Here is a 55,098-nt window from a genome sequence, read left to right as displayed (position 1 = left end):
TCCACGTGCTGCTCGCCGAGAGCGACCCCGAGGTGCCAGGCCCGGTCGCCGTGACCGATGCCGTGTCGGTGTGCGACCACTTCGTCGGGACGTACTTCGCCACGAGGCACCAGTACTCGGTCGACGGCGTCGTGCTCGCGGTGTATGCGCTCGACCACGGTGTCGAGGAGGACGCCGCGGTGCTCGTCGTGCTCGTCGTGCAGGCGGCCGCGCTGGTGACCTTGTAGAGCGTCACCGTCGACGACCCGAAGACGCCGCCGGAGATCGAGGGCGCCACCGTGTAGGCCAGGCCGCGGTGGCCCTGCTGCAGCGACGTGACCTGCATCGGGATGGCGACCGAACCGCCGGCCGAGCTGTTGGAGTTGTACAACGCCGTGGCCTGCGCGGGGCCGAACGAGTACGTCACCGATCCGCGGTTGCGGTTCGCGTCCAGCACCGCGTTCGTCGTCGCGTAGGTCGGCGAGCCCACGGTGCCGGCACCGAAGATCGTGACGCCCACGGGCATGCGTACCGTGCCGGTGACCGCGTCCCGCCACAGCGCGAACGTCCCGCCTGCGCCGACACCGAGGACGACGGCGACGGCGAGCACCGCAGCCACGAGCACGTGCGGGCCGCGGACGCGTCGCGCACGGCCCGGCGCCGGCTCGTCGTCGGCCGCAACCGCTTCGGCGCGCGGCGCCGTCACCGCGCCTGCGCGCGCGCGCCGTCCCACGGCGGCGGCGATCACACCGACGGCGAGGACGGCGACGAGAGCGCGCAGGAGACGGGGCAGGATCACGGCGTGAACCCCGTCCCGTCACGGACCTGGTCCAGCGAGATGCGCACGGTGCCGAGCGACGTGATCGGCGCGGACGAGATCGTCGTCGGCGTGACCATGACGTCGGCGCCGGAGTAGGTGAGCGTGACGGTCAGCGTCCAGGGCGTGCTCCCCCACGACGCCACCTGGGCGGTCGTGAGGTTCGCCGAGCCGCCGGGCAGCGTGATCGCGGTGCCGACCGCGGTCGCGGCCGAGGCGACGCCGTCCGGACGGGTCACGATGTAGGTCGCGGCGACCTGGCCCGTGGGCAGCAACGCGGGCGCGCTGTCCCAGCCGACCGTCAGCCGCGCGGCGAGGTTGTCGCCGTCGAGCGTCGTGCGGAACTGCTGCGCCACGGTGAAGCGGTCACCGGACGTCGCGAGGTGGTTCGCGGTGATCCCGTCCGTCTGCATCCCGAACACGTGCGCCGGGCTCACGTCCGGGCTCGTCTCGGTCCACGTCGGGGTACCGACGAGCTCGAGGTCGAGATCACCCGTGCGCACGACACCCGCGACCGCTGTCGCGCCGTCACCCCAGAACGCGTACGTCAGCCCCGCGGCAGCGCCCGCGAGCACGGTCGCGGCGGCGCCGATCACCAGGACCTTGCGCCACCTCATCCGGTGACCCCGTCCGTCGGGGCGCCCGCGGGCACCGGTGTCTCCGAGGCCGGCTGCGCCGGGTCATCGGCCTTGTCGCGACCACGACGCTCGGGCCGCAGGATCATCACGGCGGCGTAGACCAGCAGAGCGCCGGCGACCAGCGCGACCGCGAGACCCTTGCGCTCGCCCAGCCACAGCTGGACATGGCCCACCCACGGCACGGAGTACACGACCTTCGCCTTGACCTGTCCGGCGACGATCGGCTCGTCGGCGGCGCCGTTGGCGTCGCCCTGCGTGACGAACTGCACGCCCTCGGACGTGTACGTCTTGGCGATCACCCGGTGCGTGACGAGGGTCGGGTCGTCACTGACGGGCTGGAACGTGATGACGTCACCGAGCTGCACCTGCTGGTCGGGGTCGGTCACCATCTTCACGGCGACCACGTCGCCGGGCGAGATCGTCGGCTCCATGGACCCCGTCAGGACCGTGAGCGTGGTGCCGCCCATCGCCTTCGGGACGACGACGAGCACCGCGACCGCGGCGACCACAACCAGGAGCAGCACCCAGGTGAGCACCGAGACGACGCCCGAGAGTGCGGAATCGCGCTTGGCCATGGCCGTCTACCTCCGTGAAGGGAATCGAGGCGCACGTATCGCGCCCGGTCGTCGGGTGGGAGCCCACGCTCCCACCCGACGTAGGGATCAGAACCCGTTGCCGCTGCTCGCGGTCCGGTCCTGGGTCAGCGTGACCGCGACGTTGCTCAGCACGGTCGTGGCCTGGGCGTCGACGCGGTTCGTGGTGGTCGAATCGAACGTCGCCGTGATGACGACCGTGAAGTTCGCGACGGGGGTCGCCGCGATGCTCGTCTCGTTGACGACCGTCGCGCCAGTCACCGACGGGTTGCCGTTGTCCTGGTTCGTGCGCCCCGCCATCAGGCGGAGCGACGTGGGCGTGCCGACCGCGACCGGACCGGATGTGACCTCGTCGGTGCCGTAGAACACCTGGTACGTGAGGCTCATCGAGCTGGGAATCGGCGACGCGGCAGGCACCGTGACGGCCAGGTTGGCGACGAGGTTGTCACCTTCCAGCGCGACGGCGAGTCCCTGGTTGCCCTGGATCACGTCGCCCGGCACCATCCGCCACGTCGCGATGCTCGCGATCGTGTGCGCCGAGGTACCAGTGACCGGGTTGGTGGTGTTCCTGTCGGTCCGGTCGGCCGAGACGTCGTACCAGCTCACCGTGCCGGCCGCGGCGACGTCGAGGTTGCCGTTCGTGATCGTGCCACCCGTCAGGGTCGCCGAGTCGGTCCAGAGGGCGAAGGTCGCCCCGCCGGACAGGAGCGCGAGGCCGGCGAGGCCGGCGATGACGCCCTTCGTCCTGTTCTTCATGTTGGTGCCTCTCAGTGTTTCTTGCGGTGGTTGCCCGGACGGGCTGCAGCACGTCCGGGCTGGGCGTCCTGCTGACTTCGGGTTCGGCTCAGGGGCTGCCGATGGTCCCGGTGGCTGTGCACACCCGGTTCGCACCGGCTGCGATCGTGGGGATGGTGACGGTGGTCCCGGGCGTCACCGCGGGGGCGCCCGAGCACGTGATGGTCGGCTTGCCGGTCGTGACGGTCGTCCCGCTGGCCGAGGTCTTGGTGTCGGTCGCGTCGTCGGTGAGCACGACGTTCGTGAGCGGGCCCGAGCCCGTGTTCGTGATCGTGTAGTTCCACGTCACCTGCGTGCCCGGCGGGAGCGCGGTGCCGGTGGGGATCAAGGTGCCCGCCTGGCTCCCGCTCGCGTAGTAGGCCTGCTTGGTGAGCGTCAGCCCGGCGCGGTACAACGCGTGCACCGCACAGGCCTGTGCGAGCTCGTCGGCACTGCCGACGGTGCACGTGCCCGCCGCGGTCAGGTCGGTGTAGGCCGACGACGAGACGCGCACGACGTTGGTCATCACGGGCAGCGCCGGCAGCGACGCGTTGACCGTCATGGTCACGGTGATCGTGACCGTGCTGCCCGCTGTCAGCGCCCCGGTCCAGCGCCGCATGCCCGTCTGCGGGGCGGTGGCGGTCCAGGATCCAGGCGTCGTCGACGTCGTGTACGCGGCCACCGCGGTGGCGCCCGCGTAGTTGTCGTACACGTAGGCGGGGTAGGTCGTCGTGAAGTCACCGTTTCCCGCGTTCTTCACCGTCAGCGTGTAGACGACGGTCGAACCGGATGCGGGGATCTGCGTCGACGGCGTCGTCTTCGTCACCGTCAGGCGCGGCACCCGCAGCGTGACCGGCCAGTCCTCGACCTCACCGGCCGCGACGACCTTCGTCGGGCCGAGCTGGGCGGAGGTGATCGCGGCCTGCAACCGCAGGAACGTCGTGTCGCCGCCGCTCGCGACGCCGTCGGGGACGTCGCCCGGGATGGTGAACACGAGCGTGGCGGCGCTCGCCGCACACGTGACCGTGCCCGAGGCCTCGTCGGAGTCGAACATGCCGTTGCGGTCCCAGTCGATCCACCCGCGCACGAAGGTCCCCGTGACACAGGCGACCGCCGTGTGGGAGTAGCTCGTGAAGGCGCCACGCTGAACGGTGATCGTCGGCGACGTCGTCGCATCCTCGTCCGCGGTCAGGGCGGTCGCAGGTGGAACCGCCCACCCCGTGTCGCCCGCGGCGTTCGCGGAGGACGGCGGGGTCGCGTTCGGGAAGGCGTTGGCGCCGAGCCGGACCTTGTCGGGTGCCGTCATGGTGCCGATCCGGGCGCTCACCACGGCGCCGCCCGTCACGATGGACTGGTTGGTCGTGCTGAGCGTGCCGCCGTTCCAGGTGGGCTGCACGACACCACCGGCGACGCCGTAGCTCGCCGGTGCGTCGCCGTAGTCCACACCGAGCACGTACCCGACCGACACCGCCGCGAGGCCCGAGCCGTACACCGTGAAGTTCGCCCCCGTGCTGCCGTCGGCCACCAGCACCGCGGTCGCCGAGTAGCCGGGCGACGAGCACTCGCCGGACGAGGTGAGCTGGAGCTGGTTGCTCGCGGCCACGACCCGGCCCTGGTACGTCGAGCTGCACGTGCCCGCGTAGGCGTCGATCACCCGCCAGGTCGCGCCGGTCGTCGTGGGCGTCGCGTAGACGTACTCGCTCCCGTTGGTGGCCTCGGCGTCGGCGATGACGATGCCCGCGAGGCTGATCGCGTCGGTGCTCGCCGCCGTGGTGAACGTGGTGTCGGTATAGGTGACGAGGTTCGCCGTGCCGCACACGACCCGGAAGGAGACGACGTCGCCGTTGTCGGTGATCCCGATGCCCGACACGAGGTTGTTCGTCGCGTCGCTCGTTCGGTAGAGGCGGGTGAAGCCGTCAGGAGCCCAGGTCCCCGGCCGGTAGACGTTCAGTGTCCCGCCGGAGATGTTGCTCAGTGTGCAGGTGACCTCGACACGGGTCGTCGCACCGACCTGCTGCCACGTCGTCACCGACTTCCCGGTCAGGCTCGAGCCCGCGGTGCCCCAGTTCGTCCAGACGATCCGGTCCTTGTACCGGCCGTCGCCTGCGTTCGCCACGACCGCTGAACCGGAGCCCGTGCTGGTGCCGAAGTCACCGATCGCCGACTCGGCGGGCGCGGACGGCAGCGCGACGACACTGGCGGCAACGAGGCCGAACACCGCCATCGTCGTCCACAGCCATCGCATGCGCATGCGCCGACACTTCCCTCCGGGCGGTCATCGGGCGGACCGGGTCCTACAGGTCGGATCGGGTGAAGGACGCCGGGACTTGACCTCCGAACGGGTGAACTGGACGCGTGTCTGGGTGTTCCCACCCACACAGTGAATGCGCAGGTCAGCGCACAAAAAGGACGGTCCGGGCCAACCGGCCCGGACCGTCCTTCTGGAATCTCGCCCCTTGACGGGACGCGCGTTCTACGTCAGTCCTGCGTGACGCTGCCACCCGCGGCGACGATCTTCTCCTTCGCGGACGCGGAGTACGCGTCCACGTCGACGGAGACCTTGACCGTCAGCTCGCCGGTGCCGAGCACCTTGACGGGCTGGCCCTTGCGGACCGCGCCCTTGGCGACCAGGTCGGCGACCGTCACGTCGCCACCGTTCGGGTACAGCGCCGAGAGCTTGTCCAGGTTGACGACCTGGTACTCGACACGGAACGGGTTCTTGAAGCCACGGAGCTTGGGCAGACGCATGTGCAGCGGCATCTGACCACCCTCGAAACGCTGCGGCACCTGGTAGCGGGCCTTGGTGCCCTTGGTGCCACGGCCCGCGGTCTTGCCCTTGGACGCCTCACCGCGACCGACACGGGTCTTCGCGGTCTTGGCACCGGGGGCCGGACGCAGGTGGTGCACCTTGAGGGTGCCGCCGTTGCCAGGCTTCGCCGCCTCTTCAGCCGCCTTCTTGGCAGCCTCGGACTTCTCAGCCTTGGGCGCCGCAGCCTTCGGGGCAGCCTTGGCCGCCGCCTTGGCCGGAGCCTTCTTGGCGGCGGGCTTGGCAGCCTCGGTCGCCGACTCGGCAGCGTCCGCCTTCGCGGCAGCGGCCTTCGTCGACTTCGTGGTGGTCGCCTTCTCGGCCTTCTCCGCGGCGGGCGCGGCGGCCTTCTTGGCAGGAGCCTTCTTGGCCGCGGCCTTGGGGGCCTCGACCTTCTCGTCGGCCTTCTTGTCGTCGGCCATGGTCACTCGACCTCCTCGACCACGACGAGATGCTGCACGGTCTTCACCATGCCGCGGATCTCGGGGCGGTCCTCCTTGACGACGACGTCACCGATGCGCTTGAGACCAAGCGTGCGGAGCGTGTCGCGCTGGTTCTGCTTGCCACCGATGCCGGAACGCTTCTGCGTCACCTTGAGTCGGGCCATCACGCACCCACCTTCTCGGCGGCCTTCGCCCGACCCTCGGCCTGGGCGCGCAGCAGCGCGGCCGGGACGACGTGCTCGAGCGGCAGGCCACGGCGCGCGGCCACGGCCTCCGGCTGCTCGAGCCCGCGCAGGGCGGCGACCGTCGCGTGAACGATGTTGATCGCGTTCGACGAACCGAGCGACTTGCTCAGCACGTCGTGGATCCCCGCGCACTCGAGGACGGCGCGCACCGGACCACCGGCGATCACACCGGTACCCGGCGACGCGGGACGCAGGAAGACGACGCCGGCGGCAGCCTCACCCTGGATGGGGTGCGGGATGGTGCCCTGGATGCGGGGGACGCGGAAGAAGTTCTTCTTCGCCTCCTCGACACCCTTGGCGATCGCCGCGGGCACCTCCTTGGCCTTGCCGTAGCCGACGCCCACGGTGCCGTCACCGTCGCCCACCACGACGAGCGCGGTGAAGCTGAACCGGCGGCCGCCCTTGACGACCTTGGCGACGCGGTTGATGGTCACGACGCGCTCGACGAACGCGCTCTTCTCGGGGGCGTCGCCGCGGCGACCGCCACCACCGTCACGACGACCGCCGTCGCGGCGCTCGCCGCCGGTGCCCTGGGCACCGGTGTTGCTGCGTGCAGGAGCAGCCATCAGTGAGTCCTCTTCTTCCGGATCGTCGTGGTCACAGGGCCAGACCGCCCTCACGGGCGCCGTCGGCGACCGCGGCCACGCGGCCGTGGTACTTGTTGCCGCCACGGTCGAAGACGACCGCGTCGATGCCCTTGGCCTTGGCGCGCTCGGCGACGAGCTCGCCGACCTTCTTGGCCTTGGCCGTCTTGTCGCCGTCGCCCGAACGCAGGTCGACCTCGAGCGTCGAGGCCGAGACCACGGTCTGACCGATCGTGTCGTCCACGACCTGAGCGGTGATGTGCCGCGCGGAGCGGGTCACGACCAGGCGCGGACGAACCGCGGAGCCGACGACCTTCTTGCGCAGACGAAGGTGACGACGCTTGCGCGAGATCGCCTTGCCCTTGCCCTTGATGATGATCGCCATGGCTTACTTCCCAGCCTTTCCGACCTTGCGACGCACGTTCTCGCCCGCGTACCGCACGCCCTTGCCCTTGTACGGCTCAGGCTTGCGGATCTTGCGGATGTTCGCGGCGACCTCGCCGACCTGCTGCTTGTCGATGCCCTGCACCGAGAAGCGGGTCGGGGCCTCGACCACGAACGTGATGCCCTCGGGCGGCGTCACGAGGACCGGGTGGCTGAAGCCGAGGGCGAACTCGAGGTCCGTGCCCTTGGCCGTCACGCGGTAACCGGTGCCGACGATCTCGAGCTTCTTGATGTAGCCCTCCGTCACGCCTGTGACCAGGTTGGCCAGCAGCGTGCGGGTCAGGCCGTGCAGCGAACGCGAGACGCGCTCGTCGTTCGGACGGGTCACGACGAGCGTGCCGTCCTGCTGCGCGACCTCGATGGGAGAGGCGACCGTGTGCGTGAGGGTGCCCTTGGGGCCCTTCACGGTGACGACGGCGCCATCGATGTTGACGTCCACCCCGGCCGGGACCGGGACGGGAATCTTGCCGATACGAGACATGGCTTGAGCTCCTTTCCTGGTCTCAGATCACCAGACGTAGGCGAGGACTTCCCCACCCACGCCCTTCTTGGCCGCCTGCTTGTCGGTCAGCAGACCGGAGGACGTGGACAGGATCGCCACGCCGAGGCCGCCGAGGACCTTGGGCAGGTTGGTCGACTTCGCGTACACACGCAGGCCCGGCTTGGACACGCGCTTGATGCCGGCGAGCGCACGCTCACGGTTCGGGCCGTACTTCAGCTCGACGATGAGGTTCTTGCCGACGACGGCGTCCTCGACCTTCCAGCCGACGATGTAGCCCTCCGCCTGCAGGATCTCGGCGATGTGGGACTTGAGCTTCGAGAACGGGATCGACACCGTGTCGTGGTGCGCCGAGTTCGCGTTCCGCAGACGCGTCAGGAAGTCTGCGATCGGGTCAGTCATGGTCATGGGGGGCCTTGGCCCTTTCTCGTCGGGGTATCCCGGGCGGGTACGAGACCCGCCCGGGACCTACCGACGATCGGTTCCTACAGGGATTACCAGCTGCTCTTGGTGACGCCGGGGAGCTCGCCGCGGTGGGCCATCTCCCGGACGCAGATCCGGCACAGGCCGAACTTGCGGTACACCGAGTGCGGCCGGCCGCAGCGCTGGCAGCGCGTGTAGCCACGCACCGCGAACTTCGGCTTGGCGTTCGCCTTGTTGACGAGAGCGGTCTTGGCCATGTGTCAGTCCTCCTTGAACGGGAAGCCGAGGAGCTTGAGGAAGGCGCGACCCTCGTCGTCGGTGTCTGCCGTGGTGACGACCGTGATGTCCATACCGCGGACGCGGTCGATCTTGTCCTGGTCGATCTCGTGGAACACGGACTGCTCCACGAGGCCGAAGGTGTAGTTGCCGTGACCGTCGAACTGCTTGGGCGACAGCCCGCGGAAGTCGCGGATGCGGGGCAGCGCGGTCGACAGCAGCCGGTCCAGGAATTCCCACGCCCGGTCGCCGCGCAGCGTCACGTGGGCGCCGATCGGCATGCCCTCGCGCAGCTTGAACTGCGCGATGGACTTGCGGGCCTTGGTCACCTGGGGCTTCTGGCCGGTGATCTGGGTGAGGTCGCGGATCGCGCCCTCGATGAGCTTCGAGTCCTTGGCGGCCTCGCCCACACCCATGTTCACGACGACCTTCACCAGGCGCGCGACCTGGTTGATGTTCTCGTGCTCGAACTGCTTGAACAGCTCGGGCTTGATCTCGTCGTTGTACTTGGTCTTGAGGCGCGGCAGCGCCGGGGCCGCCACAGCCTCGACGTCAGTGTTCACGGTCATCAGACGTCCTTCCCGGAACGCTTGGCCACGCGGACGCGCACGTTACGCAGGCGGCCGTCACGCTCGACCTGCTCCGTGCGGTACCCGACGCGGGTGCCCTTCTTGGTCTCCGGGTCCACCAGCATGACGTTGCTGATGTGGATCGGCGCCTCGACGGTCTCGATGCCACCGGTACGGGTGCCGCGCGACGTCTGGCCGGCCTTGACGTGCTTCGTCACGCGCTGCACGCCCTCGACGACCACACGCTGCGACTCGGTGAGAACCTCGAGCACGCGGCCCTGGCGGCCCTTGTCACGACCCGAGATGACGACGACGAGGTCGCCCTTCTTGATCTTCGCCATGATCAGATCACCTCCGGAGCCAGCGAGATGATCTTCATGAACTTCTTGTCGCGCAGCTCGCGCCCCACGGGGCCGAAGATGCGCGTGCCACGGGGCTCGCCGTCGTTCTTGAGGATCACGGCCGCGTTCTCGTCGAACTTGATGTACGAGCCGTCGGGCCGGCGGCGCTCCTTGACGGTGCGCACGATGACGGCCTTGACGACGTCGCCCTTCTTGACGTTGCCACCGGGGATGGCGTCCTTGACGGTGGCGACGATGACGTCGCCGATCCCGGCGTAACGGCGACCGGAGCCACCGAGAACGCGGATGCAGAGAATCTCCTTGGCACCCGTGTTGTCGGCGACGCGGAGCCGCGTCTCCTGCTGGATCATCTACCTACTCCTGTCGTCTGGCGGGTTCTCGGTACTCGTCGATCTGCTCGTCGAGCCCGAGCCTGGCCGAACGGATAGTTGCCGTGATGCACACGTCGCGGTGGGGGCCTGTCCGGGGACCTGCCCCCACCGCCCGTGGGCAACTGGGGGTCCTGCTGCTTACTTGGCCTTCTCGAGGATCTCCACCAGACGCCAGCGCTTGGTCGCGCTGAGCGGGCGGGTCTCCATGATCAGAACCAGATCGCCGATACCGGCGGAGTTCTGCTCGTCGTGCGCCTTCACCTTGGAGGTGCGACGCATGACCTTGCCGTAGAGCGGGTGCTTGACCCGGTCCTCGACCTCGACCACGACGGTCTTGTCCATCTTGTCGCTCACGACGTAGCCCCGGCGCGTCTTGCGGTACGCGCGGTGCTCGGCCGTGGCGGTGGTGTGCTTCTCAGTCATGTCAGCCTCACTCGCTCGCGCTCGGAGCGGTCCGGATGCCGAGCTCACGCTCGCGCAGGATCGTGTAGATCCGGGCGATGTCGCGGCGAACGGCCTGCAGACGCCCGTGGCTCTCGAGCTGCCCCGTCGCCGACTGGAAGCGGAGGTTGAACAGCTCCTCCTTGGCCTTCTTCAGCTCGGCGACAAGCTTCTCGTCGTCGAAGGCGTCCAGCTCGGTGGGAGCCAGGTCCTTGGTTCCGATTGCCATCAGTTACCACCCTCGCGAACCACGAAACGGGTCTTCATCGGGAGCTTGTGCTGCGCGCGGCGCATGGCCTCACGCGCGAGCGGCTCCGGGACACCGGCGAGCTCGAACATCACTCGACCCGGCTTGACGTTGGCGATCCACCACTCCGGCGAACCCTTGCCGGAACCCATGCGGGTCTCGGCAGGCTTCTTCGTGAGCGGACGGTCCGGGTAGATGTTGATCCAGACCTTGCCGCCACGCTTGATGTGGCGGGTCATCGCGATACGAGCAGCCTCGATCTGACGGTTCGTGACGTAGGCGGGCTCGAGAGCCTGGATGCCGTACTCACCGAACGAGATCGTCGTGCCACCGGTCGCGGCGCCGGAGCGCCCCGGGTGGTGCTGCTTGCGGTGCTTGAGTCGGCGGGGGATCAGCACGGCTCAGGCCTCCGTTCCGGTCTCGGGGGTCGCCTCGGGGTTGACCTCGACCGCGTCGCTGCTGGGCGCCGCGTCGCGGTCCCGACGAGCGCCACCGGCGCGCGGGCCACGGTCGCCGCCGCGGTCGCCACGCTCGCTGCGCTCACCACGCGGGCCGCGCTGCGGGCGCGGGGCCTGCGTCGCCTGCTCGCGAGCGAACTCCTTCTCGGTCATGTCGCCCTTGTAGACCCACACCTTGACGCCGATGCGCCCGAAGGTGGTGCGAGCCTCGAAGAACCCGTAGTCGATGTTCGCGCGGAGCGTGTGCAGCGGCACCCGACCCTCGCGGTAGAACTCCGTGCGGCTCATCTCCGCGCCGCCGAGGCGACCGGAGACCTGCACACGGATGCCCTTGGCGCCGGCGCGCTGCGCGGACTGGATGCCCTTGCGCATCGCACGGCGGAACGAGACGCGGCTCGCGAGCTGCTCGGCGATGCCCTGGGCCACCAGCTGCGCCTCGATCTCGGCGTTCTTCACCTCGAGGATGTTCAGCTGGACCTGCTTGCCCGTGAGCTTCTCGAGCTCGCCGCGGATGCGGTCGGCCTCCGCGCCACGACGCCCGATGACGATGCCCGGGCGGGCGGTGTGGATGTCGACGCGAACGCGGTCACGCGTGCGCTCGATCTCGACCTTCGCGATACCCGCGCGCTCCAGACCCGTGCTCATGAGCTTGCGGATCTGCACGTCCTCACGGACGTAGTCGCGGTACCGCTGACCCGGCTTCGTCGAGTCCGCGAACCACCGCGAGCGGTGATCGGTAGTGATGCCCAGGCGGTACCCGAGCGGGTTGACCTTCTGACCCACGTCAGGACCGTCCCTTCGTCTCACGCTCGGCGACGACCACGGTGATGTGGCTCGTGCGCTTGAGGATCTGGCTAGCGCGACCCTGCGCCCGCGGCCGGAACCGCTTGAGCGTCGGGCCCTCGTCGACGAAGACCTCCGAGATGTAGAGGTTCGACTCGTCGAGACGCTGGCTGTTGCGCTTGGCGCCCTCGACCGCGTTCGCGATCGCCGACTGCACCGTCTTGAGGACGGGCTCCGCGGCCGCCTGCGGCGCGAACTTCAGCACCGCGACGGCCTCCCCGGCCTGCTTGCCACGGATGAGGTCGACGACGCGTCGGGCCTTCTGGGGCGTGACGCGGACGAACCGCGCCTTCGCCTTGGCTTCCATCGTGTCTGCTCCTGTCTCTGCCGTCAGGGCGTCACCAGCTGACCCGGGGGTCAGCGGCGACGGCCCTTCCGGTCGTCCTTCTCGTGGCCGCGGAACGTCCGCGTCGGGGCGAACTCGCCGAGCTTGTGCCCGACCATCGACTCCGTCACGAACACCGGGGTGTGCTTGCGGCCGTCGTGCACCGCGAAGGTGTGGCCGAGGAAGTCCGGCGTGATGACCGAACGACGCGACCACGTCTTGATGACGTTCTTCGTGCCGGCCTCGTTCTGGACGTCGACCTTCTTCTGCAGGTGGCCGTCGACGAACGGGCCCTTCTTGAGGCTGCGAGGCATTCTCTCGGGCTCCTATCAGCGCTTCTTGCCGGTGCGCCGACGGCGCACGATGAGCTTGTCGCTCGGCTTGTTCGGACGGCGGGTACGGCCCTCGGCCTGGCCCCACGGGCTGACGGGGTGACGTCCACCGGACGTCTTGCCCTCGCCACCACCGTGCGGGTGGTCGATCGGGTTCATGGCGACACCACGGACGGTCGGGCGCTTGCCCTTCCACCGCATGCGGCCGGCCTTGCCCCAGTTGATGTTCGACTGCTCGGCGTTGCCCACCTCGCCGACCGTCGCGCGGCAGCGCAGGTCGACGTTGCGGATCTCGCCGGACGGCATGCGCAGCTGCGCGTACGGCCCGTCCTTGGCGACGAGCTGCACGCTCGTCCCGGCCGAACGCGCGATCTTCGCACCGCCACCGGGCCGCAGCTCGATCGCGTGGATGACCGTACCGGTCGGGATGTTGCGCAGCGGCAGGTTGTTGCCGGGCTTGATGTCGGCGGCCGGACCGGCCTCGACGACGTCACCCTGCGACAGCTTGTTCGGCGCGATGATGTAGCGCTTCTCGCCGTCCGCGTAGTGCAGGAGCGCGATGCGCGCCGTGCGGTTGGGGTCGTACTCGATGTGCGCGACCTTGGCCGGCACGCCGTCCTTGTCGTGGCGACGGAAGTCGATCACGCGGTAGGCGCGCTTGTGCCCGCCACCGTGGTGACGCGTGGTGACGCGACCGGTGTTGTTGCGGCCACCCGACTTGGTCAGCGGGCGGACCAGCGACTTCTCCGGCGTGGAGCGCGTGATCTCGACGAAGTCCGCCACGCTCGAGCCACGGCGGCCCGGCGTCGTCGGCTTGTACTTACGGATACCCATGAGTCCTCAGTCCTTCTCAGCCGACCGGACCACCGAAGATGTCGATCGTTCCCTCGCGGAGGGTGACGATCGCACGCTTCGTGTCCTTACGACGGCCGACGCCGAACTTGGTCCGGCGCGCCTTGCCCTGACGGTTGGCGGTGTTGACCGACTCGACCTTCACGTCGAAAACCTGCTCGACGGCGATCTTGATCTCGGTCTTGTTGGCCCGCGGGTCGACGAGGAACGTGTACTTGCCCTCGTCGAGCAGGCTGTAGCTCTTCTCGGAGACGACCGGCGCGATCAGGATGTCGCGCGGGTCCTTGCCGATGTTGGTCACTTGGACTCCTCCTCGGCCTCGGTCGAGGTCGCCGTCGCCTTCGCGCCCTTGGCGGGGCCCGCGAGGAACGCGTCGAGCGCGCCCTGCGTGAAGACCACGTCGTCCGAGACGAGGACGTCGTAGGTGTTCAGCTGGTCCGAGACGAGCAGGTGGACCCGCTCGACGTTGCGCAGCGACTTCCACGTGATCTCGTCCTGCCGCTCCACGACCACGAGCACGTGGCGACGCACGGACAGGTTGTCGAGCACCGCGAGTGCGGCCTTCGTCGACGGAGCCTGACCCGGCGCGAAGCCCGAGACGACGTGGACGCGACCGGCGCGAGCGCGATCCGAGAGAGCACCGCGGAGCGCCGCGGCCTTCATCTTCTTGGGGGTGCGCTGGCTGTAGTCACGCGGCGTGGGGCCGTGGACGACGCCACCACCGGCGAACTGCGGCGCACGGGTCGAGCCCTGACGGGCGCGGCCGGTGCCCTTCTGCTTGTACGGCTTGCGGCCGCCACCCCGGACCTCACCACGGGACTTCGTGTCGTGGGTGCCCTGACGGGCCGCAGCGAGCTGCGCGACGACGACCTGGTGGATCAGGGGGATGTTCGTCTGCGCGTCGAAGACGTCACCGGGCAGGTCGGCGGAGCCGGCCTTGTTGCCCTGCGCGTCGAGGACGTCGACGGTCAGCGTGTCGCTCATCGAGGTCACGCACCCTTCACAGCGGATCGCACGACGACGACGCCGCCCTTGGGGCCGGGAACGGCACCCTTGACGAGGAGCAAGCCCCGCTCGGCGTCGACCGCGTGCACGGTCAGGTTCTGAGTGGTCTGGCGGTCGACACCCATGCGACCGGCCATGCGCACGCCCTTGAACACGCGCGACGGGGTCGATGCCCCACCGATCGAGCCGGGCTTGCGGTGGTTGCGGTGCGAACCGTGGGAGGCGCTGACGCCCTTGAAGCCGTGACGCTTCATGACACCTGCGGTGCCCTTGCCCTTGGTCGTACCGATGACGTCGACGAGGGCGCCTGCCTCGAAGACCGACGCGTCGATCTCCTGGCCGAGCGTGAACTCGGCGGCGTTCGTCGTGCGGATCTCGGCCACGTGCCGGCGGGGGGTGACCCCGGCCTTCTCGAAGTGGCCCTTCAGCGGCTTGGTGACCTTGCGCGGGTCCACCTGGCCGAAGGCCAGCTGGACGGCGGCGTAGCCGTCAGCCTCAGCGGAGCGGACCTGCGTCACGACGTTCGTACCGACCTCGACGACCGTGACGGGCACGAGGCGACCGGCCTCGTCCCACAGCTGGGTCATGCCGAGCTTGCGGCCGAGCAGCGCCGTGACGGGGCGCGCGTTCTGCTGGGTAACCATGAAGATCAGTTCCTTCCCAGCGATCAGAGCTTGATCTCGATGTTCACGTCCGCGGGCAGGTCGAGACGCATGAGCGAGTCGACGGCCTTCGGCGTGGGATCGATGATGTCGATGAGCCGCTTGTGCGTACGCATCTCGAAGTGCTCGCGGCTGTCCTTGTACTTGTGGGGCGACCGGATGACGCAGAAGACGTTCTTCTCCGTCGGCAGCGGCACCGGACCCACGACCGACGCACCAGCGCGAGTCACCGTGTCGACGATCTTGCGCGCCGAGCTGTCGATGACCTCGTGGTCGTAGGACTTGAGCCGGATGCGGATCTTCTGTCCCGCCATGGCGTCGTCTACTTCCTTCTCTTTCGAACCGGTCCGTCCGACCCCCGCGCTCGGGCGTGTCGCTTCTCGCGACACACCAGGGCGCTGCGTACCGTTCCCGGTACAGAGTCGGTGGTTGTCGTCGAGCCGCCACCACCGGGTTGACCCCGGGGCAAAGGCGACTCGCCACGTCTGTCGGCCCAGCCGCCTGGCGCGCACGAGGGCACACCCGCAGCGGGCAACCTGAACAGTGTGCCAGACCTGGCCGCCGAACTCCAACCCGCCCGACTGTGACGCGCACGTCACACGACCCTCGCAGCCCCGGCTCCTCGGCCGGCGACGCATCCAGCACCCCGATCGTGCGAAGAGATGGCCAGGAATCCTGGCCCATTCCTCGCACGATCGCGATGTGGGTGACGGGCGGGCGGACGCCGGGGCGGATGCCGCGGTGGGTGCCGGGGTGGGTGCCGGCGTGGGTGCCGGACGGGGTCGAAGCGAGGGGGGACGGCGAAGGGCCCGGGAGCCGAAGCTCCCGGGCCCTTCGCCGAGGACTGCTCCCCTTGCGGGGATCAGATCACTTGAGGATCTTGACGACCCGGCCCGAGCCGACGGTGCGGCCACCCTCGCGGATGGCGAAGCCGAGGCCCTCCTCCATCGCGATGGGCTGGATGAGCGTCACGTGGATCTCGGTGTTGTCACCGGGCATGACCATCTCGGTGCCCTCGGGGAGCTGGATGACGCCGGTGACGTCGGTCGTCCGGAAGTAGAACTGCGGACGGTAGTTCGTGTAGAAGGGGTTGTGACGACCGCCCTCGTCCTTGGCCAGGATGTAGACCTGGCCCTCGAACTCGGTGTGCGGCGTGATCGAACCCGGCTTCACGACGACCTGGCCGCGCTCCACCTCCTCGCGCTTCGTGCCACGCAGGAGCAGGCCGACGTTCTCGCCCGCCTCGGCGTAGTCGAGCAGCTTGCGGAACATCTCGACACCGGTGACGGTGGTCTTGATCGCCTTCTCCTTGATGCCGACGATCTCCACCTCCTCGTTCACCTTGAGCTGACCGCGCTCGACACGACCGGTGACGACGGTGCCACGACCGGTGATCGTGAACACGTCCTCGATCGGCATGAGGAACGGCTTGTCGATGTCGCGGACCGGGTCCGGGACGTTCTCGTCGACGGCGTCGAGGAGCGCCTCGACCGACTTGACCCACTCGGGGTCGCCCTCGAGCGCCTTGAGGCCCGAGACGCGAACCACCGGGACGTCGTCGCCGGCGAAGCCCTGCGCGGAGAGGAGCTCACGCACCTCCATCTCGACGAGGTCCAGGATCTCCTCGTCGTCGACCATGTCGGTCTTGTTCAGCGCGACGAGCAGGTAGGGCACGCCGACCTGACGGGCGAGCAGCACGTGCTCACGCGTCTGGGCCATCGGGCCGTCCGTGGCCGCGACCACGAGGATGGCGCCGTCCATCTGCGCCGCACCCGTGATCATGTTCTTGATGTAGTCGGCGTGACCAGGCGCGTCGACGTGCGCGTAGTGGCGCTTCTCGGTCTGGTACTCGACGTGCGCGATGTTGATCGTGATACCGCGCTGCTTCTCCTCCGGCGCCTTGTCGATCTCGTCGAACGGCGTGAAGGGGTTCAGGTCCGGGTACTTGTCGTGCAGCACCTTCGAGATCGCGGCAGTCAGCGTCGTCTTGCCGTGGTCGACGTGACCGATGGTCCCGATGTTGACGTGCGGCTTGGTCCGCTCGAACTTCGCCTTGCCCACTGGGTGTCCTCCTCAGGACTTGGTAGAGATTGCCCGTCTGCGACTACCCGGGAAGGGTAGACCGCTCGGCGTGCGTCCTACGGGTCGGATTGTGTGATGGAACTACAGGTATCGACCTGTGGGACTACTCGCCCCGGGTCTTCTTGATGATCTCCTCGGCAACGTTACGAGGAACCTCGGCGTAGCTGTCGAACTGCATCGAGTACACCGCACGACCCTGCGTCTTGGAACGCAGGTCGCCGACGTACCCGAACATCTCGGAGAGCGGCACCTGGGCGCGAATGACCTTCACGCCCGTCGCGTCCTCCATGGACTGGATCATGCCGCGACGCGAGTTCAGGTCGCCGATGACGTCGCCCATGTAGTCCTCGGGCGTACGCACCTCGACGGCCATGATCGGCTCGAGGAGGGCCGGGTCAGCCTTGCGGACCGCCTCCTTGAGGATCATCGAACCGGCGATCTTGAACGCCATCTCCGAGGAGTCGACGTCGTGCGACGCACCGTCGAGCAGGATCGCCTTGACGCCGACGAGCGGGAAGCCCGCTAGCACGCCGAGCTGCATCGCGCTCTGGATGCCGGCGTCCACGGACGGGATGTACTCGCGCGGGATCCGGCCACCGGTGACCTTGTTCTCGAACTCGTACAGCTCGCCCTCGGACGGGTCGAGGGGCTCGAAGGTCATCTGCACCTTCGCGTACTGACCCGAACCGCCGGTCTGCTTCTTGTGCGTGTAGTCGATCTTCTCGACGGAGCGACGGATCGTCTCGCGGTACGCGACCTGCGGCTTGCCGACGTTGGCCTCGACCTTGAACTCGCGACGCATGCGGTCGACGAGGATGTCGAGGTGGAGCTCGCCCATGCCGCCGATGACGGTCTGGCCGGTCTCCTCGTCGAGCTTGACGCGGAAGGTCGGGTCCTCCTCGGCGAGCTTCTGGATGGCCGTGGAGAGCTTCTCCTGGTCACCCTTCGTCTTGGGCTCGATCGCCACGTCGATGACGGGCTCCGGGAAGGTCATCGACTCCAGCACCACGGGCGCGCTCGGGTCCGTCAGGGTGTCACCGGTGGTGACGTCCTTGAGGCCGATGAACGCGTAGATGTGGCCGGCCGTGGCCTCCTCGACGGGGTTCTCCTTGTTGGAGTGCATCTGGAAGAGCTTCCCGATGCGCTCCTTCTTGCCCTTGGTCGAGTTGAGCACCTGGGCGCCCTGCGCGACGTGGCCCGAGTACACCCGGACGTACGTCAGCTTGCCGAAGAACGGGTGCGACGCGACCTTGAACGCGAGGGCCGAGAACGGCTCCGTCGCGTCCGGGTGACGCTCGATGACGATCTCCGGGTCCTTGGCGTCGTGGCCCTCGACCGCCGGGACGTCCAGCGGCGTCGGCAGGTAGTCGACGACGGCGTCGAGCATGGGCTGCACGCCCTTGTTCTTGAACGCCGAACCGCACAGGACCGGGTAGGCCTCCGAGGCGACCGTGAGCTTGCGGATGCCGGACTTGATCTCGGCGACCGTGAGCTCCTCGCCGCCGAGGAACTTCTCGAGCAGCTCGTCGTCGGTCTCGGCGACGGCCTCGAGCAGCTCGGCGCGGTACTGCGCCGCCTTCTCGACGAGGTCGGCCGGGATCTCCTCGATCTCGTACTTCTCGCCCATCGCGGTCTCACCGCGCCAGACCAGTGCACGCTGCTCGACGAGGTCCACCACGCCGATGAAGTCGCTCTCGGAGCCGATCGGCAGCTGGATCACCAGCGGACGCGCCTTGAGGCGGTCGACGATCGTCTTGACCGTGAAGTAGAAGTCCGCGCCGAGCTTGTCCATCTTGTTGACGAAGCAGATGCGCGGCACGTCGTACTTGTCGGCCTGACGCCACACGGTCTCGGACTGGGGCTCGACGCCCTCCTTGCCGTCGAACACCGCGACCGCACCGTCCAGGACGCGCAGCGAGCGCTCGACCTCGACCGTGAAGTCCACGTGACCGGGGGTGTCGATGATGTTGATCTGGTTGTTCTTCCAGTAGCAGGTCGTCGCGGCAGACGTGATCGTGATGCCGCGCTCCTGCTCCTGCTCCATCCAGTCCATCGTCGACGCACCGTCGTGCGTCTCACCGATCTTGTAGTTGACCCCGGTGTAGAACAGGATCCGCTCGGTGGTCGTCGTCTTGCCGGCATCGATGTGCGCCATGATGCCGATGTTGCGGACCTTCGTGAGGTCCGTCAGCACGTCCAGTGCCACGTGAGTTGCCCCTTGATCTGATGGAAGGCAGTTGGCTTGTGTGCCGGCGTCGGGCCCGGGTCTGCGACCGCGGGCCCGACGGGCCGGCGGCCGGGATTACCAGCGGTAGTGCGCGAAGGCCCGGTTCGACTCGGCCATCTTGTGCATGTCCTCGCGACGCTTCACGGCGGCACCCAGGCCGTTGGAGGCGTCGAGGATCTCGTTCATCAGGCGCTCGGTCATGGTCTTCTCACGACGAGCACGCGAGTAGTCGGTGAGCCAGCGCAGGGCCAGCGTCGTGGAACGCACGGGGCGCACCTCGACCGGGACCTGGTAGGTCGCGCCACCGACGCGACGCGAGCGGACCTCGAGCGACGGGCGGACGTTCTCCAGCGCGCGCTTGAGCACGACGACCGGGTCCGACTGCGTCTTCTCGCGGACGCCCTCGAGCGCGCCGTAGACGATCGACTCCGCGACGGACTTCTTGCCGTCGAGGAGGACCTTGTTGATGAGCTGGGTGACCACGGGCGACCCGTAGACCGGGTCGATGATCAGCGGCCGCTTCGGGGCGGGACCCTTACGAGGCATCGGTTCAGCCCTTCTTCGCGCCGTAGCGGCTGCGCGCCTGCTTGCGGTTCTTCACGCCCTGCGTGTCGAGCGCGCCACGGACGATCTTGTAGCGGACACCGGGAAGGTCCTTCACACGACCGCCACGCACGAGCACGATCGAGTGCTCCTGGAGGTTGTGGCCGACGCCCGGGATGTACGCCGTGACCTCGACACCCGACGACAGGCGCACACGGGCGACCTTGCGCAGGGCGGAGTTCGGCTTCTTGGGGGTGGTGGTGTACACGCGCGTGCACACACCACGGCGCTGCGGGCTGCCCTTGAGGGCAGGCGTCTTCGACTTGTTCGTCTTCGCCTGCCGGCCCTTGCGGACCAGCTGCTGGATCGTAGGCACTACGTCTCCGTCTGGTAGATGAGCTCTGGTCGACCGGACCCGTCACCCTGGACGGCCGGCATGTTGCGGGATCGCCGCCCGTCGCGCGGCTACCCCCAGGTTCCTTGAGTCCCACACCGACCCCCGCGCTCGGGCGTGTCGGACCGGTCTCCTCCGCGCGACGACCACCGCTGTTTCAGCGGATCCTGTTCGGCACGGTGGGTTCGATCCACCCGGCGCACCGTTCCGGTCCCCGCGAGCGAGGACTCGGCGCGAGTGCACGCGCAAGGGCCCGACGGCGCGGGCACGGTGTCCAACGTTACCCGCCGCCTCCCGCACGGTCAAAGCAGGAGCGTGGAGGGACGGTGAAGGGCTGGGACGGACCGAGGGGCCCACCGCGGTTGCGGCGGGCCCCTCGGCGTCGAGCAGGTCGTGCAGGTCGTGCAGGTCGATCAGCGGAAGTCGCCGAAGTCGATCTCCTCGAGCGGGATCGCGTCGCTCGAGCCGAGGCCCAGAGCGGGGAAGTCGATCTCGTCGTAGCCGAACGTCGGGTACAGCTCGGCCTTGGCCTCCTCCGTCGGCTCCACCGCGATGTCGCGGTAGCGGGGCAGGCCCGTGCCGGCGGGGATGAGCTTGCCGAGGATGACGTTCTCCTTGAGGCCCAGCAGCGGGTCGGACCGACCCGACATCGCGGCCTCGGTGAGCACGCGCGTGGTCTCCTGGAAGGAGGCCGCCGACAGCCACGAGTCCGTCGCGAGCGACGCCTTCGTGATGCCCATGAGCTCGGGACGACCCGAAGCCGGCTGCCCGCCCTCGGCCACCGCCTGGCGGTTGGCGTCCTCGAACCGGCCACGCTCGGCCAGCTCACCCGGGAGCAGGTCGGTCGTGCCGGAGTCGAGCACCGTCACGCGACGCAGCATCTGCCGCACGATGACCTCGATGTGCTTGTCGTGGATGTCCACGCCCTGCGAGCGGTAGACCTCCTGCACCTCGTCGACCAGGTGCTCCTGCGTCTTGCGCGGGCCCAGGATGCGCAGGACCTTCTTCGGGTCCACCGCACCCTGCACCAGCTGCGTGCCGACCGAGACGTGGCTGCCGTCGGAGATGAGCAGACGCGAGCGCTTGGTGATCGGGTAGGCGATCTCCTCCGAGCCGTCGTCCGGGGTCAGGACGATCCGGCGGGACCGGTCACCCTCCTCGATCGCGATGCGGCCGGAGAACTCCGCGATGGGCGCCTCACCCTTGGGGGTGCGGGCCTCGAAGAGCTCCTGGACACGCGGCAGACCCTGCGTGATGTCGTCGGCCGAGGCCACACCACCGGTGTGGAAGGTACGCATCGTGAGCTGCGTGCCAGGCTCACCGATCGACTGGGCCGCGATGATGCCGACGGCCTCGCCGATGTCGACGAGCTTGCCCGTCGCGAGCGACCGGCCGTAGCACTTGGCGCACGTCCCGACGCGCGACTCGCACGTGAGGACCGAACGGACCTTGAGCGAGTCGACACCCGCCTGGAGCAGCCGCTCCAGGAGCACGTCGCCGACGTCGTCACCGGCGTTGCCGATGACCTCGCCGTCGACCTCGACGTCCGTGGCCAGCGTGCGCGAGAACACGCTCGTCTCCACCTTGTCGTGCAGGCGCAGGCCGTCACCCGCCGCGATGCCGATGGGCAGCGTCAGGCCGCGCTCGGTGCCGCAGTCCTCCTCGCGGACGATGACGTCCTGCGAGACGTCCACCAGACGACGCGTCAGGTAACCCGAGTCGGCGGTCCGCAGAGCGGTGTCCGCCAGACCCTTGCGGGCGCCGTGCGTCGCGATGAAGTACTCGAGGACGGACAGGCCCTCGCGGTAGTTGGACTTGATCGGGCGCGGGATGATCTCGCCCTTCGGGTTGGCCACGAGGCCACGCATACCGGCGATCTGGCGGACCTGCATCCAGTTGCCTCGCGCGCCCGAGCCGACCATCCGGTAGACCGTGTTCCGCTTCGGGAAGTTGTCCTGCATGGCCTTGGCGACCTTGTCGGTGGCCTGGGTCCAGATCTCGATGAGCTCCTGACGACGCTCGTCGTCGGTGATGAGGCCCTTCTCGTACTGGCCCTGCACCTTCGCGGCCTTCCCCTCGTGCTCCTCGAGGATGCCCGCCTTCGCGGCCGGCGTGGCGACGTCGGAGATCGCGATGGTCACGCCCGAACGCGTCGCCCAGCGGAAGCCGGCCTCCTTGAGCGCGTCGAGGGACGCCGCGACGGCGACCTTCGGGTAGCGCTCGGCCAGCTCGTTGACGATGCCCGAGAGGCGCTTCTTGTCGACGAACTCGTTGACGTACGGGTAGTCGACCGGCAGCAGCTCGTTGAACAGCGCCCGACCCAGCGACGTCGGGAACGCCTGACCGGACTCCCAGCCCTCGGGCGTGCCCTCGCGCGGGACGACGAACTCGTCGTCCATGCGGATGTTGACCGGGGCGTTGAGGTCCAGCGCGCCGCGGTCGAACGCGAGGATCGCCTCGGCCACCGAGCTGAACGAGCGACCCGAGCCGAGGGCGTCCTCGACCGGGTCCGACGTCAGGTGGTACAGGCCGATGATCATGTCCTGCGAGGGCATGGTCACCGGACGGCCGTCCGACGGCTTGAGGATGTTGTTGCTCGAGAGCATGAGGATGCGGGCCTCGGCCTGCGCCTCGGCGCTCAGGGGCAGGTGGACGGCCATCTGGTCACCGTCGAAGTCCGCGTTGAACGCGGCGCACACGAGCGGGTGCAGGTGGATCGCCTTGCCCTCGACGAGCTGCGGCTCGAACGCCTGGATGCCCAGGCGGTGCAGCGTGGGTGCGCGGTTGAGCAGCACCGGGTGCTCGGTGATGACCTCCTCGAGCACGTCCCAGACCACGGGCCGCGCGCGCTCCACCATCCGCTTGGCGGACTTGATGTTCTGCGCGTGGTTGAGGTCCACGAGGCGCTTCATGACGAACGGCTTGAACAGCTCGAGCGCCATCTGCTTCGGCAGGCCGCACTGGTGCAGCTTGAGCTGCGGGCCGACGACGATGACCGAACGACCCGAGTAGTCGACGCGCTTGCCGAGCAGGTTCTGACGGAACCGGCCCTGCTTGCCCTTGAGCATGTCGGAGATCGACTTCAGCGGACGGTTGCCGGGGCCCGTCACCGGGCGGCCGCGGCGGCCGTTGTCGAACAACGAGTCCACGGCCTCCTGGAGCATCCGCTTCTCGTTGTTGACGATGATCTCCGGCGCGCCCAGGTCCAGGAGCCGCTTGAGGCGGTTGTTCCTGTTGATCACGCGGCGGTACAGGTCGTTGAGGTCCGAGGTGGCGAACCGGCCACCGTCGAGCTGGACCATGGGGCGCAGGTCCGGCGGGATGACCGGGACCGCGTCCAGGACCATGCCCGTCGGCGAGTTGCTCGTCGTGAGGAACGCGTTGACGACCTTGAGACGCTTGAGGGCACGCGTCTTGCGCTGGCCCTTGCCCGTCTTGATGATCTCGCGCAGGTTGTCGGACTCCGCCTCCAGGTCGAACGCCTCGAGGCGCTTCTGGATCGCCGCGGCGCCCATCGACCCCTCGAAGTAGTTGCCGTAGCGGTCCTGCAGCTGGCGGTAGAGCAGCTCGTCGCCCTCGAGGTCCGCGACCTTGAGGTTCTTGAACCGGTCCCACACCTGCTCGAGGCGCTCGATCTCGGCGTCCGCACGCTTGCGCAGCGACGCCATCTCGCGCTCGGCCGAGTCGCGGACCTTGCGGCGCGCGTCGGCCTTGGCGCCCTCGGCCTCGAGCTCGGCGAGGTCCTGCTCGAGCTTGAGGGCGCGGGTGTTGACGTCGTTGTCCCGGCGGTCGGAGATCTCCTTGCGCTCGAGGTCGATCTCGTTCTGCAGGTTCGGGAGGTCCTCGTGACGACCGTCCTCGTCCACCCACGTGATCATGTAGGCAGCGAAGTAGATGACCTTCTCGAGGTCCTTCGGCGCCAGGTCGAGCAGGTAGCCCAGGCGGCTCGGCACACCCTTGAAGAACCAGATGTGCGTGACGGGGGCGGCCAGCTCGATGTGACCCATGCGCTCACGGCGCACCTTGGAACGGGTCACCTCGACGCCGCAGCGCTCGCAGATGATGCCCTTGAAGCGCACGCGCTTGTACTTGCCGCAGTTGCACTCCCAGTCCCGGGTGGGACCGAAGATCTTCTCGCAGAACAGGCCATCCTTCTCCGGCTTCAGGGTCCGGTAGTTGATGGTCTCGGGCTTCTTGACCTCGCCGTGCGACCAGGCACGGATGTCGTCGGCCGTGGCCAGGCCGATACGCAGCTCGTCGAAGACGTTGACGTCGAGCAAGGGGTCCTACTTCCTTCGCATGCCGGGCCCGTGGTGGCGCCGGCGGACGGAATGGTGCAAGGGGGTGCGGGCGGTCCGGTGCGCCTCACGGAAGGCGCACCGGACGCTCGGCGTCAGATCTCTTCGATGCTGCTGGCGTTGGGGCGACGCGACAGGTCGATGCCGAGCTCCTCCGCTGCGCGGTAGACCTCGTCGTCGTTCTCCTTCATGTCGATCGAGACGCCGTCGGACGACAGCACCTCGACGTTCAGGCAGAGCGACTGCATCTCCTTGAGCAGAACCTTGAACGACTCGGGGATGCCCGAGTCCGGGATGTTCTCGCCCTTGACGATCGCCTCGTAGACCTTGACGCGCCCGGGCACGTCGTCGGACTTGATGGTGAGGAGCTCCTGGAGCGTGTAGGCAGCGCCGTACGCCTCGAGGGCCCACACCTCCATCTCGCCGAACCGCTGGCCACCGAACTGCGCCTTACCACCCAGCGGCTGCTGCGTGATCATCGAGTACGGGCCGGTCGAACGGGCGTGGATCTTGTCGTCGACGAGGTGGTGCAGCTTGAGGATGTACATGTAGCCGACCGACACGGGCTCCGGGAACGGCTCGCCGGAGCGGCCGTCGAACAGGAACGCCTTGCCGTCGCCACCGACCGTGCGCACGCCGTCGCGGTTCGGCAGCGTGCTGGAGAGCAGGCCCGAGAGCGCGTTCTCCTGCAGGCCGTCGAAGACGGGCGTGGCGACCGGGTTGCGCGGCTCGCTGCTCGCGGCCGCGGCGGGGACGTTGTCCTTCCAGGACAGCTCACCCTCCGTGGCCAACGAGATGTCCCAGCCCTGCGCGGCGATCCACCCGAGGTGGACCTCCAGCACCTGACCGACGTTCATGCGACCGGGCACACCCATCGGGTTGAGGATGATGTCGACCGGCGTGCCGTCCGCGAGGAACGGCATGTCCTCCTCGGGCAGGATCGTCGAGATGACGCCCTTGTTCCCGTGGCGGCCGGCCAGCTTGTCACCCGCGGTGATCTTGCGGCGCTGGGCGATGTAGACGCGCACGAGCTCGTTGACACCGGCGGGCAGCTCGTCGCCGTCCTCGCGGTTGAACGTGCGCACCTCGATGACCGTGCCCGACTCGCCGTGCGGCACCTTGAGCGACGTGTCGCGCACCTCGCGGGCCTTCTCGCCGAAGATCGCGCGCAGCAGGCGCTCCTCCGGGGTCAGCTCGGTCTCGCCCTTGGGCGTGACCTTCCCGACGAGGATGTCGCCGGCTGCGACCTCGGCACCGATGCGGATGATGCCGCGCTCGTCCAGGTCCGCCAGGACCTCCTCGGAGACGTTCGGGATGTCCCGCGTGATCTCCTCGGGGCCGAGCTTGGTGTCGCGCGCGTCGACCTCGTGCTCCTCGATGTGGATCGAGGACAGCACGTCGTCCTGCACGAGGCGCTGCGACAGGATGATCGCGTCCTCGTAGTTGTGGCCCTCCCACGACATGAACGCGACGAGCAGGTTGCGGCCGAGCGCGAGCTCGCCCTCGTCCGTCGCCGGGCCGTCGGCGAGCACCGAACCGACCTCGACCCGCTGGCCGGCGTCGACCAGCACGCGCTGGTTGTAGCTGGTGCCCTGGTTCGAACGGCGGAACTTCGCGACGCGGTAGGTGGCCGTGGTCGCGTCGTCGTTGGCGACGACGATCAGGTCGGCCGAGACCTCGGTGACGACACCGGGCTTGGTGGCCACGATGACGTCGCCGGCGTCGATCGCCGCGCGGCGCTCCATGCCGGTCCCGACGAACGGGGCCTCCGAGCGCACCAGCGGCACGGCCTGGCGCTGCATGTTGGCGCCCATGAGCGCGCGGTTGGCGTCGTCGTGCTCGAGGAACGGGATCAGCGCGGTCGCGACCGACACCATCTGGCGCGGGGAGACGTCCATGTAGTCGACGGCCTCGCCGGCGACGTAGTCGATCTCGCCGCCCTTGGTGCGCACGAGCACACGGTCCTCGGCGAACTTGCCGTTCGCCTCGAGCGGCGCGTTCGCCTGCGCGATGACGTGGCGGTCCTCGTCGTCGGCCGTGAGGTAGTGCACCTCGTCGGTGACCTTGCCCTTGACGACCTTGCGGTACGGCGTCTCGACGAAGCCGAACGGGTTGATCCGCCCGTAGGTCGCGAGCGAGCCGATCAGGCCGATGTTCGGACCCTCGGGCGTCTCGATCGGGCACATGCGGCCGTAGTGCGACGGGTGGACGTCACGGACCTCCATGCCGGCGCGGTCGCGGGACAGACCACCCGGGCCGAGGGCCGACAGACGCCGCTTGTGCGTCAGGCCCGCGAGCGGGTTGTTCTGGTCCATGAACTGCGAGAGCTGGCTCGTCCCGAAGAACTCCTTGATGGAGGCGACGACGGGGCGGATGTTGATCAGCGTCTGCGGCGTGATGGCCTCGACGTCCTGCGTCGTCATGCGCTCGCGCACGACGCGCTCCATCCGCGACAGGCCCGTGCGGACCTGGTTCTGGATGAGCTCGCCGACCGCGCGGATGCGACGGTTGCCGAAGTGGTCGATGTCGTCGGGCTCGACGCGGACCTCGACGGCCTCGCCGCCACGCACGCCCGCCATCGTCGTGCGGTCGATGTGCAGCGACGCGATGTAGCGGATCGTCGCGACGATGTCCGCGAGCGAGAGCACCGAGTCCGCGAGCGGCGCGTCGATGCCGAGCTTCTTGTTGACCTTGTAGCGGCCGACCTTCGCGAGGTCGTAGCGCTTCGGGTTCGTGTAGAAGTTCTCGATCAGCGCGCGGCCGGCCTCGACGGTCGGCGGCTCGCCCGGGCGGATCTTGCGGTACAGGTCGAGCAGCGCCTCGTCCTGCGTCTGGACGTGGTCCTTCTCGAGCGTGTCGATGACCGCCGGGAACTCGGCGAACTCCGCGCGGATCTCCGCCTCGGTCATGCCGAGCGCCTTGAGCAGGACGGTCGCGTTCTGCTTGCGCTTGCGGTCCACGCGCACGCCGACGTTGTCGCGCTTGTCGATCTCGAACTCGAGCCAGGCGCCACGGCTGGGGATGATCTTGGCCGTGAGGATGTCCTTGTCGGACGTCTTGTCCGCCACGCGCTCGAAGTACACGCCCGGCGAGCGGACGAGCTGCGAGACGACGACACGCTCGGTGCCGTTGATGATGAACGTGCCGCGCTCGGTCATGAGCGGGAAGTCACCCATGAAGACCGTCTGGCTCTTGATCTCACCGGTGGTGTAGTTGACGAACTCCGCCGTCACGAACAGCGGCGCGGCGAAGGTGAAGTCCTTCTCCTTGCACTCCTCGGCCGTGTACTTCGCCGGCTCGAAGCGGTGCTCGCGGAACGACAGCGACATGGTGCCGCCGAAGTCCTCGATCGGCGAGATCTCCTCGAAGATCTCCTCGAGGCCCGCGGTCTCGGGGACGTCGTTGCGCCCGGCCTCGAGGGCCGCCGCCACGCGGGCCTGCCAGCGCTCGTTGCCGAGCAGCCAGTCGAAGCTCTCGGTCTGAAGACCGAGCAGGTCCGGGACCTCGAGGGGCTCGTGGATCTTGGCGAAGGAGATGCGGCGGGATGCGGTGCGGTTCGCGATGGCGTCGCTGGTCGGAGCAGAAGGGGTGCGCGAGGCAGCCAAGAGGGGTCCTTCCCTGCGGTCGAAATCACCTGCGCAGCCCGGCGAGTCGCGACCCCCTGCCTCGAAGCCGTACTCTCGGCGCGCACGTAGCGCCAAGGTCGGCTCGGGTTATCTGAGGTTGCGGGCACAGGCCAGCGCAAAGCGACAGCATAGTCCGCCACCTGATGGAAGTCCAACCCGGCATCCGCGCCGCCCGAGGTGCCCGCGCACGACGAAGCCCGCCCCCCGAAGTGGGGAGCGGGCTTCGTGCGAAGCGCCCGTCCGGCCGTCAGGCCGGACGTGGGATCACTTGAGCGTGACGGTGGCGCCGGCGGCCTCGAGCTGAGCCTTGGCCTTCTCGGCGGTCTCCTTGTTCGCACCCTCGATGACGGCCTTGGGGGCCTCGTCGACGAGGTCCTTGGCCTCCTTGAGGCCGAGGCTCGTGAGCGCGCGGACCTCCTTGATGACCTGGATCTTCTTGTCACCGGCGGCCTCGAGGACGACGTCGAACGAGTCCTTCTCGTCCTCGACGACGGCCTCGGCGGCGCCGCCACCGGCGGCGGGGGCGGCGACCGCGACGGGCGCGGCGGCGGTGACCTCGAAGACCTCCTCGAAGGCCTTCACGAACTCGGACAGCTCGATGAGGGTCAGACCCTTGAACTGCTCGATGAGCTCCTCGGTGCTGAGCTTCGCCATGATGGCGTTCCTTTCTACGGTGCTCCGCGACGCGTGCTGCGCCGGAAGCGGGATGTGGGGGTGTGCGCGGTGCGCCGAACCTGACCGGGGCCAGGGTCAGGCAGCCGCACCTTCCGACTCCTGCTTCTGACGCAGGGCATCGATGACACGAGCGGCCTGGGCGGTGTTCGCGGTGAAGACGTACGCAGCCTGGTAGAGCTTGGCCTTCATCGCGCCGGCCGCCTTGGCCAGCAGGACCTCACGGGACTCGAGGTCCGCGAGCTTGTTGACATCCGCGGCGGTCAGGGCGCGTCCGTCGAGGACACCACCCTTGATGACCAGTGCGGGGTTCGCCTTGGCGAAGTCACGCAGACCCTTTGCGGCCTCGACCGGGTCGCCGGTGACGAAGGCGATCGCCGACGGGCCCGCAAGCTCGTCGTCGAGGCCCGTCAGGCCGGCTTCCTTGGCCGCGATCGCGGTCAGCGTGTTCTTCACCACGGCGTAGGTAGCGTTACCGCGCAGCGCCACGCGCAGCTTCTTGAGCTGGGCGACGGTGAGCCCGCGGTACTCGGTCAGCACGGCCGCGTTCGACTCACGGAACAGGTCCGTGAGCTCCGCGACGGCGGCTGCCTTGTCCGGCCTCGCCATGGCAATCCTTCCGGTGGTGGTGCCGGTCGCGTCCGACGCCCCCAGGAACGACAAGAGCCCCGCGCAGGCGCGGGGCTCGACAGGCGGACCGGACCAGCCGGACCTCATGCTGAACTCTTCACCTGCGCTGGCCTCCGCGTTGCTGCGGGACTTCGGTTGGTCCGACGAGCGGACCGACGACCGGCGGTCTTGGGCGGGTACAGACTAGACGAGCACCCGCGCACGGCCAAATCACCTCCGGCCCGGTCGCCCGCGTTCACACCCCCACCGGCGCACCCAGGCACACCAGCGGGACCGCGGTCCCCGTCTCGGCACCCACGCGCGCGCACGCCGCAGCGACCGCCTGCGCGACCGGTACGCCCTGCCGCAGGTCGGTGTGGACCGCCGACATCACGCGCAGCGCGGTCTCGTCGGACAAGGGTGCGAGCGCGGCCACCACGCACGCGACCCCCGTGCGCAGCAGCACGCTGGCCAGCCCCAACGCCTCGCCGCCCGCGCGTATCGAGGACCGCCCCACCTCGCAGGAGGACAGCAGGACGAGCTCGGGCGGGTCCCCCGTTCCCGCGTCGAGCTCGTGCGCGAACAGCGGACCGTCGGCCAGCCGGACCGACGAGAACAGCGGGTTGTCGGGCTCGTGGCGGCCGTGCGCCGCGAGGTGCACCACGCCGGGCCGGCGGAACGCGTCGACCAGGGCCGCGACCGAGGCGTCCGGACCCAGCAGCGGCTTCGCGCCCGGCCACCTCGCGGCCACCTCGACGGCCTCCTCGTCGGCGTGGCGCAGACCCGGTCCCGCCGCCGCGGTCACCCGGCCCGACGTCACCGCCGTACCCGCGTACCGCATCCAGTGGTGCACCGACGGCGCGACGAGCGTCGCGCGGCCGGTCCGCGAGGCGAGCAGCGCCCACGGCAGCACGCCCAGCCACCGGCCCGCGACGACGACGAGCTCGCCCGGGTCGTCGAGCACGTCGACGAACCGCGCGTCCAGGCGCGCGAGCGTCGCGTCGAGCGAGCGCTGCGCAACCGTGTGGAGCTCGTCGGGCACGAGCGGGTTGGCGAGCACCTCGAGGTCGGCGTGCACGCGGCGGACCTGCTCGGAGACCGTTGCCGACTCCCCCAGGCGCACCAGGCGCGCGCCGTCGCCGTCCACCCGCACGGCGACCAGCTCGCCGCGGTACTCGAGCACGTCGAGCAGCACGGCACCCGACCTCCCGGCGAGGCGCTCGACCACCTCGGCCGCGGACTCCGTGCGCTCGGTGCCCGGGCCGCCACCCCGGCCCGACTCGTGCCACGACTGCGCGAGGATCTCCTGCTTGAGCCGCGCCGCCTCGGCGAACAGCCGGACGCGCTCGGGGTCCGCGGCGGGCCTCGCCGTGATCGAGCGGCTGCCCTCGGTGAGTCGGCGCAGCTGCGCGAGCAGGTCGGCGGTGTGCGGGTCGCTCGGAGGCGTCACCCGGGGGTTGCCGCCGACGACCGCGCGCGCCCGCTCGAAGCCCTCGAGCGCCGCACCGGGGTCGTGCTCGGCGAGCGAGAGCTCGAGGTCGAGGGCTGCCAGGGCCGTCCCGTGCACCGCGCCGGCGGTGCGCAGGTCGAGCGAGCCGAACCGCGCCCGGTGCAGCCCCAGGTCGTGCTGGCCGGCGCGCACGTGGAACGCCGCACGTGCCGGTTCCCCGGCGGCCATCGCGAGCAGCGCCCGGATGCGACTGCCGTAGAGCCGCACCGAGAGCGGGTCGTCGCCGGCGACCGGGCCGAGCGCGTCGAGCACGGCCGCCGGGTCGGCCGTGGCGCCGCGCGCGAGATCTGCCTCGATGCCCAGGTACCGCGCCGTGAGCTGCCACGTCGGCCGGCCCGTCCGCCGGCACAGCCCTTCGACCTCGGCGGCCCGCCGGGCGAGCGCCGCCCAGGCGGCGTCGGCCTGCTCGGAGGGTTCGGCGGCCGCGAGGATCGCCCCGTCGGCCTGGAGCGCGAGCAGGGCCGCCCGCACCACCCAGGACTCGTCGCCGCGGCGCCGGAACCTGCGCCGGGCCGCCTCGGCCAGGTCACGTCCGGCCTGCGGGTCGCCGCGCAGCAGCGCGCACTCCGCACGCACCAGCTCGCACTCGGCGACGTCGCGCGGCAGGTGCTCGGCCGCGAAGATCCGCGCGGCCTCGGCGAGCGTCTCGTCGGCGACGCCCACCAGCCCCGCCTCGAGCAGCACCTCGCTGCGGTCACGTAGCGCGGTGGGCCGCGGCGGGCCCGGCAGGCTGCGGGCCGCCGTTGCCATGCTCTCGAGCGCGCGGGGCAGCTGCCCGGCGCGGAACAGGACGTAGCCGAGGTTGTGCTCGGCCTTGAACACCAGCAGGTCGAAACCCTGCTCACGTGCGCGGCGCGCGCACTCCTCGTAGTCGGCGCGCGCGGGGCCGACCGCCCTGCGCTCGCTGTGCAGCGTGCCGCGGTTGAGCAGCGCCCGGCAGCCGTCGACCGGGTCGGCCAGGTCGATCGCCGCGACAGCGGCGTCGAGGTGCTCGAGCGCCTCGTCGTGGCGACCGGCCCGCAGCGCGAGCAGGCCGCGCACCCCGGCGAGAGCGGGTACGAGCCCTCGCCAGTCGCGCGCCGCACCGGCCTCGACCATCTCGTCCAGCCGCGCGAGCGCGGGCTCGGGCCCGGCCCGCGTCTCGAACTCGCTCTTCGCGAGCTCCATGAGCGCGCGCGCACGGATCTTCGTCAGACGAGGTTCGGCCGGGCCGTTGCGCGCGAGCGCGTCGAGCTCCGCGATCGCTGCGACGAGGCGCCGTCGCGCCAGACCCGGGTGTCCCTCGGCGTTGTCCGACTCGGCGGTCGCGACCTTCGCGCCCACGTCGTCCACCCGCTTGTCGAAGCGCGCGCCGGCCTCCTCGTCGGACCGCATCGAGTGCTAGAGCTCGACCTGCGGGGTCACCACCGGCACCGTCGGGTCGCTCGGCCGGCGCAGCACCAGCCGCGCGGGCCCCCTCTCGACGTCGGCGAACGAGAACCGGCCGTCCTCGTCGGACGTCGTGACCGACACGTCGGCGTCCTGGTGCAGCTCGACCTGCAGCACGCCGGCCGGCGCCGCCCAGCCGTCGACGCGGACCCGGCCGCCCTCCGGGTGCACGGAGATCATCACGGTGAGCACATCGGTCGTGAACGTGATCGTTCCCGCCTCGATGCTCGCCTCGTCCTTGCGTACCGCGAGCGCGGACTCCCCGACGAGGTGCAGCTCGGCGACCTCGGCGTGCATCGCCTCGATCGTCAGCGCCATGCCGATGCGGTCGACCAGTCCGGCCGGGACCGGGTCGTGCACGTCGACGAGAGCCGCGAGCCGATCGAGGATGCCGAAGTCCAGCTGGTCGACCGCGCCGTTGGCGACGAGCGTGAGGGTCGTGTCGTCGGGGGTCATGACAGGCTCCAGGTGGGGTCCGAGGTGAGCGCGAGCCGCAGCTTCGCGAGGCAGCGGCCGCGTGTCGGGCCGATGCTCCCGACGGGCATGCCGAGCGCCTGGGAGACGATCGAGTAGTCGGGCCGGTCGACCAGGGCGACGAGCCCCAGCAACCGGCGGCAGCGGTCGGGCAGAGCGGCGACGTGCCGCCACAGCGCCTGGTCGCGCTCGTCGCGGACGGCCACCGCATCCGGCAGCTCGTCGGCCGAGGTGGTGAGCCATTGCGTCGCGTTCTCGTCGGAGTCGCTGCGGGCGGCCTCCTCTCGTGAGCGTCGCACGGCCCGCCACGCCGCGCGCTTCGCGGTGACGAGCGCCCACTGGAGAGTCGCGTGCGGGTCGCGGATCGTCTCGATGTCCCGCACGAGGGTCAGCCAGACATTCTGCACGATGTCCTGCGCGAGCTCGGAGTCCGCGCCCTGGGCGCGCACGGTGTGCCACAGCAGCGGCGTCATGACCTGCACGAGCGCCGCCATCGGCTCGCGGTCGCCCGCCCGGTAGGCGACGACAGCTCGGGCCGCCTGGTCGGCGAGCCCCTCCCCCTGGTCGCGGAGCGCGGCCTCAGCCGGCTCCACCAGGTCGTCACTCATCATCTGGCCCCTCACTCGACTGGCCTCGGCGGGCGACCGTGCCTCGACACACTAGGACGGCCCGGACTTCCCGGACAAGGAGACGCGCGCCTCCCCGCGGGGTTCGTGCGTCAGGAGCGCGGCCGGGGGCGCCTGATACCTCGGTCCGACGACGAGCGCCATGATTCACCCGTGCGGGCGATTTCGTCCGCGATGTATCTGGTCCGGGGCGTGCCGCTCCTGACCAGCGCCCAGCCGAGAGGAGTCACGCGACATGACCGCGCAGGACGACGCGACCGACCGCGACCTGATCCGCCCCACCAAGCGTCGCGTCGAGGACGCGCTCCTCGCCCGCACGGGCGTGATCGGGATCGACATCGCAGAGAAGTGGTCGGACGGGTCCCCCACCGGGCGGCAGGCGATCGTCGTCCACGTCGAGCGCAAGCGTGCGTCCGACGAGGTGTCCGACGACGAGCGCATCCCGGCCGAGATCGACGGCGTCCCCACCGACGTCGTCGAGCACCGTGTCTCCCCGCTCTCACTCACGCAGTCCGCCCCCGGTCACTGGGGCGAGCAGCCCGGCGAGCAGTCGGACGCACCTGCCGTCGCCCTGCTGCGCTCGCGGGTCCGACCGCTCGCGGGCGGGCTCAGCCTCGGGCCTGCGAGCCCGGTCACCGTGCCGGTGGGGGGTCAGGCCCAGCTGCGCGCCGTCAACGGCACGCTCGGCGTGCTCGTCAGCGAGCGGCACACCGGGCTCGTGCTCGGGCTCACCAACTGGCACGTCGCTGCCGGCGACGGTCTCGAGGACCCCGGCAGCACCTGGATCCAGCCGGGCCTCGCCGACGACGGCGAGCCGCGCCGCGACCGTGTCGCCGCGCTCGTGCGGGGCACGCTCACGGACCGGATCGACGCCGCGGTGGTCGAGCTCGCCCCGGGCACGCCGTGGCTCCCGTGGGTCGTCGGCATCGGGCCGATCGCCGGCGCCCGGCCCGCGCAGGTCGGCGCGACCGTGCGCAAGTCCGGTCGCACGACGGGCGTCACCGTCGGCACGGTCGTGTCCACCGACTACACGACGTCGGTCGACTTCGGTCCCGGCGTCGGCTGGCGCACGCTGCGTGACCAGGTCCGTGTCGAACCCGCCCCGGACCACGAACGGTTCTCGTCGGGCGGTGACTCCGGTTCCGCGATCGTCGACGACGCCGGGCACGTCGTCGGCCTGCTGTGGGCCGGCGAGGACGACGGAAGCTTCTCCGTCGCCAACCCCATCGCCGTGGTCCTCGACACGCTCGGCGTGTCGGTGATCCCGGCTCCCCAGGACCGCGCTCACCCGAGCGCGCGCGGTACCTCGGCCCCGTCGGGCCGGTCCTCGATCGAGCGGGACGCGCAGGGGGCGCCCCGCTCGACGTCGGACCGGCCCGGGGCGACGGCCGCTTCTCCCGTCAACCGCCTGACACCGACCTCGGAGGCCCTCGTGTCCGACCCGTCCACGCCCCAGTCGTCCGCCCAGCCGTTCACGGAACCCTTCACCGAGCCGTTCACGGAACCGTTCACCGAGCCGTTCACCGAACCGTTCACCGAGCCGTTCACCGAGGCGCTCGCGACGAACCCGTTCACCGAGCCCTTCACGGAGCCGTTCACGGAACCCTTCACCGAGCCGTTCACGGAGCCCTTCACGGAGGCGGTGACGTCCGACCCGTTCACGGAGCCGTTCACCGAGCCGTTCACGGAGCCCTTCACCGAGCCGTTCACCGAGGCCGCCTACCGGGCGTACAGCCAGGCCGCCGCCCGCGCGCAGACGCAGGCGCGCGCCCAGGTCCAGGCGCGCGCGGCGCGCGCTCGCGCCCAGGCGCAGGCGCAGTACCGGGCGCGTGCGGCCTACGCCGCGGCCTACCGCGCCGGGCAGCTCGCGGGGTTCCGTGCGGCCTACGCCGCGGCCTACCGCGACGCATACCGAGACGCGTACCGGTCGGCCGCCCGGGCGCAGGGAACCCCGGGCACGGCGTCGGGCGACGACTGACCCGAACCCGTGGCCCGGCACCGGCCGGGTACGACGAAGGCCCGAACCCTCGGGGGTTCGGGCCTTCGTCAGCTCGCGGCGGGCGACGCTCAGGCGTCGTCGTCGGAGGTCAGGTTCCGGGTCTTGTTCTGGTCGAGCAGGATGCCGGGGCCGTTCGTCGTCGAGACGGTCGCCTTCGTGATGTAGCGGCCCTTCGAGGCGGACGGCTTCAGACGCAGGATCTCGTCGAGCGCGGCGGCGTAGTTCTCCACCAGCTGGACCTCGGTGAACGAGGTCTTGCCGATGATGAAGTGCAGGTTCGCGTGGCGGTCGACCCGGAACTCGATCTTGCCGCCCTTGATGTCGGACACGGCCTTGGCCACGTCCATCGTCACGGTGCCGGTCTTCGGGTTCGGCATGAGGCCGCGCGGGCCCAGGACCTTGCCGAGTCGACCGACCTTGCCCATGAGGTCCGGGGTCGCGACGGCCGAGTCGAAGTCGGTGTAGCCGGCGGCCACCTTCTCGATCAGCTCGTCGCCACCGACCTCGTCGGCGCCGGCGGCGCGGGCCTGCTCGGCACGCTCACCGGTCGCGAAGACGATGACGCGCGCGGTCTTGCCGGTGCCGTTCGGCAGGTTGACCGTGCCACGGACCATCTGGTCGGCCTTGCGCGGGTCGACGCCGAGGCGGAACGCCACCTCGACGGTCGCGTCGTACTTCGTCGTGGACGTCGCCTGCGCGAGGCGCACGGCCTCGAGCGGGCTGTAGACCTTGCCGGCCTCGATCTTCTCGACCGCAGCGCGGTACGCCTTGCTGTGCTTCGCCATCTGCCTGTTCTCCTTGTGAGCAGTCGTGGTCTTCACGGGCCGCACACGGGCCCTGCCACTGGGTGTTGCGTGAGGGTGATGCGTGGTGGTGCGTCCGACCGACAGGTCAGTCGGCGACCTTGATGCCCATCGACCGGGCGGTGCCGGCGATGATCTTCTCGGCGGCCTCGAGGTCGTTCGCGTTGAGGTCCACGAGCTTGGTGGCCGCGATGTCGCGCACCTGCTCGCGGGTCAGCGTCGCGACCTTCACCGTGTGCGGCGTGGGCGAACCCTTGGCCACGCCCGCAGCCTTCTTGATGAGCTCGGCGGCCGGCGGCGTCTTCGTGATGAAGGTGAACGAGCGGTCCTCGTACACCGTGATCTCGACGGGGATGACGTCGCCACGCTGCGCCTCGGTGGCCGCGTTGTACGCCTTGCAGAACTCCATGATGTTGACGCCGTGCTGACCGAGCGCGGGGCCGATCGGCGGGGCGGGGGTAGCCGCGCCGGCCTTGATCTGGAGCTTGATCAGGCCGGTGACCTTCTTCTTGGGGGGCATGACGCCTTCCCTTTCCTGTTCGTGGGCCTACGCCGTGGGCGATGACCCGGTTGCACGGACGCCCCGCCGCAGCGGGACCGTCCCCGTCCGGTCAGATCTTGGCGACCTGGCTGAACGAGAGCTCGACCGGGGTCTCCCGGCCGAAGATGGAGACGAGAACCTTGAGCTTCTGGTTCTCGGCGTTGATCTCGGAGATCGTCGCGGGCAGCGTGTCGAACGGCCCGTCGGTGACGGTGACCGACTCGCCGACCGTGAAGTCGACCTCGATCTTGTTCGCGGCGCGGGCCGAGGCGGCCGGGGCCGAGGCGGACTTGACCTCGAACGTCGGGGCCAGCATCGAGAACACCTCGTCGAGCGTCAGCGGCACGGGCTGGTGCGTGTGCCCGACGAAGCCGGTGACGCCCGGCGTGTGCCGGACCGCGCCCCACGACTCGTCGGTCAGGTCCATGCGGACCAGGACGTAGCCGGGGATGCGCACGCGCTTGACGACCTTGCGCTGCGCGTTCTTGATCTCGACGACCTCCTCCATGGGGACCTCCACCTGGTAGATGAAGTCCTCCATGTTGAGGCTCTGCGTGCGGTTCTCGAGGTTCGCCTTCACGCGGTTCTCGTAGCCGGCGTACGAGTGGATGACGTACCACTCGCCCGGGAGGCTACGCAGCTTCGACTTGTACGCCACGACCGGGTCCTCGTCCAGGTCGTCCTCGTCCTCGTCGGGCGTGGACTCGTCGGGCGTGGACTCGACAGCGTCCGCGTCGTCTCCGGCAGGCTCGTCTCCGGCAGGCTCGTCGACAGCCGACTCGTCAGCGGCCGGCTCGTCGGTGGACGCCTCGACGGACTCGACGGACTCGAGGGTCTCCTCGAGCTCGACGTCGGCCGGCGTGGGCTCAGACGACTCGTTCGACACGTGCGGACCTGCTTTCTACGACGGTGGAGCGATCCGCGAAGGGACCGCGTGCGGTGGCCGATACGGCCACGGGCTCAGCCTCCGAACACCCAGAAGGTGAGCTTGCCGATCCCGAGGTCGACCACGGTGACGAAGGCCATCACCACGGCGACGAAGACGAGCACGACGCTCGTGTAGGTGATCAGGTCCGAACGCGTCGGCCGGACGACCTTCTTCAGCTCGCCGATGACCTGCCGGACGAACAGCGCGATGCGCGCGAACAGACCGGGACGCTCCTGCGTCTTCTTGCCGCCGCTCTTGCGCTCGGACGCGGGCGCCGCCGAGCCTTCGGCGTCGGACGCCGCGGAGGCTGCTGTCTCGCTCACGTTCGGTGTGCCTGCCGTCTTCGTCGGTGGATGGGACCTGCGCAGGGCAGACAGGACTCGAACCTGCAACCTGCGGTTTTGGAGACCGCTGCGCTACCAATTGCGCCACTGCCCTACGACGGCCAAGCCTCGCGAACCCGCCCCGGCACCCGTGCATGGGCGCAGAGCATCATCGCGATCGTCAACCGCCGGTGGACCACTGTACGGGACGGACGGCCGTGGGTCGAACCCGCCCGGCGCCCGCCGTCCACCCCACAGCCCACCCACCGAAAGTCACGGGCGAGCGGTGCGTGACCTCTGCCACTATGACCCCGTGAGCCAGCCGACCTCCCGCCCCCGTGTCTCCGCCCGTCTCGCCGCGATCGCCGAGTCCGCGACGCTCGCGGTCGACGCGAAGGCCAAGGCCCTCAAGGCCGCCGGCCGTCCCGTGATCGGGTTCGGCGCCGGCGAGCCCGACTTCCCGACACCCGCGGCGATCGTCGAGGCCGCCGTCGCGGCGGCGCAGGATCCGGCCAACCACCGGTACACGCCGGCCGCCGGTCTGCCCGCGCTGCGCGAGGCGATCGCGGCCAAGACGTTGCGCGACTCGGGCTACGCGGTCCGTCCGCAGGACGTGCTCGTCACGAACGGCGGCAAGCAGGCCGTGTTCCAGGCGTTCGCGGCGATCGTCGACCCGGGCGACGAGGTGCTGCTGCCCGCGCCGTACTGGACCACCTACCCCGAGGCGATCCGCCTCGCGGAGGGCGTGCCCGTCGAGGTGTTCGCGGGCGCCGACCAGGGCTACCTCGTCACGGTCGAGCAGCTCGAGGCGGCCCGCACGCCGCGCACCAAGGCCCTGCTGTTCTGCTCGCCGTCCAACCCGACGGGTGCGGTGTACTCGCCCGAGCAGACCGCCGAGATCGGCCGCTGGGCGCTCGAGCACGGGATCTGGGTCATCACCGACGAGATCTACGAGCACCTCACCTACGACCACGCGGTGTTCACGCCGATCCAGCGCGTCGTGCCCGAGCTCGTCGACACGTCGATCGTGCTCAACGGCGTCGCCAAGACCTATGCCATGACCGGCTGGCGCGTGGGCTGGATGATCGGGCCGGCCGACGTCATCAAGGCCGCGACGAACCTGCAGAGCCACCTGACGAGCAACGTCGCGAACGTCTCGCAGCGCGCCGCGCTCGCCGCCGTGAGCGGCGACCTGACGGCGGTCGAGGAGATGAAGCTCGCGTTCGACCGCAGGCGTCGCACGATCGTCGAGATGCTGGGCGCGATCGACGGCGTGCAGATCCCGGTGCCGCAGGGCGCGTTCTACGCGTACCCGAGCGTCGAGGGCGTGCTCGGCCGTGAGATCCGCGGCGTCACGCCGACGACGTCGGCCGAGCTCGCGGCGCTCATCCTCGACGAGGTCGAGGTGGCGGTCGTCCCGGGCGAGGCGTTCGGCCCGAGCGGCTTCCTGCGGTTCTCCTACGCCCTGGCCGACGACGATCTCGTCGAAGGTGTCTCGCGCGTGCAGAACCTGCTGGGCGAGGCCCAGCCCCGCTGACGAGCCGCTGACGTTCGGGTCCACCGATCGGTGGACCCGAGGTCCCGTCGTCGGACCCTCGCGTACCCGTCGCCACCACGGCAGGCTGGCCGTATGACACAGGAACCAGCGGTCGAGGTCAGCGCGTTGCGCAAGGCCTACGGAGAGAAGCAGGCGGTCGACGGCCTCGATCTCGTGGTCGGGCGCGGCGAGATCGTCGCGGTGCTCGGCCCCAACGGAGCGGGCAAGACGACCACCGTCGAGATCCTCGAGGGGTTCCGCTCGCGCGACGGCGGCGACGTGCGGGTGCTGGGCGAGGACCCCGCACGCGCCGGGCGCGCGTGGCGCTCGCGCATCGGCGTGGTGCTGCAGGGGACGAACGACCTCGCGGAGGCGACGGTCGGCGAGCTGGTCCACCACTTCGCCACCTACTACCCCGGTGCACGTGACGCGGACGAGGTCATCGACCTCGTCGGGCTGCGCGAGAAGGTCCGCACCCGGGCTCGCCAGCTCTCCGGGGGTCAGCGCCGGCGGCTCGACGTCGCGCTCGGCATCGTCGGACGGCCCGAGCTCGTGTTCCTCGACGAGCCGACGACCGGCTTCGACCCGCAGGCGCGGCGCTCGTTCTGGGACCTCGTCACGAACCTGCGCGAGGACGGCGCGACCGTCCTGCTGACCACGCACTACCTCGAGGAGGCCGAGCACCTGGCCGACCGCGTGGTGGTCGTGCGCGACGGCCAGGTGGTCGCGGAGGGGCCGCCCGCGACGCTCGGCGGCCGGACCGCGCGCCAGGCGGTCGTGCGCTGGCACGACGAGCACGGCGAGCACGAGCAGCGCACCGACACGCCCACCGAGGTGGTCGGCGAGCTGGGCGCCCGGTACGGCGAGGTCCCCGGGCTGCAGGTGCTGCGCCCGACCCTCGAGGACGTCTACCTCAGCCTCATCGGCGCCGACGAGAAGCCCGCGGTCCCGACCACGTCCGACGAGCACGACAACGAGCCGACGACGACCCCGACGGGAGCCGGACGATGACCGCCACGACCGAGGCACGGCCGCCCGCGCTGCCCAGCACCCTCCGGCTCGGCTACGAGCGGACGCGCTACGAGGCGCGCCTGTTCTTCCGCGAGCGCGACGCCGTGATCTTCATCTTCGCCTACCCGATCATCATGCTGGCGATCTTCGCGACCGTCTTCGGCCAGGACGACGCCGCGATCGAGATCGGCGACACGACCATCCCGTTCGCGCAGTACTTCCTGCCCGGCATGGTCGCGACCGGCGTGATGCTGTCCAGCTTCCAGAACCTCGCGATCTCGATCGCCGTGGAACGCGACGAGGGCGGGCTCAAGCGGCTGCGCGCGACGCCGCTGCCGCCCGCGTCGTACTTCGTCGGGAAGGTCGGGCAGGTGCTGGTCACGTCCCTCGTGCAGACCGCGCTCCTGCTCGCCGTCGCGGCTCTCGCGTTCGACGTCCCGATGCCCTCGGACGCGCAGTCGTGGCTCACGCTCACGTGGGTGTTCCTGCTCGGCACCGCGACCGGTGCGGTGTGCGGCGTCGGGTTCTCGTCGCTGCCGCGCAGCGGGCGGTCGGCGAGCGCGGTCATCACGCCGATCGTGCTGGTGCTGCAGTTCATCTCCGGCGTCTTCTTCCAGTTCGACCAGCTGCCGTCGTGGATGCAGCAGATCGCGTCGGTCTTCCCGCTCAAGTGGATGGCGCAGGGCATGCGTTCGGTCTTCCTGCCGTCCGAGGCGGAGGCGCTCGAGACCGGCGGGTCCTGGCAGCACGCCGCGACGGCAGCAGTGCTGATCGCATGGCTCGTCGTCGGGCTCGTCGTCGGCGTGCGGACGTTCCGGTGGCGCCGACGGGACGACGGCTGACGTGCACCGACGGTCGGCACCGGGGATGGCAGGCTTGCCCACCATGACCGACGGGCGCGAGGAGTTCTGGCGCAGGTCGCTGCGCGCGTGGGACATCGCGTTCTGGCTCATGGTGACGATCACGGCTGTCTTCTCCGTGCCGACCGCGGGCTCGGCACGGCTCGCGGTCTGGTCGCTGCTCGGCTTCATGGTGCTGGGGGTCGCCTACGTCCTGCTCGGCCGGCCCGGCGCGCAGCGCGGGGACACGCGACTCACGCGGGCCTACCTCGTCGTGCTGGTGCTGGTCACGACGTACGAGGCGTGGGTGGTCGAGCTCGGGATCGTGCTGCTGTTCGTCGCGTACTCCCAGATCTGGTTCTTCGCGACCAGCCGGGTGAACGGGATCGTGTGGACGATCGTCCTCACGGTCGGCATCGTCGCCGCGACCGCAGCGCGGGTGGAGGCCCAGCCCTCCGACGTCCCCTCGATCGTCGGGCAGGCGACACTCGGCATGGTGTTCTCGATCGGGCTCGGGCTGTGGGTCACGTACGTGGCCGAGCAGAGCGAGGAACGCGCCGTGCTCCTCGACGACCTGCGCGCCACGCAGGCCCAGCTCGCCGCCAGCCACCACGCCGAGGGTGTCTTCGCGGAGCGCGCGCGGCTCGCGCAGGAGATCCACGACACGCTCGCGCAGGGCTTCACGAGCATCGTCATGCTCGCGCAGACGACGTCGGCCGAGCTCGACCTCGGCCGTCCCGAGCGGGCCGCGGAACGGGTCGGCCAGATCGAGGCCGTCGCGCGCGACAACCTCGCGGAGGCCCGCGCGCTCGTCGCGGCGTTCGCTCCCCCGGCGCTCGCGGACGGCGACCTCGCGGCCGCGCTGGCGCGCCTCGGCGCGCGGTTCGAGGCGGAGACCGGCACGGCCGTCGTCGTCGAGACCGCCGAGGCCGGCCCGGTGCCGCAGGACGTCGCGGTCGCGCTGCTGCGGGCCGCGCAGGAGTCGCTCGCCAACGTCCGGCGGCACGCCGCGGCGACGCACGTGCGGGTGTCGCTCACGACCACGGGCGGACAGGTCCAGCTCGAGGTCACCGACGACGGCCGCGGGCTGCGCGAGCAGGACGTCGAGGGCAACGGTGTGCGCGGCATGCGCGAGCGGGCGCGCGCGGGCGGTGGCGAGCTCGAGCTGCGCGGCTCGGTGGGCGCCGGGACGAGCGTGCGGCTGCGGCTGCCGACCGGCGCGGGCGATGACCCGCACGACGACGAGGACGCGACGATCGGGGCCGAGCGATGAGCGCACCGCAGCGCACCATCCGGGTGCTGCTGGCCGACGACCATCCCGTCGTCCGCTCCGGGCTCGGGGGGCTGCTCGCGGTCGAGCCGGACCTCGAGGTCGTCGGCGAGGCGGCCGACGGCGAGCAGGCGGTCGCGCTCGCGCACGCGCTGCACCCGGACGTCGTGCTCATGGACCTGCGGATGCCGCGCCTGGACGGCGCCGCCGCCACCGCGCGGATCGTGACCGAGGTGCCCGGGACCCGGGTCCTGGTGCTCACGACGTACGAGACCGACACCGACATCCTGCGCGCCGTCGAGGCGGGCGCGACCGGTTACCTGCTCAAGGACACCCCGCGCGCCGAGCTCGTCGCGGGCGTGCGGGCGGCTGCACGCGGTGAGGCCGCGCTCTCCCCGTCGGTCGCACGGCGGCTGGTGCAGCAGGTCCGCGGGGCCGACGAGCGCCTCACGGCGCGCGAGACCCAGGTGCTCGCGGGCGTCGCGCGTGGCCTGTCGAACGCCGCGATCGGCGCCGAGCTGTTCATCGCCGAGGCGACCGTCAAGACGCACCTGCTGCGCGTCTTCGCCAAGCTGGGCGTCGACGACCGCACGCGAGCGGTGACGGTCGCCATCGGCCGGGGCATCCTGCCACCGGGCTGAGCCAGGTCAGCCGTCCGTCCCTCCGGCTCCTGTCTGGAGGTCGCCCGTCCCGCCGCCCGTCGTGCAGGCGGCCTCCGCGACGCCCGTCTCGCTGCTGTACGACGCGATGTCGCCCTGCACCGTCCACACCTCGGCGCACCACGACGGGTTCGACCGGTAGAGCATCGCGAAGCCCACGAACCCAGAGGCCGCGCCGAGGTCGGTGGACCCCGCGTCGTCGACCAGCGAGTACCGGCCGTCCATGACGAGCAGGTAGCCGTAGTCGCTCGGCACGTGGTCCACGTCGTAGGTCGCGACCAGCAGGCCGAGCCGCGCGGCCTCGGCCATCAGGTCGGCACGGGTGTAGCTCGTCCCGGTCGTCTCGTCGTCGCCCGCGCTGTTGTCACCCGAGCTGCTGTCACCCGAGCTGCTGTCACCCGAGCTGCTGTCACCCGGACCGTCCGTGGCGCCGTCGTCGGACCACTCGTCGTCAGGCAGCGGCTCGCCGAGCAGTTCCTCGCCGATCTCGGGGTAGCCGCCGCCCAGCAGCCAGCCGAGCATGCCGAGACCGGAGCTGTCGTCGCCGAACATCTCCTGCTGCCACGCCTCGTCGTCGAGCTTCCCCTCCTCCCTCAGCCGCTGGACGTTCTCGCCGACGACGGCACTCATGTCGGCGATCGTCGCGAGCATCGACACCCGCCATGCGCCGTCCTCGCGCGTCGTCACGAGGCCGAGCTGGTCGAGCCCGAGCTCCCGGGCGAGCGGGACGTCGGCGAGGCAGTCCGGCTCGCCGCCCGCGACCGTCAGGCAGGTTCCCGAGATCGTCGCCTGCTCGCCGTCGGCCGAGATCACGACGTCCGCGGCCGCGAGCCGTGCCCGGCCCGAACCGAGGCTCGTCGACGTGAAGTCCGCCTGCTCGACCTCGACAGCGACGTCGTCCGCCAGGTCGTCGTCGACCGCCGCGGACACCCAGGGCTGGGCGTAGACGTGGATGAAACGACGCTCGGCCAGGGGCATCGCGTCCGCCATCGGGCGCAGGTCACCGAGCACGGCCTGCTCGAACGCGGTCACGAACGCCGAGCCGGCGTCCTGCGGCGTGGCCGCCGCGGCGCGCGGCCCGGTCGGCATCGCACCCCGCTCGGTACCGGTGAAGACGTCGATGTACTCGCCCGCCGTCATGAGCGGGCTGACGTACCACGCGCCGTCCTCGTGCACGGCCATCAGGAAGATCGGTTCCTCGCCGGCCTCGCCGGTCACGTGCAGCTCCTGGGCGGTCACCGACCAGGGCAGCTGCTCGTCGAACGCTTCGACCATGTCGGCCCGCTGGCTCTCGAGGTCGCCGAGCCCGTCGCTCCCCCCGAGCGCTCCGCCCAGCGAGTCCTCGTACAGGTTCACGACGGCGTCGGCGAGCGCGTCGGCGTCCGCGTCGACCGTGAGCGTGCCGCTCGTCAGCGTCACCTTCGCGAGCCCGTCGTCCACCTCGACCGACGCGACCTCGAGACCGGCGAGGTCGATGTCGAGCGTGTCGAGCAGATCGCCGTACCCCTCGTAGGGCGTGTCCTCGCCGAGGTCGTCGAACGAGCCGGCGGCGTCCCGGAAGACGTCGACCTCCGACGGTGCGAGCACGCCGTACATCGCGATGCCGTCCTTCGCCGCGGCGCCCTCGATGAGCTGCGTGACCGCGGCCTCGGGGGTCGGCGCGCCGCCGAGCTTCGAGAGCACCATCGACCACGCGGCGAACGCGCCACCGCCGATGACCACGACAGCCGCGACGCCCAACCCGATCCACAGTCCCGTGCGACGCCGGCGCGGACCCGGCTCGGCGGGGTCCGCACCGACGCTCCAGGTGCCCTGCGTCCCATCCCACGCGCCCGCGTCGAGGTGCGATCCCGCGCCGTACGGCATCACGGGGACCGTCTCGTCGACGACGTTCGCGCTCGGGCCGGACGTCGCGGTCGTCCCGACCGCCCGAACCTCGGGCTGACCGGGTCCGGCCGGTCGCCACGCACCCTCGAGGCTCTCGACCGGGCGCGGCGGGGTCGGCAGCGGGACCGTCGGGGTCGGCGCCCACGACGTCTGGGCACGAGCGTCGAGCGCCGCGAGGACCGCGGGGTCGCCCAGATCACGCAACCAGCTCAGGAGCTCGGGATACGCCCGCGGGTGCTGCGCGACGACCGGGCGCAGGTCGGGTCGCTCGTTCGCGATGCGAGCGAGGACCTCGGGAGCCGTGAGCGGATCGGCGGCGAGCGCCGCCGGCTGGTCGTCGTGCACGAGGCCCCCTGTCCGCGTCCGACGCGGCGCCGGACGGTTGGCACATCGTAGGAGAGTCGCGAGGTACTTCGACCGGGACCGCGGCCTGATTCACCCGACTGGCACACTGACCGCGTGCGCGACCTCGACCTGCTGCCGAAGGCGCACCTGCACCTGCACTTCACGGGCTCCATGCGGGTGTCGACGCTCGCGGACCTCGCGCAGCGGCACGGGATCCGGCTGCCGTCCGCGCTGCTCGACGACGACCCGCTGCACGTCCCGGCCGACGAGCGCGGCTGGTTCCGGTTCCAGCGGCTCTACGACGCGGCGCGCGCGTGCGTGCGCGGCGAGCAGGACATGCGCCGGATCGTCGCGGAGGCGGTCGCCGACGACGCCGCCGAGGGCTCCGGGCGCCTCGAGCTGCAGGTCGACCCCACGTCCTACGCGCCGTTCGTCGGCGGCATCACCCCCGCGCTCGAGATCGTGCTCGACGAGGCGCGCGCCGCGAGCGCCCGCTCGGGCGTCGACGTGGGCATCGTGGTGGCCGCGTCCCGGATGCGTCACCCGCTCGAGGCGCGCACGCTCGCCCGGCTGGCCGCCCGGCACGCGGGCGACGGTCCCGGCGAGGTGGTCGGCTTCGGTCTCTCGAACGACGAGCGGCGCGGCGAGACCGGCGCCTTCGCGCCCGCGTTCGCGATCGCCCGACGAGCCGGGCTCGCCTCGGTGCCGCACGGCGGCGAGCTGCTCGGCCCCGCACACGTCGAGGACGTCGTCGGGCACCTGCACCCCGACCGTCTGGGCCACGGCGTCCGCAGCGCCGAGGACCCGCACCTGCTCGAGCGCGTGGTCGACGAGGGCATCGCGCTCGAGGTGTGCCCGGCCTCGAACGTGTCGCTCGGCGTCTACCCGTCGGCCGCCGACGTGCCGCTGCGCGCCCTGGTGGACGCCGGCGCGCAGGTCGCTCTCGGCGCCGACGACCCCCTGCTGTTCCGCTCCCGCCTCACGGCGCAGTACGAGACCGCCCGCACCGTCCACCACTTCACGGACCACGAGCTCGCCGACCTGGCCCGCGCCTCCATCCGCGCCTCCCGCGCCGCCGACACCGTCCGGGCCCGTCTGCTGGCGGGGGTCGACGACTGGCTCGCCGGCGTGCGCCCGGTCTGAGCCGTTCGGCGCGGATCGTCGCGACTGACTCGAACGACCGCTCGCCGGGTGCGCCGGCAACAGCGTCCGGCCCTAGAGTGCGGCGTTCACCAGGACCGGTTCGGGGACGAGGGTGACGCCGAAGGCGGTGTGGACGCCGGTGCGGATCTCGCGGGCGAGGGCGAGCAGGTCGGCGGCGGTGGCACCGCCGCGGTTGGTGAGGGCCAGGGTGTGCTTGGTGGACAGCGCCGCGGGGCCGGGCAGGCCGTGGCCCTTCGCGAAACCGGCGTGCTCGATCAGCCACGCGGCGCTCGTCTTGACGCCGTCCGGTGCGGGGTAGCGCGGGGCGTCCGCGGGCAGCGACGCGGCCTCGTCGGGCGTCAGGACGGGGTTGGTGAAGAACGAGCCGGCCGAGCGGGTGTCGGCGTCGGACGGGTCCAGGACCATGCCCTTGCGGCCGCGCAGCTCCAGGACCGCGGCCCGCACCTCGAGCAGGGGCGCACGCTCCCCCACCTCGACGCCCAGCGTGCGGGCGAGCTCGGCGTAGGCGATCGGCGCCGAGAGCGTGCCCTGACGGAGCTGGAACGTCACGTCGAGCACCACGTAGCGCGGGGTCGGGAACCACGGGGCCAGCTCGTCGGCGGGGTCGCGCGGGTCGGGCTGCGCGAGCGTCGAGCGCTTGAGCAGGCTCGTGCGGTAGCCGAACCGCAGGTCGACGACGGGCAGCGTGCGCACCTTGCCGCGACCGCGGTCCCACACGCGCACGGTCGCGATGGTCTGCGCGACCTCCTGGCCGTACGCGCCGACGTTCTGCACGGGCGTCGCGCCCGTCGAGCCGGGGATGCCCGAGAGCGCCTCGATCCCGTACAGCCGCGTGCTCGTCGCGAGGTCCACGACCTCGTCCCACGGCGTGCCCGCGGGCACCGTGTACGTCACTCCCGCGCACGCCGAGTGGTCCGGGACCTCGACGCCCGTGCGCACGTCGCGTACGACGAGGCCGTCGAAGCCCGCGTCCCCGACGAGCAGGTTGGACCCGCCGCCGACGACGAGCAGCGGCGTTCCGTCGGCGTCGGCCGCACGCACCGCGTCGATCAGCTCGGCCTCGGTGGACGTCTCGACGAACGAGCGGGCGGGGCCGCCGACGCCGAGCGTCGTCAACGCCGCGAGCGTGGCCGTGGTGCCCAGGTCGGTCGACATGGGCACCAGGCTACGACTCGTCGGAGCCGTCGACGCGGGCGCCTTCGGCGGGGGCATCCGTGGCGGCGTCGACGCGCGGGCGGCCCGGCAGCGGTGCCGCGGCACCCGCGACGAGCATGCCGAGCGCGACCGGGACGAGGATCCACAGCAGCGCGTTGCGGTAGCCGACGTGCTGCGCGAGCAGGCCGAGCAGCGGCGGTCCGGCGAGGAACGCCGTGTAGCCGATCGTCGAGACGACCGCGACGCGCGAAGCGGCCCGCAGCGGGTCGTCGGACGCCGCGCTCATCCCGACGGGGAACCCCAGCGCGGCCCCCGCACCCCAGGCGACGACGCCGAGGACCGCGAGCCACAGCTGGTCGGCGAGCCCGAAGACCGACAGCCCGACGAGCGCGAGCACCGCGCACACGCGCAGCACGACGACGCGGCCGAACCGGTCGAGCAGGTGCGTGCCGAACCAGCGCATCGCCGTCATCGACGCCAGGAACACGCCGAGCGTGACCGCCGCGAGCGCGTGTCCCGTGTCGAAGCCGTCGACCACGGCCAGCCCGACCCAGTCGTTCGCGGAGCCCTCCGTGAGCGCGGCCGCGAGCACCACCAGGCCGATCAGCAGCGTGCGGGGCTCGAGCCAGGCGGCGAGCAGGCCGCGCCCGCCGCGCGGGACGTGCTCGTCGTGGGGGTGCGGCGACGCGGCCTCGTCGGGCAGGAAGAACCGGACCGAGACGACCACCGCCACGATCGAGACCGCGAGCACCACCGGCAGGTGCACGACGACCGGCACGTGCAGTGCAGCCGCGACAGCCCCCACCGCCGCGGCGGCGACGGTGCCGAACGAGAAGCCCGCGTGGTAGCGCGGCATCACGGTGCGGCCCACGCGCTGCTCGACCGCCGCGCCCTCGACGTTCATCGCGGCGTCCCACACGGACGTGCCCACCCCGTACGCGATCAGACCCACCGCGGTGACGACCACGTGCTGAAGCCCGACGCCGATCGCGGCGACCGTCAGCCCCGAGGCGTTGAGCACCGCGGACCACAGCACCGTCGCTCGCGTGCCGAGCCGCTCGATCACGAGCCCGGACAGGGGCAGCGCGACGACCGAGCCGCCCGCGCCGACCAGCAGCAGCAGGCCGATCTGGCCCGCCGACAGGCTGAGCCCGTCGCGCACGGCCGGCAGCCGCGACGCCCAGCTCGCGAAGTTGAACCCGCTGAGGAAGAAGACGGCGAACACCGCGAGCGAGGCCGCCTGCACAGGCGTCCGGCGGGTCGTGGGCACGGGTGCTCCGTTCGCGACGTCGGGCAGGCTCACCGTACGCCCGCCAGTGCGGTCTGCGCGGTCCGGCCGGAGCGGTCGTCGGTGAGCTCGTCGGTGAGCTCGTCGGTGAGTTCGTCGGTGAGCTCGTCGGTGAGTTCGTCGGAGGTGCCGTCGGCGACGGGGGTCGTGCGGGCGGCCTCGTCGGAGGCGGGCCTGGGAGCGGGGGCGACCACGCGGGCGAGGGCGACGCTCACGACCATCGCGACGACGATGAGCACGAGCGCGTGGCGGGCGCCCGTGGACTGCGCGGCGATCCCGAGCAGCGGCGGGGCGGCGATCGACGCGACCGAGGCGAACGACGAGACGACGGCGACGCGGCCGGGTGCGCGCAGCGGGTCGTCGGAGGCCGCCGCGATGCCGATCGGGAAGGCGAGCGCGGCGCCGAGGCCCCACGCGACGACGCCGACCCACGCGAGCTGCAGCGACGGCGCGAAGCCGAACAGCAGCAGCCCGGCCATCGCGACCGCTCCCGACGTCCGCAGCACCGGCACGCGGCCGAACCGGTCGATGAGGCGCGTGCCCGCGAGCCGCACGACCGTCATCGACGCGACGAACGTGCCGAGCACCGCGGCGCCCACCGCCTCGGTGCGGTCGAAGCCGTCGACGACCGCGAGCGAGAGCCAGTCGTTGGCGGATCCCTCGGAGAGCGCCGCGGCCATGATGACGACGCCGACGAGCAGGGTGCGCGGCTCGCGCCAGGCGTCGAGCGCGGAGCTGATGCGGCGCCGTCGCCCGGCGGGGTGCGCGACGACGGCCGCCGGTGCGGGCGTGATCGCGCGAGGCCGCTCGGCCGCGGTCGGCGACAGCACGAAGCCGCGCAGCGAGGCCAGCCGCCACACCACCGTGATCGCCGCGACGACGACGAACTGCGCCGTGACGGCCACGTCGAACCGAGACGCGAGCGCGCCGATGCCGGAGCCGACCACGGCACCGATCGAGAACGCGGCGTGGAACTGCGGGATGACCGTGCGCCCCATCGCACGCTCGATGCGCGCGGACTCGACGTTGAGCGGCACGTTGCCCAGCGCCACCGCGACGCCGTTGAAGAACACGCCGACGACGAGTACCGCGACCGACCCGATGCCCGGTCCGACGCCCATCAGCACGTAGGCGCCGCCGAGCAGGATCGTCGAGCCGAGCAGTGCCACCCGGCTGCCGTAGCGCTGCACGACCATGCCCGCGACCGTGACGGTGAGCAGCGCGCCGACCGAACCGACCAGCAGGATCGCGCCCAGCTCGGCGGTCGAGAGGTCCAGTGCGTCGCGGATCGCGGGGATGCGCGCGAGCCAGCTCGAGAACGTGATGCCGAGCAGTCCGAACAGCCCGAGCAGCAGCAGCCGCGCACGGGCGAGCGTCGCATCGAGACCCGTAGGTGCGGGAGCGGTCGCCGCCGTCGCGGCGGTCGAGGGATCGTGCAGGGGCACAGCGGGCTCCGTGGGGTCGAGCAGGGTGGGCGGGTCTCCCGTCTCGAATCGATTCGATCTGTGCCCGTCGAGCCTGTCGAATCGATTTGAGGAGGAAGCAGCATTGTGCGGGTACGCTGGCCGCGACGTCAACCGGTGACGTCCACGCAGCATCGCGTGCCGCGTCCCGCACCGGGAGGTGCCCGCTGTCGAGCCTGCGCCCGACCCTGGCCGACGTCGCCGCGACCGCCGGCGTCTCGGTGTCCACCGCGTCGCTCGCGTTCTCGGGCGCCGGACCGATCGCCGGAACGACCCGGGAACGCGTGCTCGCCGCCGCCACCGAGCTCGGCTACTCCGGCCCCAACCCGCTGGGGCGTCAGCTCCGGCAGGGCCGCTCCGGGATCGTCGGGGTCGTCGTCGGGGACGCGCTGCGCCGCTCGTTCCGCGACCCCGTCTCGGTCCAGGTTCTCGACGGGTTGGTCGGCGCGCTCGGGGAGCTCGGTCTCGGCGTGCTGCTGATCCCCGGCTCGAACGATCCCTCCGAGCCGCCCGTCGATCCGCTGGTCCTGTCGGCGGCGATGGACGTCGCGGTGCTGATGTGGGGCGGGACGTTGCACGACCCTGTGCTCGACGCGCTGCGGCGCCGGAACACGCCGCTCGTCGTCGTCGAGGGCCAGCAGCTCGACGGCGTCGCCGCCGTGGGCATCGAGGACCGCAGCGGGACCACGCTCGCGGTGCGCCACCTGCTCGAGCTCGGGCACACCCGGATCGCGGTGGTCACGCTGCCTTTCGACCGCACGCGCGGCGAGGGCCCCGCGACCGACGAGCGTATCGACGGCATCGTCTACGAGGTGACGCGCCGACGGCTCGGCGGGGTGACCGACGCCGGCGTCGTGCCGACCGTCGTCTACGAGACGCCCGCCTCGCTCGTCGAGCACGGCGCCGCGGCCGGGCGCGCGATCCTGTCCGGCCCCGACCGGCCGACCGCGATCGTCGCGCAGTCCGACCTGCTCGCCTCGGGCGTCGTCCTCGCCGCCCGCGAGCTCGGGCTGTCGGTGCCGGGCGACGTGTCCGTCGCCGGCTTCGACGGGCTCGACCTGCCGTGGCTCGCGCCGGACGTGCTCACGTCGGTCGCACAGCCGCTCGCCGAGAAGGGCGCCGCGGTCGGCGCGCAGGTCGCCGAGCTGCTGGCGGGCGGCACGCCCGAACGGGTCGTGCTGCCGGTCGCGCTGCGCATCGGGACGACCACCGGGCCGGTCCCGGTCTGAGCCGCGGATCGACCCCGCGGTCAGGACAGGCGGACGACCGCCTGGGCCTTGCCGAGCACGCGCTGACCGTCCACCTGGACGGTGAGGTCGATGCGGGCGGTTCCCGCGGTCTCGTCGAGCGCGCCGACGACGGCGACGACCTGCGCGACGGCCTCGCCGGGATCGGGCACCGGGACCGGGCGCGTGAAGCGCACCTGGTAGTCGACGACGCGACCGGGGTCGCCGGCCCACTCGACGACCGGACCGACCGCGGCGCCCATGGTCCACATGCCGTGCGCGATCACGCCCGACAGACCCACCTCGAGCGCGACCCGCTCGTTCCAGTGGATCGGGTTGAAGTCACCCGACGCGCCGGCGTAGCGGACGAGGCGGGCGCGGTCGACGACAACGTCGGCGCGCGCAACCTCCTGCCCGACGGTGAGCTCGGCGAGGGCGGGGGTCATCAGAACTCCTCGGGCCGGACGGCGAGCGTCGAGACGACCGTGGCGACGGCCTCACCGGCCTCGGTCGCGATCTCGACGCGGGTCGTGATCATGGCCAGCCCGGCACGCTCGACGATCGAGTCGACGTGCAGGACGCTGACCAGCCGGTCGCCCGCGTGGATCGGCCGGTGGTGCGTGAAACGCTCGTCGGCGTGCACGACCCGGCTGAAGTCGATTCCGGCGGCCGGGTCCGTGAAGAGCTGGGCCTCGGCGCGCTGCGCGACGACGACGGCGAACGTCGGCGTCGCCACCACGTCGCGGTGGCCGAGAGCCTGCGCCGCTGCCTCGTCGTGATGCGCCGGGTGCTGCGCGCCCACCGCGGCCGCGAACGACCGCAGGTGCTCGCGACCGACCTCGTAGACCGCGTTCGGCGGGTACTCGCGTCCCGCGTACCCCGTGTCGACCGGCACTGCGGTCAGCGGGTCTCGCGGTGCAGCGTGTGACGGTTCTCGCGCGGGCAGAACTTCTTCATCTCGAGACGGTCGGGGTCGTTCCGACGGTTCTTCTTCGTGATGTAGTTCCGCTCCTTGCACTCCGTGCACGCGAGCGTGATCTTCGGACGGACGTCCGAGCTCTTGCTGGCCATGGTGGTGCCACCTCTCGCGCCGGCACGGCGCATACGATCGATCTTCTTGTAGCGCGCCGGCCGACGCGCTCATTCCACAGGCGGTAGCGGGAGCGGGATTCGAACCCGCGACCTCACGATTATGAGTCGTGCGCTCTCACCAACTGAGCTACCCCGCCTCGGGTGGCCGCAGCAGCACGACGTACGTCGTCCTCCTGGACACACCACAGAGCCCCGAAAGGGAATCGAACCCTTGACCTTCTCCTTACCATGGAGACGCTCTGCCGACTGAGCTATCGGGGCAGCGCGGAACAGGCTACACGGCCCGCCCCGCGCCCGCGAAATCGCGTCCGCCGCGCGGCTAGGCGACGACGCCGAGCACCATCCCGCCGTCCACGGCGAGCTCCGCGCCCGTCACGTCCGACGCGTCGTCGCTGACGAGGAACGCGACGGCTGCCGCGATCTCCGACGGCTCGCCGACGCGCGGCAGCGCCTGGTGGGCCATCGCCTCGTCCGTCACGCCCGCGGCCATCGGCGTGCGGATCGCGCCCGGGTGGATCGAGTTCACGCGGATGCCGAGGTGGCCGAGGTCCAGCGCTGCGCACTTCGTCAGGCCGCGCACACCCCACTTGCTCGCCGAGTACGCGCTCAGCCCCTGCATCCCGACGAGGCCGGCGGCCGACGAGATGTTGACGATCGCGCCGTGGCCGGCCGCCGCCATGTCGGCGGTGACCGCACGGATCCCCAGGTAGACGCCCGTGAGGTTGACGTCGAGCACGCGCCGGAAGGTGTCCGGCTCCGTCTCGTCGATCCGGCCCTGCGCCAGGATGCCGGCGTTGTTGACGAGGACGTCGACGGGCCCGAACCGCTCGTGCGCGAGGTCGACGGCCGCCGCCCACGACGCCTCGTCGGTCACGTCCAGGTGCGTGTAGACCGCGTGGTCGCCGAGCTCGGCGGCGACCGCCGCACCTGGCTCGTCGAGCACGTCCCCGACGACCACGCGCGCGCCCTCCGCGACGAGCCGGCGGGTGTCGGCCTCGCCCATCCCCCGCGCACCGCCGGTGACGATCGCGACCTTGCCCTCGAGCCGACCTTCGATCGATGTCATGGCCTGCTCCCCTCCCCCGACGTGCGGTCGGGCGTCACGGGGCGGTCGGTGCGCGGGTGGCGCACCGGCTCGGGCGCCCCTCACCTCCTGCCTACGCCCGCCCGCGACCGGACGGGAGGGCCTTGGGTCCCGGGTTGCCCGGGGACGACGAAGGGGGCGTCCCGTGAAGGACGCCCCCTTCGCGCGAGGGTGGCGGGTGAGGGATTCGAACCCCCGTAGGCGTTGCCAGCTGATTTACAGTCAGCCCCCTTTGGCCACTCGGGTAACCCGCCGGGGTGCAGGCTCGGCGCGTACGTGCCGGGCGTGCCGTGGAAGGATAGCAACACCCACGGCCAGTCAGGAAAACGGGCGCCCGGCAGCCGGCGCCCCCGCATCGGAGGACATCATGGCGAGCGAGTCGTCGTTCGACGTCGTCAGCAAGGTCGACCGCCAGGAGGTCGACAACGCGCTCAACCAGGCTTCGAAGGAGATCGCGCAGCGCTACGACTTCAAGGGTGTGGGCGCGTCGATCGCCTGGAGCGGCGAGTCCGTGCTCATGATCGCCAACTCCCCCGACCGCGTGCTCGCGATCCTCGACGTCTTCGAGTCCAAGCTCATCAAGCGCGGCATCTCCCTCAAGGCGCTCGACCTGGGCGACAAGGAGCCCAAGCCGTCGGGCAAGGAGTACCGCCTCGCGGCGGGCATCAAGGAGGGGCTGTCCTCCGAGATCGCCAAGAAGCTCGCGAAGATCGTCCGCGACGAGGGTCCCAAGACCGTCAAGACGCAGATCCAGGGCGACGAGCTGCGCGTCTCCGCCAAGAGCCGCGACGACCTGCAGGCCGTGATCGCCCTGCTCAAGGGCGCCGACGTCGACGCCGCCCTCCAGTTCATCAACTACCGCTGACCCGCTGAACCGCTGGTCCGCCGACCGCCCGCGCTCCACCTCCCCGCGCCCACGCACCCCGCGCACGTCCGCGGACCGCATCTGCGGACCGCGAGCGCGTCTGCGGACAGCCGGAGCGTCGCTGGACTGTGCAACGGCGCGG

58 protein-coding genes and 4 tRNA genes (1 of these 62 only partly in view) are annotated in these 55,098 nt (G+C 70.8%); 9 read left to right on the top strand and 53 right to left on the bottom strand.

The window, feature by feature from the left end; translation table 11 throughout:
* The 37 genes from CCO02nite_RS14675 to CCO02nite_RS14490 form a co-directional block, all read right to left on the bottom strand.
* Positions 1–778, bottom strand: the 5' portion of a protein-coding gene (locus CCO02nite_RS14675) for a hypothetical protein (protein WP_146843919.1). The gene continues 95 nt to the left of window position 1, outside the view; only the first 778 of its 873 coding nucleotides appear in the window; it begins with the start codon at positions 776–778; its stop codon lies beyond the left edge, outside the window.
* The gene (locus tag CCO02nite_RS14670; RefSeq protein WP_146843918.1) at positions 775–1,413 is read right to left on the bottom strand and encodes a hypothetical protein; all 639 of its coding nucleotides are present in this window, start codon (positions 1,411–1,413) and stop codon (positions 775–777) included. Before CCO02nite_RS14670 ends, CCO02nite_RS14675 begins: the two co-directional genes overlap by 4 nt.
* Positions 1,410–2,009: a signal peptidase I gene (locus CCO02nite_RS14665; RefSeq protein ID WP_146843917.1), complete on the bottom strand. Its 600-nt coding sequence runs from the start codon at positions 2,007–2,009 to the stop codon at positions 1,410–1,412. The genes CCO02nite_RS14670 and CCO02nite_RS14665 overlap by 4 nt, the downstream gene beginning before the upstream one ends.
* An 87-nt stretch (positions 2,010–2,096) precedes the next feature.
* A complete protein-coding gene (locus tag CCO02nite_RS14660) occupies positions 2,097–2,783 on the bottom strand; it encodes an alternate-type signal peptide domain-containing protein (RefSeq protein ID WP_146843916.1) in 687 nt (228 codons plus the stop codon).
* Between the two features lie 88 nt (positions 2,784–2,871).
* Complete coding sequence (locus tag CCO02nite_RS14655; RefSeq protein ID WP_146843915.1) at positions 2,872–5,052, bottom strand: CshA/CshB family fibrillar adhesin-related protein; 2,181 nt, start codon at positions 5,050–5,052, stop codon at positions 2,872–2,874.
* A gap of 227 nt (positions 5,053–5,279) precedes the next feature.
* Positions 5,280–6,029 (bottom strand): 50S ribosomal protein L15, encoded by a 750-nt coding sequence (rplO, locus tag CCO02nite_RS14650; protein ID WP_146843930.1) that lies wholly within the window; start codon positions 6,027–6,029, stop codon positions 5,280–5,282.
* 2 nt (positions 6,030–6,031) lie between these two features.
* Positions 6,032–6,214, bottom strand: a complete 183-nt coding sequence (rpmD, locus tag CCO02nite_RS14645) for a 50S ribosomal protein L30 (RefSeq protein ID WP_094180742.1) — start codon at positions 6,212–6,214, stop codon at positions 6,032–6,034.
* Positions 6,214–6,861 (bottom strand): 30S ribosomal protein S5, encoded by a 648-nt coding sequence (rpsE, locus tag CCO02nite_RS14640; RefSeq protein ID WP_146843914.1) that lies wholly within the window; start codon positions 6,859–6,861, stop codon positions 6,214–6,216. The genes rpmD and rpsE overlap by 1 nt, the downstream gene beginning before the upstream one ends.
* Positions 6,862–6,892: 31 nt before the next feature.
* Positions 6,893–7,264 carry a 50S ribosomal protein L18 gene (gene rplR / locus CCO02nite_RS14635; RefSeq protein WP_146843913.1) on the bottom strand — a complete coding sequence of 124 codons (372 nt, stop codon included), beginning with the start codon at positions 7,262–7,264 and terminating at the stop codon, positions 6,893–6,895.
* A gap of 3 nt (positions 7,265–7,267) precedes the next feature.
* Complete coding sequence (gene rplF, locus CCO02nite_RS14630; protein ID WP_146843912.1) at positions 7,268–7,804, bottom strand: 50S ribosomal protein L6; 537 nt, start codon at positions 7,802–7,804, stop codon at positions 7,268–7,270.
* A 27-nt stretch (positions 7,805–7,831) separates the two neighbouring features.
* On the bottom strand, positions 7,832–8,230 hold the full coding sequence (gene rpsH, locus CCO02nite_RS14625; RefSeq protein WP_146843911.1) for a 30S ribosomal protein S8: 399 nt from the start codon (positions 8,228–8,230) through the stop codon (positions 7,832–7,834).
* 86 nt (positions 8,231–8,316) lie between these two features.
* A complete protein-coding gene (locus CCO02nite_RS14620) occupies positions 8,317–8,502 on the bottom strand; it encodes a type Z 30S ribosomal protein S14 (RefSeq protein ID WP_146843910.1) in 186 nt (61 codons plus the stop codon).
* 3 nt (positions 8,503–8,505) lie between these two features.
* A complete protein-coding gene (rplE, locus tag CCO02nite_RS14615) occupies positions 8,506–9,090 on the bottom strand; it encodes a 50S ribosomal protein L5 (protein ID WP_146843909.1) in 585 nt (194 codons plus the stop codon).
* Positions 9,090–9,431 (bottom strand): 50S ribosomal protein L24, encoded by a 342-nt coding sequence (gene rplX, locus CCO02nite_RS14610; protein ID WP_146843908.1) that lies wholly within the window; start codon positions 9,429–9,431, stop codon positions 9,090–9,092. The genes rplE and rplX overlap by 1 nt, the downstream gene beginning before the upstream one ends.
* A 2-nt stretch (positions 9,432–9,433) precedes the next feature.
* A complete protein-coding gene (rplN, locus tag CCO02nite_RS14605; RefSeq protein WP_146843907.1) occupies positions 9,434–9,802 on the bottom strand; it encodes a 50S ribosomal protein L14 in 369 nt (122 codons plus the stop codon).
* Positions 9,803–9,961: 159 nt separating this feature from the next.
* A complete protein-coding gene (gene rpsQ, locus CCO02nite_RS14600) occupies positions 9,962–10,246 on the bottom strand; it encodes a 30S ribosomal protein S17 (protein ID WP_146843906.1) in 285 nt (94 codons plus the stop codon).
* A gap of 7 nt (positions 10,247–10,253) precedes the next feature.
* Positions 10,254–10,493 (bottom strand): 50S ribosomal protein L29, encoded by a 240-nt coding sequence (rpmC, locus tag CCO02nite_RS14595; RefSeq protein WP_146843905.1) that lies wholly within the window; start codon positions 10,491–10,493, stop codon positions 10,254–10,256.
* Positions 10,493–10,909, bottom strand: a complete 417-nt coding sequence (rplP, locus tag CCO02nite_RS14590) for a 50S ribosomal protein L16 (RefSeq protein WP_146843904.1) — start codon at positions 10,907–10,909, stop codon at positions 10,493–10,495. Before rplP ends, rpmC begins: the two co-directional genes overlap by 1 nt.
* A gap of 3 nt (positions 10,910–10,912) precedes the next feature.
* Positions 10,913–11,752, bottom strand: coding sequence for a 30S ribosomal protein S3 (gene rpsC / locus CCO02nite_RS14585; RefSeq protein WP_146843903.1), 840 nt, complete (start codon positions 11,750–11,752; stop codon positions 10,913–10,915).
* A gap of 1 nt (position 11,753) precedes the next feature.
* Positions 11,754–12,119 carry a 50S ribosomal protein L22 gene (gene rplV / locus CCO02nite_RS14580; protein WP_146843902.1) on the bottom strand — a complete coding sequence of 122 codons (366 nt, stop codon included), beginning with the start codon at positions 12,117–12,119 and terminating at the stop codon, positions 11,754–11,756.
* A 50-nt stretch (positions 12,120–12,169) separates the two neighbouring features.
* Positions 12,170–12,451 carry a 30S ribosomal protein S19 gene (gene rpsS / locus CCO02nite_RS14575; protein ID WP_048342529.1) on the bottom strand — a complete coding sequence of 94 codons (282 nt, stop codon included), beginning with the start codon at positions 12,449–12,451 and terminating at the stop codon, positions 12,170–12,172.
* 15 nt (positions 12,452–12,466) lie between these two features.
* Positions 12,467–13,303 (bottom strand): 50S ribosomal protein L2, encoded by an 837-nt coding sequence (gene rplB, locus CCO02nite_RS14570; protein WP_146843901.1) that lies wholly within the window; start codon positions 13,301–13,303, stop codon positions 12,467–12,469.
* A 16-nt stretch (positions 13,304–13,319) separates the two neighbouring features.
* Entirely contained in the window at positions 13,320–13,622 is a 303-nt protein-coding gene (rplW, locus tag CCO02nite_RS14565) for a 50S ribosomal protein L23 (protein ID WP_146843900.1), read from the bottom strand.
* Positions 13,619–14,305 carry a 50S ribosomal protein L4 gene (gene rplD, locus CCO02nite_RS14560; RefSeq protein ID WP_146843899.1) on the bottom strand — a complete coding sequence of 229 codons (687 nt, stop codon included), beginning with the start codon at positions 14,303–14,305 and terminating at the stop codon, positions 13,619–13,621. Before rplD ends, rplW begins: the two co-directional genes overlap by 4 nt.
* Before the next feature lie 5 nt (positions 14,306–14,310).
* Entirely contained in the window at positions 14,311–14,970 is a 660-nt protein-coding gene (rplC, locus tag CCO02nite_RS14555) for a 50S ribosomal protein L3 (protein ID WP_146843898.1), read from the bottom strand.
* A gap of 23 nt (positions 14,971–14,993) precedes the next feature.
* Positions 14,994–15,302 carry a 30S ribosomal protein S10 gene (gene rpsJ, locus CCO02nite_RS14550; RefSeq protein WP_013117879.1) on the bottom strand — a complete coding sequence of 103 codons (309 nt, stop codon included), beginning with the start codon at positions 15,300–15,302 and terminating at the stop codon, positions 14,994–14,996.
* Between the two features lie 553 nt (positions 15,303–15,855).
* A complete protein-coding gene (gene tuf, locus CCO02nite_RS14540) occupies positions 15,856–17,049 on the bottom strand; it encodes an elongation factor Tu (protein ID WP_146843897.1) in 1,194 nt (397 codons plus the stop codon).
* Between the two features lie 124 nt (positions 17,050–17,173).
* A complete protein-coding gene (fusA, locus tag CCO02nite_RS14535) occupies positions 17,174–19,276 on the bottom strand; it encodes an elongation factor G (RefSeq protein WP_146843896.1) in 2,103 nt (700 codons plus the stop codon).
* Positions 19,277–19,372: 96 nt separating this feature from the next.
* Positions 19,373–19,843 carry a 30S ribosomal protein S7 gene (gene rpsG / locus CCO02nite_RS14530; RefSeq protein WP_146843895.1) on the bottom strand — a complete coding sequence of 157 codons (471 nt, stop codon included), beginning with the start codon at positions 19,841–19,843 and terminating at the stop codon, positions 19,373–19,375.
* Positions 19,844–19,847: 4 nt separating this feature from the next.
* Positions 19,848–20,216: a 30S ribosomal protein S12 gene (gene rpsL / locus CCO02nite_RS14525; RefSeq protein WP_013882841.1), complete on the bottom strand. Its 369-nt coding sequence runs from the start codon at positions 20,214–20,216 to the stop codon at positions 19,848–19,850.
* Between the two features lie 431 nt (positions 20,217–20,647).
* Complete coding sequence (locus CCO02nite_RS14520; RefSeq protein ID WP_146843894.1) at positions 20,648–24,514, bottom strand: DNA-directed RNA polymerase subunit beta'; 3,867 nt, start codon at positions 24,512–24,514, stop codon at positions 20,648–20,650.
* A gap of 113 nt (positions 24,515–24,627) precedes the next feature.
* Positions 24,628–28,137, bottom strand: a complete 3,510-nt coding sequence (gene rpoB / locus CCO02nite_RS14515) for a DNA-directed RNA polymerase subunit beta (protein WP_146843893.1) — start codon at positions 28,135–28,137, stop codon at positions 24,628–24,630.
* Positions 28,138–28,422: 285 nt separating this feature from the next.
* Entirely contained in the window at positions 28,423–28,812 is a 390-nt protein-coding gene (rplL, locus tag CCO02nite_RS14510; protein ID WP_146843892.1) for a 50S ribosomal protein L7/L12, read from the bottom strand.
* A gap of 96 nt (positions 28,813–28,908) precedes the next feature.
* Entirely contained in the window at positions 28,909–29,439 is a 531-nt protein-coding gene (rplJ, locus tag CCO02nite_RS14505; RefSeq protein WP_146843891.1) for a 50S ribosomal protein L10, read from the bottom strand.
* A gap of 256 nt (positions 29,440–29,695) precedes the next feature.
* Positions 29,696–32,323 (bottom strand): CHAT domain-containing protein, encoded by a 2,628-nt coding sequence (locus CCO02nite_RS14500; RefSeq protein WP_146843890.1) that lies wholly within the window; start codon positions 32,321–32,323, stop codon positions 29,696–29,698.
* A gap of 6 nt (positions 32,324–32,329) precedes the next feature.
* Positions 32,330–32,833 (bottom strand): carboxypeptidase regulatory-like domain-containing protein, encoded by a 504-nt coding sequence (locus CCO02nite_RS14495; protein ID WP_146843889.1) that lies wholly within the window; start codon positions 32,831–32,833, stop codon positions 32,330–32,332.
* Positions 32,830–33,459: an RNA polymerase sigma factor gene (locus CCO02nite_RS14490; protein WP_246117579.1), complete on the bottom strand. Its 630-nt coding sequence runs from the start codon at positions 33,457–33,459 to the stop codon at positions 32,830–32,832. The genes CCO02nite_RS14495 and CCO02nite_RS14490 overlap by 4 nt, the downstream gene beginning before the upstream one ends.
* Before the next feature lie 253 nt (positions 33,460–33,712).
* Between CCO02nite_RS14490 and CCO02nite_RS14485 the strand changes: the two genes are divergently transcribed.
* Entirely contained in the window at positions 33,713–35,455 is a 1,743-nt protein-coding gene (locus CCO02nite_RS14485) for a S1 family peptidase (protein WP_146843887.1), read from the top strand.
* An 89-nt stretch (positions 35,456–35,544) separates the two neighbouring features.
* Here the strand turns inward: CCO02nite_RS14485 and rplA are convergent, their stop codons facing one another.
* The 5 genes from rplA to CCO02nite_RS14460 all read right to left on the bottom strand — a co-directional run bounded on the left by rplA (position 35,545) and on the right by CCO02nite_RS14460 (position 38,186).
* A complete protein-coding gene (gene rplA, locus CCO02nite_RS14480) occupies positions 35,545–36,261 on the bottom strand; it encodes a 50S ribosomal protein L1 (RefSeq protein ID WP_146843886.1) in 717 nt (238 codons plus the stop codon).
* 106 nt (positions 36,262–36,367) lie between these two features.
* The gene (gene rplK / locus CCO02nite_RS14475; protein WP_146843885.1) at positions 36,368–36,799 is read right to left on the bottom strand and encodes a 50S ribosomal protein L11; all 432 of its coding nucleotides are present in this window, start codon (positions 36,797–36,799) and stop codon (positions 36,368–36,370) included.
* A gap of 91 nt (positions 36,800–36,890) precedes the next feature.
* The gene (gene nusG, locus CCO02nite_RS14470) at positions 36,891–37,706 is read right to left on the bottom strand and encodes a transcription termination/antitermination protein NusG (RefSeq protein WP_146843884.1); all 816 of its coding nucleotides are present in this window, start codon (positions 37,704–37,706) and stop codon (positions 36,891–36,893) included.
* A 74-nt stretch (positions 37,707–37,780) separates the two neighbouring features.
* A complete protein-coding gene (gene secE / locus CCO02nite_RS14465; protein ID WP_146843883.1) occupies positions 37,781–38,071 on the bottom strand; it encodes a preprotein translocase subunit SecE in 291 nt (96 codons plus the stop codon).
* Between the two features lie 42 nt (positions 38,072–38,113).
* A tRNA-Trp gene (locus tag CCO02nite_RS14460) sits at positions 38,114–38,186 on the bottom strand.
* Positions 38,187–38,384: 198 nt separating this feature from the next.
* Here CCO02nite_RS14460 and CCO02nite_RS14455 point away from each other — a divergent pair.
* The 5 genes from CCO02nite_RS14455 (at position 38,385) to CCO02nite_RS14435 (ending at position 43,369) form a co-directional block, all read left to right on the top strand.
* Positions 38,385–39,608 carry a pyridoxal phosphate-dependent aminotransferase gene (locus tag CCO02nite_RS14455; RefSeq protein WP_186812719.1) on the top strand — a complete coding sequence of 408 codons (1,224 nt, stop codon included), beginning with the start codon at positions 38,385–38,387 and terminating at the stop codon, positions 39,606–39,608.
* A gap of 93 nt (positions 39,609–39,701) precedes the next feature.
* Positions 39,702–40,619 (top strand): ABC transporter ATP-binding protein, encoded by a 918-nt coding sequence (locus CCO02nite_RS14450; protein WP_146843882.1) that lies wholly within the window; start codon positions 39,702–39,704, stop codon positions 40,617–40,619.
* A complete protein-coding gene (locus tag CCO02nite_RS14445) occupies positions 40,616–41,461 on the top strand; it encodes an ABC transporter permease (RefSeq protein WP_146843881.1) in 846 nt (281 codons plus the stop codon). The genes CCO02nite_RS14450 and CCO02nite_RS14445 overlap by 4 nt, the downstream gene beginning before the upstream one ends.
* A 43-nt stretch (positions 41,462–41,504) precedes the next feature.
* Positions 41,505–42,731: a sensor histidine kinase gene (locus CCO02nite_RS14440; RefSeq protein WP_246117578.1), complete on the top strand. Its 1,227-nt coding sequence runs from the start codon at positions 41,505–41,507 to the stop codon at positions 42,729–42,731.
* Positions 42,728–43,369: a response regulator gene (locus tag CCO02nite_RS14435; protein WP_146843879.1), complete on the top strand. Its 642-nt coding sequence runs from the start codon at positions 42,728–42,730 to the stop codon at positions 43,367–43,369. Before CCO02nite_RS14440 ends, CCO02nite_RS14435 begins: the two co-directional genes overlap by 4 nt.
* Before the next feature lie 6 nt (positions 43,370–43,375).
* Here CCO02nite_RS14435 and CCO02nite_RS14430 read toward each other — a convergent pair whose 3' ends face one another.
* Complete coding sequence (locus CCO02nite_RS14430) at positions 43,376–45,619, bottom strand: variant leucine-rich repeat-containing protein (RefSeq protein ID WP_186812718.1); 2,244 nt, start codon at positions 45,617–45,619, stop codon at positions 43,376–43,378.
* A gap of 114 nt (positions 45,620–45,733) precedes the next feature.
* On the opposite strand from CCO02nite_RS14430, the gene CCO02nite_RS14420 reads away from it, so the two are divergent.
* The gene (locus tag CCO02nite_RS14420) at positions 45,734–46,762 is read left to right on the top strand and encodes an adenosine deaminase (RefSeq protein ID WP_146843877.1); all 1,029 of its coding nucleotides are present in this window, start codon (positions 45,734–45,736) and stop codon (positions 46,760–46,762) included.
* Positions 46,763–46,834: 72 nt separating this feature from the next.
* On the opposite strand, the gene CCO02nite_RS14415 is transcribed toward CCO02nite_RS14420, so the two are convergent.
* From CCO02nite_RS14415 to CCO02nite_RS14405, 3 genes are read right to left on the bottom strand one after another with little or no spacing between them, the layout of a single operon-like run.
* Positions 46,835–47,938, bottom strand: a complete 1,104-nt coding sequence (locus CCO02nite_RS14415; RefSeq protein ID WP_146843876.1) for a UDP-N-acetylmuramate dehydrogenase — start codon at positions 47,936–47,938, stop codon at positions 46,835–46,837.
* A gap of 10 nt (positions 47,939–47,948) precedes the next feature.
* Positions 47,949–49,208, bottom strand: a complete 1,260-nt coding sequence (locus CCO02nite_RS14410; RefSeq protein ID WP_146843875.1) for an MFS transporter — start codon at positions 49,206–49,208, stop codon at positions 47,949–47,951.
* 29 nt (positions 49,209–49,237) lie between these two features.
* On the bottom strand, positions 49,238–50,671 hold the full coding sequence (locus tag CCO02nite_RS14405) for an MFS transporter (protein WP_246117577.1): 1,434 nt from the start codon (positions 50,669–50,671) through the stop codon (positions 49,238–49,240).
* Positions 50,672–50,856: 185 nt separating this feature from the next.
* On the opposite strand from CCO02nite_RS14405, the gene CCO02nite_RS14400 reads away from it, so the two are divergent.
* Positions 50,857–51,918, top strand: coding sequence for a LacI family DNA-binding transcriptional regulator (locus CCO02nite_RS14400; protein ID WP_146843927.1), 1,062 nt, complete (start codon positions 50,857–50,859; stop codon positions 51,916–51,918).
* A 20-nt stretch (positions 51,919–51,938) separates the two neighbouring features.
* Here CCO02nite_RS14400 and CCO02nite_RS14395 read toward each other — a convergent pair whose 3' ends face one another.
* From CCO02nite_RS14395 to CCO02nite_RS14365, 7 genes are all read right to left on the bottom strand, one after another.
* Entirely contained in the window at positions 51,939–52,361 is a 423-nt protein-coding gene (locus tag CCO02nite_RS14395) for a MaoC family dehydratase (protein ID WP_146843873.1), read from the bottom strand.
* Complete coding sequence (locus CCO02nite_RS14390) at positions 52,361–52,810, bottom strand: FAS1-like dehydratase domain-containing protein (RefSeq protein WP_146843872.1); 450 nt, start codon at positions 52,808–52,810, stop codon at positions 52,361–52,363. The genes CCO02nite_RS14395 and CCO02nite_RS14390 overlap by 1 nt, the downstream gene beginning before the upstream one ends.
* A 5-nt stretch (positions 52,811–52,815) precedes the next feature.
* A complete protein-coding gene (gene rpmG / locus CCO02nite_RS14385; protein ID WP_013882814.1) occupies positions 52,816–52,986 on the bottom strand; it encodes a 50S ribosomal protein L33 in 171 nt (56 codons plus the stop codon).
* Positions 52,987–53,070: 84 nt separating this feature from the next.
* Positions 53,071–53,144: transfer RNA gene (locus tag CCO02nite_RS14380), tRNA-Met, on the bottom strand.
* A 51-nt stretch (positions 53,145–53,195) separates the two neighbouring features.
* A tRNA-Thr gene (locus CCO02nite_RS14375) sits at positions 53,196–53,268 on the bottom strand.
* Between the two features lie 58 nt (positions 53,269–53,326).
* Positions 53,327–54,073: a glucose 1-dehydrogenase gene (locus CCO02nite_RS14370; RefSeq protein ID WP_146843871.1), complete on the bottom strand. Its 747-nt coding sequence runs from the start codon at positions 54,071–54,073 to the stop codon at positions 53,327–53,329.
* Positions 54,074–54,263: 190 nt separating this feature from the next.
* Positions 54,264–54,345, bottom strand: a tRNA-Tyr gene (locus tag CCO02nite_RS14365).
* A 113-nt stretch (positions 54,346–54,458) separates the two neighbouring features.
* Between CCO02nite_RS14365 and CCO02nite_RS14360 the strand changes: the two genes are divergently transcribed.
* Positions 54,459–54,956 (top strand): YajQ family cyclic di-GMP-binding protein, encoded by a 498-nt coding sequence (locus tag CCO02nite_RS14360; protein WP_146843870.1) that lies wholly within the window; start codon positions 54,459–54,461, stop codon positions 54,954–54,956.
* Positions 54,957–55,098: the final 142 nt, after the last annotated feature.

The sequence above is a fragment of the Cellulomonas composti genome, from assembly GCF_007990245.1.
Lineage (GTDB): Bacteria > Actinomycetota > Actinomycetes > Actinomycetales > Cellulomonadaceae > Cellulomonas > Cellulomonas composti.
The sequence above is the reverse complement of the archived record's forward strand: the minus strand, read 5'-3'. Positions and strand labels throughout refer to the sequence as shown.

Excerpts from the sequence above, each read along its gene's own strand:
- rplN (WP_146843907.1), bottom strand. The coding sequence starts at position 9,802 with ATGATCCAGCAGGAGACGCGGCTCCGCGTCGCCGACAACACGGGTGCC.
- rplD (WP_146843899.1), bottom strand. The coding sequence starts at position 14,305 with ATGAGCGACACGCTGACCGTCGACGTCCTCGACGCGCAGGGCAACAAG.
- CCO02nite_RS14445 (WP_146843881.1), top strand. The coding sequence starts at position 40,616 with ATGACCGCCACGACCGAGGCACGGCCGCCCGCGCTGCCCAGCACCCTC.
- CCO02nite_RS14450 (WP_146843882.1), top strand. The coding sequence starts at position 39,702 with ATGACACAGGAACCAGCGGTCGAGGTCAGCGCGTTGCGCAAGGCCTAC.
- rpmD (WP_094180742.1), bottom strand. The coding sequence starts at position 6,214 with ATGGCCCGACTCAAGGTGACGCAGAAGCGTTCCGGCATCGGTGGCAAG.
- rpsQ (WP_146843906.1), bottom strand. The coding sequence starts at position 10,246 with ATGACTGAGAAGCACACCACCGCCACGGCCGAGCACCGCGCGTACCGC.
- rplV (WP_146843902.1), bottom strand. The coding sequence starts at position 12,119 with ATGGAAGCCAAGGCGAAGGCGCGGTTCGTCCGCGTCACGCCCCAGAAG.
- rplB (WP_146843901.1), bottom strand. The coding sequence starts at position 13,303 with ATGGGTATCCGTAAGTACAAGCCGACGACGCCGGGCCGCCGTGGCTCG.
- CCO02nite_RS14440 (WP_246117578.1), top strand. The coding sequence starts at position 41,505 with ATGACCGACGGGCGCGAGGAGTTCTGGCGCAGGTCGCTGCGCGCGTGG.
- rplC (WP_146843898.1), bottom strand. The coding sequence starts at position 14,970 with ATGGTTACCCAGCAGAACGCGCGCCCCGTCACGGCGCTGCTCGGCCGC.
- rplK (WP_146843885.1), bottom strand. The coding sequence starts at position 36,799 with ATGCCCCCCAAGAAGAAGGTCACCGGCCTGATCAAGCTCCAGATCAAG.
- rplJ (WP_146843891.1), bottom strand. The coding sequence starts at position 29,439 with ATGGCGAGGCCGGACAAGGCAGCCGCCGTCGCGGAGCTCACGGACCTG.
- rpmG (WP_013882814.1), bottom strand. The coding sequence starts at position 52,986 with ATGGCCAGCAAGAGCTCGGACGTCCGTCCGAAGATCACGCTCGCGTGC.
- rplF (WP_146843912.1), bottom strand. The coding sequence starts at position 7,804 with ATGTCTCGTATCGGCAAGATTCCCGTCCCGGTCCCGGCCGGGGTGGAC.
- CCO02nite_RS14395 (WP_146843873.1), bottom strand. The coding sequence starts at position 52,361 with ATGACCCCCGCCCTCGCCGAGCTCACCGTCGGGCAGGAGGTTGCGCGC.
- CCO02nite_RS14485 (WP_146843887.1), top strand. The coding sequence starts at position 33,713 with ATGACCGCGCAGGACGACGCGACCGACCGCGACCTGATCCGCCCCACC.
- rpsS (WP_048342529.1), bottom strand. The coding sequence starts at position 12,451 with ATGCCTCGCAGCCTCAAGAAGGGCCCGTTCGTCGACGGCCACCTGCAG.
- CCO02nite_RS14670 (WP_146843918.1), bottom strand. The coding sequence starts at position 1,413 with ATGAGGTGGCGCAAGGTCCTGGTGATCGGCGCCGCCGCGACCGTGCTC.
- rplO (WP_146843930.1), bottom strand. The coding sequence starts at position 6,029 with ATGGCCGACGACAAGAAGGCCGACGAGAAGGTCGAGGCCCCCAAGGCC.
- CCO02nite_RS14370 (WP_146843871.1), bottom strand. The coding sequence starts at position 54,073 with ATGACATCGATCGAAGGTCGGCTCGAGGGCAAGGTCGCGATCGTCACC.
- CCO02nite_RS14360 (WP_146843870.1), top strand. The coding sequence starts at position 54,459 with ATGGCGAGCGAGTCGTCGTTCGACGTCGTCAGCAAGGTCGACCGCCAG.
- rplA (WP_146843886.1), bottom strand. The coding sequence starts at position 36,261 with ATGGCGAAGCACAGCAAGGCGTACCGCGCTGCGGTCGAGAAGATCGAG.
- rplR (WP_146843913.1), bottom strand. The coding sequence starts at position 7,264 with ATGGCGATCATCATCAAGGGCAAGGGCAAGGCGATCTCGCGCAAGCGT.
- rpmC (WP_146843905.1), bottom strand. The coding sequence starts at position 10,493 with ATGGCAATCGGAACCAAGGACCTGGCTCCCACCGAGCTGGACGCCTTC.
- CCO02nite_RS14655 (WP_146843915.1), bottom strand. The coding sequence starts at position 5,052 with ATGCGCATGCGATGGCTGTGGACGACGATGGCGGTGTTCGGCCTCGTT.
- rplX (WP_146843908.1), bottom strand. The coding sequence starts at position 9,431 with ATGGCGAAGATCAAGAAGGGCGACCTCGTCGTCGTCATCTCGGGTCGT.
- CCO02nite_RS14620 (WP_146843910.1), bottom strand. The coding sequence starts at position 8,502 with ATGGCCAAGACCGCTCTCGTCAACAAGGCGAACGCCAAGCCGAAGTTC.
- rpsE (WP_146843914.1), bottom strand. The coding sequence starts at position 6,861 with ATGGCTGCTCCTGCACGCAGCAACACCGGTGCCCAGGGCACCGGCGGC.
- CCO02nite_RS14660 (WP_146843916.1), bottom strand. The coding sequence starts at position 2,783 with ATGAAGAACAGGACGAAGGGCGTCATCGCCGGCCTCGCCGGCCTCGCG.
- rpsJ (WP_013117879.1), bottom strand. The coding sequence starts at position 15,302 with ATGGCGGGACAGAAGATCCGCATCCGGCTCAAGTCCTACGACCACGAG.
- rplL (WP_146843892.1), bottom strand. The coding sequence starts at position 28,812 with ATGGCGAAGCTCAGCACCGAGGAGCTCATCGAGCAGTTCAAGGGTCTG.
- CCO02nite_RS14500 (WP_146843890.1), bottom strand. The coding sequence starts at position 32,323 with ATGCGGTCCGACGAGGAGGCCGGCGCGCGCTTCGACAAGCGGGTGGAC.
- CCO02nite_RS14490 (WP_246117579.1), bottom strand. The coding sequence starts at position 33,459 with ATGAGTGACGACCTGGTGGAGCCGGCTGAGGCCGCGCTCCGCGACCAG.
- CCO02nite_RS14435 (WP_146843879.1), top strand. The coding sequence starts at position 42,728 with ATGAGCGCACCGCAGCGCACCATCCGGGTGCTGCTGGCCGACGACCAT.
- rpsH (WP_146843911.1), bottom strand. The coding sequence starts at position 8,230 with ATGACCATGACTGACCCGATCGCAGACTTCCTGACGCGTCTGCGGAAC.
- CCO02nite_RS14495 (WP_146843889.1), bottom strand. The coding sequence starts at position 32,833 with ATGACCCCCGACGACACGACCCTCACGCTCGTCGCCAACGGCGCGGTC.
- rplE (WP_146843909.1), bottom strand. The coding sequence starts at position 9,090 with ATGACCGTGAACACTGACGTCGAGGCTGTGGCGGCCCCGGCGCTGCCG.
- rpsG (WP_146843895.1), bottom strand. The coding sequence starts at position 19,843 with ATGCCTCGTAAGGGTCCCGCCCCGAAGCGGCCGCTGATCATCGACCCG.
- CCO02nite_RS14665 (WP_146843917.1), bottom strand. The coding sequence starts at position 2,009 with ATGGCCAAGCGCGATTCCGCACTCTCGGGCGTCGTCTCGGTGCTCACC.
- CCO02nite_RS14415 (WP_146843876.1), bottom strand. The coding sequence starts at position 47,938 with ATGTCGACCGACCTGGGCACCACGGCCACGCTCGCGGCGTTGACGACG.